Source organism: Micromonospora sp. NPDC007220, assembly GCF_040634035.1.
Lineage (GTDB): Bacteria > Actinomycetota > Actinomycetes > Mycobacteriales > Micromonosporaceae > Micromonospora > Micromonospora reichwaldensis.
In genome coordinates this window covers 169930-226235 of the sequence record NZ_JBEYEU010000002.1, presented here as the reverse complement: position 1 = coordinate 226235, position 56306 = coordinate 169930, and the positions used below count along the sequence as shown (strand labels likewise).

General features: G+C 73.0%; 55 protein-coding genes and 1 other RNA gene (1 of these 56 running past the window's edge). 17 read left to right on the top strand and 39 right to left on the bottom strand.

Annotation, left to right across the window (positions count from 1 at the left end):
- The 3 genes from ABZ573_RS07185 to ABZ573_RS07175 all read right to left on the bottom strand — a co-directional run.
- Positions 1 to 2601, bottom strand: the 5' portion of a protein-coding gene (locus tag ABZ573_RS07185) for a bifunctional [glutamine synthetase] adenylyltransferase/[glutamine synthetase]-adenylyl-L-tyrosine phosphorylase (protein ID WP_358116454.1). It extends 501 nt beyond the left edge of the window; 2601 of the gene's 3102 nt are visible here — the first part of the coding sequence; it begins with the start codon at positions 2599 to 2601; its stop codon lies off the left edge, out of view.
- Positions 2601 to 3368 carry a type 1 glutamine amidotransferase gene (locus ABZ573_RS07180; protein ID WP_151456099.1) on the bottom strand — a complete coding sequence of 256 codons (768 nt, stop codon included), beginning with the start codon at positions 3366 to 3368 and terminating at the stop codon, positions 2601 to 2603. The genes ABZ573_RS07185 and ABZ573_RS07180 overlap by 1 nt, the downstream gene beginning before the upstream one ends.
- Positions 3369 to 3437: 69 nt before the next feature.
- Entirely contained in the window at positions 3438 to 4028 is a 591-nt protein-coding gene (locus tag ABZ573_RS07175) for a TetR/AcrR family transcriptional regulator (RefSeq protein WP_151456100.1), read from the bottom strand.
- A 76-nt stretch (positions 4029 to 4104) separates the two neighbouring features.
- Here ABZ573_RS07175 and ABZ573_RS07170 point away from each other — a divergent pair, with 76 nt between their 5' ends.
- Positions 4105 to 4521 (top strand): VOC family protein, encoded by a 417-nt coding sequence (locus ABZ573_RS07170; protein ID WP_151456101.1) that lies wholly within the window; start codon positions 4105 to 4107, stop codon positions 4519 to 4521.
- 100 nt (positions 4522 to 4621) lie between these two features.
- Positions 4622 to 5497, top strand: a complete 876-nt coding sequence (locus tag ABZ573_RS07165) for an LD-carboxypeptidase (protein WP_358116765.1) — start codon at positions 4622 to 4624, stop codon at positions 5495 to 5497.
- A gap of 172 nt (positions 5498 to 5669) precedes the next feature.
- Here ABZ573_RS07165 and ABZ573_RS07160 read toward each other — a convergent pair whose 3' ends face one another.
- Positions 5670 to 6554 carry a virginiamycin B lyase gene (locus tag ABZ573_RS07160; protein ID WP_358116449.1) on the bottom strand — a complete coding sequence of 295 codons (885 nt, stop codon included), beginning with the start codon at positions 6552 to 6554 and terminating at the stop codon, positions 5670 to 5672.
- A 210-nt stretch (positions 6555 to 6764) separates the two neighbouring features.
- Between ABZ573_RS07160 and ABZ573_RS07155 the strand changes: the two genes are divergently transcribed.
- Positions 6765 to 7250 carry a hypothetical protein gene (locus ABZ573_RS07155; protein ID WP_358116447.1) on the top strand — a complete coding sequence of 162 codons (486 nt, stop codon included), beginning with the start codon at positions 6765 to 6767 and terminating at the stop codon, positions 7248 to 7250.
- Between the two features lie 58 nt (positions 7251 to 7308).
- Here the strand turns inward: ABZ573_RS07155 and ABZ573_RS07150 are convergent, their stop codons facing one another.
- The 5 genes from ABZ573_RS07150 to glnA form a co-directional block, all read right to left on the bottom strand.
- A complete protein-coding gene (locus ABZ573_RS07150; RefSeq protein WP_151454024.1) occupies positions 7309 to 7686 on the bottom strand; it encodes a VOC family protein in 378 nt (125 codons plus the stop codon).
- Positions 7687 to 7788: 102 nt separating this feature from the next.
- A complete protein-coding gene (locus ABZ573_RS07145; protein WP_358116444.1) occupies positions 7789 to 11115 on the bottom strand; it encodes an AAA family ATPase in 3327 nt (1108 codons plus the stop codon).
- A gap of 71 nt (positions 11116 to 11186) precedes the next feature.
- Entirely contained in the window at positions 11187 to 11882 is a 696-nt protein-coding gene (locus ABZ573_RS07140) for a WYL domain-containing protein (RefSeq protein WP_151454026.1), read from the bottom strand.
- A gap of 35 nt (positions 11883 to 11917) precedes the next feature.
- Positions 11918 to 12343: a DUF350 domain-containing protein gene (locus ABZ573_RS07135; RefSeq protein ID WP_151454027.1), complete on the bottom strand. Its 426-nt coding sequence runs from the start codon at positions 12341 to 12343 to the stop codon at positions 11918 to 11920.
- A gap of 108 nt (positions 12344 to 12451) precedes the next feature.
- Positions 12452 to 13801, bottom strand: a complete 1350-nt coding sequence (gene glnA, locus ABZ573_RS07130; RefSeq protein WP_151454028.1) for a type I glutamate--ammonia ligase — start codon at positions 13799 to 13801, stop codon at positions 12452 to 12454.
- Positions 13802 to 13989: 188 nt separating this feature from the next.
- Between glnA and ABZ573_RS07125 the strand changes: the two genes are divergently transcribed.
- Both ABZ573_RS07125 and panB read left to right on the top strand, forming a co-directional pair.
- Entirely contained in the window at positions 13990 to 15750 is a 1761-nt protein-coding gene (locus tag ABZ573_RS07125) for an NAD+ synthase (protein ID WP_358116440.1), read from the top strand.
- Positions 15751 to 15885: 135 nt separating this feature from the next.
- The gene (panB, locus tag ABZ573_RS07120) at positions 15886 to 16731 is read left to right on the top strand and encodes a 3-methyl-2-oxobutanoate hydroxymethyltransferase (protein ID WP_151454030.1); all 846 of its coding nucleotides are present in this window, start codon (positions 15886 to 15888) and stop codon (positions 16729 to 16731) included.
- A 601-nt stretch (positions 16732 to 17332) separates the two neighbouring features.
- Here the strand turns inward: panB and npdG are convergent.
- The 3 genes from npdG to ABZ573_RS07105 all read right to left on the bottom strand — a co-directional run bounded on the left by npdG (position 17333) and on the right by ABZ573_RS07105 (position 20100).
- Complete coding sequence (gene npdG, locus ABZ573_RS07115) at positions 17333 to 18031, bottom strand: NADPH-dependent F420 reductase (protein WP_358116437.1); 699 nt, start codon at positions 18029 to 18031, stop codon at positions 17333 to 17335.
- A 246-nt stretch (positions 18032 to 18277) separates the two neighbouring features.
- Entirely contained in the window at positions 18278 to 19711 is a 1434-nt protein-coding gene (locus ABZ573_RS07110) for an RNB domain-containing ribonuclease (protein ID WP_151454032.1), read from the bottom strand.
- A 65-nt stretch (positions 19712 to 19776) separates the two neighbouring features.
- Positions 19777 to 20100: a hypothetical protein gene (locus ABZ573_RS07105; RefSeq protein WP_358116434.1), complete on the bottom strand. Its 324-nt coding sequence runs from the start codon at positions 20098 to 20100 to the stop codon at positions 19777 to 19779.
- Positions 20101 to 20107: 7 nt separating this feature from the next.
- Here ABZ573_RS07105 and ABZ573_RS07100 point away from each other — a divergent pair, with 7 nt between their 5' ends.
- The 4 genes from ABZ573_RS07100 (at position 20108) to ABZ573_RS07085 (ending at position 23031) form a co-directional block, all read left to right on the top strand.
- Positions 20108 to 20941, top strand: a complete 834-nt coding sequence (locus ABZ573_RS07100) for a hypothetical protein (RefSeq protein ID WP_358116431.1) — start codon at positions 20108 to 20110, stop codon at positions 20939 to 20941.
- Positions 20942 to 21265: 324 nt separating this feature from the next.
- A complete protein-coding gene (locus ABZ573_RS07095; protein ID WP_151454034.1) occupies positions 21266 to 21685 on the top strand; it encodes a hypothetical protein in 420 nt (139 codons plus the stop codon).
- 28 nt (positions 21686 to 21713) lie between these two features.
- On the top strand, positions 21714 to 22211 hold the full coding sequence (locus ABZ573_RS07090; RefSeq protein WP_151454035.1) for an NUDIX domain-containing protein: 498 nt from the start codon (positions 21714 to 21716) through the stop codon (positions 22209 to 22211).
- Positions 22204 to 23031 (top strand): nucleotidyltransferase domain-containing protein, encoded by an 828-nt coding sequence (locus tag ABZ573_RS07085; RefSeq protein WP_358116427.1) that lies wholly within the window; start codon positions 22204 to 22206, stop codon positions 23029 to 23031. Before ABZ573_RS07090 ends, ABZ573_RS07085 begins: the two co-directional genes overlap by 8 nt.
- A gap of 70 nt (positions 23032 to 23101) precedes the next feature.
- Here the strand turns inward: ABZ573_RS07085 and ABZ573_RS07080 are convergent, their stop codons facing one another.
- The 7 genes from ABZ573_RS07080 to ABZ573_RS07050 form a co-directional block, all read right to left on the bottom strand.
- Positions 23102 to 24076, bottom strand: a complete 975-nt coding sequence (locus ABZ573_RS07080) for a hypothetical protein (protein WP_358116424.1) — start codon at positions 24074 to 24076, stop codon at positions 23102 to 23104.
- A complete protein-coding gene (locus ABZ573_RS07075) occupies positions 24070 to 24402 on the bottom strand; it encodes a PadR family transcriptional regulator (RefSeq protein WP_151454037.1) in 333 nt (110 codons plus the stop codon). Before ABZ573_RS07075 ends, ABZ573_RS07080 begins: the two co-directional genes overlap by 7 nt.
- A gap of 69 nt (positions 24403 to 24471) precedes the next feature.
- A complete protein-coding gene (locus ABZ573_RS07070; protein WP_151454038.1) occupies positions 24472 to 25338 on the bottom strand; it encodes an AraC family transcriptional regulator in 867 nt (288 codons plus the stop codon).
- Positions 25339 to 25447: 109 nt separating this feature from the next.
- Positions 25448 to 27526: a glycogen debranching N-terminal domain-containing protein gene (locus tag ABZ573_RS07065; RefSeq protein WP_151454054.1), complete on the bottom strand. Its 2079-nt coding sequence runs from the start codon at positions 27524 to 27526 to the stop codon at positions 25448 to 25450.
- Positions 27527 to 27539: 13 nt separating this feature from the next.
- Positions 27540 to 27902, bottom strand: coding sequence for an SCP2 sterol-binding domain-containing protein (locus ABZ573_RS07060; RefSeq protein ID WP_151454039.1), 363 nt, complete (start codon positions 27900 to 27902; stop codon positions 27540 to 27542).
- Positions 27903 to 28124: 222 nt separating this feature from the next.
- Entirely contained in the window at positions 28125 to 28586 is a 462-nt protein-coding gene (locus ABZ573_RS07055; RefSeq protein ID WP_151454040.1) for a hypothetical protein, read from the bottom strand.
- Positions 28587 to 28809: 223 nt separating this feature from the next.
- Positions 28810 to 30093, bottom strand: coding sequence for an FAD-dependent monooxygenase (locus tag ABZ573_RS07050; RefSeq protein ID WP_358116419.1), 1284 nt, complete (start codon positions 30091 to 30093; stop codon positions 28810 to 28812).
- On the opposite strand from ABZ573_RS07050, the gene ABZ573_RS07045 reads away from it, so the two are divergent.
- A complete protein-coding gene (locus tag ABZ573_RS07045) occupies positions 30037 to 30690 on the top strand; it encodes a TetR/AcrR family transcriptional regulator C-terminal domain-containing protein (RefSeq protein ID WP_358116416.1) in 654 nt (217 codons plus the stop codon). The genes ABZ573_RS07050 and ABZ573_RS07045 overlap by 57 nt on opposite strands.
- 129 nt (positions 30691 to 30819) lie before the next feature.
- On the opposite strand, the gene ABZ573_RS07040 is transcribed toward ABZ573_RS07045, so the two are convergent.
- The 3 genes from ABZ573_RS07040 to ABZ573_RS07030 form a co-directional block, all read right to left on the bottom strand.
- On the bottom strand, positions 30820 to 31209 hold the full coding sequence (locus ABZ573_RS07040) for a hypothetical protein (RefSeq protein ID WP_327029211.1): 390 nt from the start codon (positions 31207 to 31209) through the stop codon (positions 30820 to 30822).
- 345 nt (positions 31210 to 31554) lie between these two features.
- Positions 31555 to 31914 (bottom strand): hypothetical protein, encoded by a 360-nt coding sequence (locus ABZ573_RS07035; RefSeq protein WP_327029212.1) that lies wholly within the window; start codon positions 31912 to 31914, stop codon positions 31555 to 31557.
- A 710-nt stretch (positions 31915 to 32624) separates the two neighbouring features.
- On the bottom strand, positions 32625 to 33410 hold the full coding sequence (locus ABZ573_RS07030) for a maleylpyruvate isomerase N-terminal domain-containing protein (protein WP_358116762.1): 786 nt from the start codon (positions 33408 to 33410) through the stop codon (positions 32625 to 32627).
- A 499-nt stretch (positions 33411 to 33909) separates the two neighbouring features.
- On the opposite strand from ABZ573_RS07030, the gene ABZ573_RS07025 reads away from it, so the two are divergent.
- The 3 genes from ABZ573_RS07025 to ABZ573_RS07015 are packed head-to-tail and all read left to right on the top strand — an operon-like array spanning position 33910 to position 35896.
- Positions 33910 to 34380 carry a hypothetical protein gene (locus tag ABZ573_RS07025; protein ID WP_151454047.1) on the top strand — a complete coding sequence of 157 codons (471 nt, stop codon included), beginning with the start codon at positions 33910 to 33912 and terminating at the stop codon, positions 34378 to 34380.
- A gap of 32 nt (positions 34381 to 34412) precedes the next feature.
- Positions 34413 to 35210 (top strand): winged helix-turn-helix domain-containing protein, encoded by a 798-nt coding sequence (locus ABZ573_RS07020; protein ID WP_358116759.1) that lies wholly within the window; start codon positions 34413 to 34415, stop codon positions 35208 to 35210.
- Positions 35207 to 35896, top strand: a complete 690-nt coding sequence (locus ABZ573_RS07015; protein ID WP_358116411.1) for an HAD-IA family hydrolase — start codon at positions 35207 to 35209, stop codon at positions 35894 to 35896. Before ABZ573_RS07020 ends, ABZ573_RS07015 begins: the two co-directional genes overlap by 4 nt.
- 184 nt (positions 35897 to 36080) lie before the next feature.
- On the opposite strand, the gene ABZ573_RS07010 is transcribed toward ABZ573_RS07015, so the two are convergent.
- Positions 36081 to 36560 (bottom strand): Imm1 family immunity protein, encoded by a 480-nt coding sequence (locus tag ABZ573_RS07010; RefSeq protein ID WP_358116408.1) that lies wholly within the window; start codon positions 36558 to 36560, stop codon positions 36081 to 36083.
- 724 nt (positions 36561 to 37284) lie between these two features.
- An RNA gene (gene rnpB, locus ABZ573_RS07005) (RNase P RNA component class A) lies at positions 37285 to 37702 on the bottom strand.
- A 103-nt stretch (positions 37703 to 37805) separates the two neighbouring features.
- Here rnpB and ABZ573_RS07000 point away from each other — a divergent pair.
- Positions 37806 to 38567, top strand: a complete 762-nt coding sequence (locus ABZ573_RS07000; protein ID WP_358116405.1) for a sulfite exporter TauE/SafE family protein — start codon at positions 37806 to 37808, stop codon at positions 38565 to 38567.
- A gap of 217 nt (positions 38568 to 38784) precedes the next feature.
- Here the strand turns inward: ABZ573_RS07000 and ABZ573_RS06995 are convergent, their stop codons facing one another.
- Positions 38785 to 39603: a TrmH family RNA methyltransferase gene (locus ABZ573_RS06995; protein ID WP_358116756.1), complete on the bottom strand. Its 819-nt coding sequence runs from the start codon at positions 39601 to 39603 to the stop codon at positions 38785 to 38787.
- 2 nt (positions 39604 to 39605) lie between these two features.
- Complete coding sequence (locus ABZ573_RS06990) at positions 39606 to 40415, bottom strand: phytanoyl-CoA dioxygenase family protein (protein WP_151456231.1); 810 nt, start codon at positions 40413 to 40415, stop codon at positions 39606 to 39608.
- Between the two features lie 154 nt (positions 40416 to 40569).
- Between ABZ573_RS06990 and ABZ573_RS06985 the strand changes: the two genes are divergently transcribed.
- A complete protein-coding gene (locus ABZ573_RS06985) occupies positions 40570 to 41064 on the top strand; it encodes a GyrI-like domain-containing protein (RefSeq protein WP_358116402.1) in 495 nt (164 codons plus the stop codon).
- A gap of 19 nt (positions 41065 to 41083) precedes the next feature.
- Here the strand turns inward: ABZ573_RS06985 and ABZ573_RS06980 are convergent, their stop codons facing one another.
- The 8 genes from ABZ573_RS06980 to ABZ573_RS06945 all read right to left on the bottom strand — a co-directional run bounded on the left by ABZ573_RS06980 (position 41084) and on the right by ABZ573_RS06945 (position 48592).
- Entirely contained in the window at positions 41084 to 41632 is a 549-nt protein-coding gene (locus tag ABZ573_RS06980) for a hypothetical protein (RefSeq protein ID WP_358116399.1), read from the bottom strand.
- Positions 41633 to 41716: 84 nt separating this feature from the next.
- Positions 41717 to 43372, bottom strand: a complete 1656-nt coding sequence (mctP, locus tag ABZ573_RS06975) for a monocarboxylate uptake permease MctP (RefSeq protein ID WP_358116396.1) — start codon at positions 43370 to 43372, stop codon at positions 41717 to 41719.
- Complete coding sequence (locus tag ABZ573_RS06970) at positions 43372 to 43653, bottom strand: DUF3311 domain-containing protein (RefSeq protein ID WP_151456234.1); 282 nt, start codon at positions 43651 to 43653, stop codon at positions 43372 to 43374. Before ABZ573_RS06970 ends, mctP begins: the two co-directional genes overlap by 1 nt.
- A 160-nt stretch (positions 43654 to 43813) precedes the next feature.
- Positions 43814 to 45034 (bottom strand): bifunctional RNase H/acid phosphatase, encoded by a 1221-nt coding sequence (locus tag ABZ573_RS06965; protein WP_358116393.1) that lies wholly within the window; start codon positions 45032 to 45034, stop codon positions 43814 to 43816.
- Positions 45035 to 45038: 4 nt separating this feature from the next.
- Positions 45039 to 45776, bottom strand: coding sequence for a C4-type zinc ribbon domain-containing protein (locus tag ABZ573_RS06960; protein WP_151456236.1), 738 nt, complete (start codon positions 45774 to 45776; stop codon positions 45039 to 45041).
- Entirely contained in the window at positions 45773 to 46603 is an 831-nt protein-coding gene (locus tag ABZ573_RS06955) for a Nif3-like dinuclear metal center hexameric protein (RefSeq protein WP_192581510.1), read from the bottom strand. Before ABZ573_RS06955 ends, ABZ573_RS06960 begins: the two co-directional genes overlap by 4 nt.
- 170 nt (positions 46604 to 46773) lie before the next feature.
- Positions 46774 to 47346, bottom strand: a complete 573-nt coding sequence (locus ABZ573_RS06950) for a flavoprotein (protein ID WP_151456238.1) — start codon at positions 47344 to 47346, stop codon at positions 46774 to 46776.
- 16 nt (positions 47347 to 47362) lie between these two features.
- On the bottom strand, positions 47363 to 48592 hold the full coding sequence (locus tag ABZ573_RS06945) for a helix-turn-helix domain-containing protein (protein ID WP_151456239.1): 1230 nt from the start codon (positions 48590 to 48592) through the stop codon (positions 47363 to 47365).
- Between the two features lie 249 nt (positions 48593 to 48841).
- Here ABZ573_RS06945 and ABZ573_RS06940 point away from each other — a divergent pair, with 249 nt between their 5' ends.
- Positions 48842 to 49513, top strand: coding sequence for a bifunctional DNA primase/polymerase (locus tag ABZ573_RS06940; RefSeq protein ID WP_358116388.1), 672 nt, complete (start codon positions 48842 to 48844; stop codon positions 49511 to 49513).
- Between the two features lie 81 nt (positions 49514 to 49594).
- Positions 49595 to 49753, top strand: coding sequence for a hypothetical protein (locus tag ABZ573_RS06935; protein WP_158619084.1), 159 nt, complete (start codon positions 49595 to 49597; stop codon positions 49751 to 49753).
- A 3-nt stretch (positions 49754 to 49756) separates the two neighbouring features.
- Here ABZ573_RS06935 and ABZ573_RS06930 read toward each other — a convergent pair whose 3' ends face one another.
- The 5 genes from ABZ573_RS06930 to ABZ573_RS06910 form a co-directional block, all read right to left on the bottom strand.
- Positions 49757 to 50479, bottom strand: coding sequence for an FAD:protein FMN transferase (locus ABZ573_RS06930; protein WP_358116752.1), 723 nt, complete (start codon positions 50477 to 50479; stop codon positions 49757 to 49759).
- A gap of 85 nt (positions 50480 to 50564) precedes the next feature.
- The gene (locus ABZ573_RS06925) at positions 50565 to 51155 is read right to left on the bottom strand and encodes an FMN-binding protein (RefSeq protein ID WP_151455175.1); all 591 of its coding nucleotides are present in this window, start codon (positions 51153 to 51155) and stop codon (positions 50565 to 50567) included.
- Positions 51156 to 51165: 10 nt separating this feature from the next.
- Positions 51166 to 52587 carry a ferredoxin reductase family protein gene (locus tag ABZ573_RS06920; protein ID WP_358116384.1) on the bottom strand — a complete coding sequence of 474 codons (1422 nt, stop codon included), beginning with the start codon at positions 52585 to 52587 and terminating at the stop codon, positions 51166 to 51168.
- A complete protein-coding gene (locus ABZ573_RS06915; protein ID WP_151455177.1) occupies positions 52584 to 53963 on the bottom strand; it encodes a DUF1501 domain-containing protein in 1380 nt (459 codons plus the stop codon). Before ABZ573_RS06915 ends, ABZ573_RS06920 begins: the two co-directional genes overlap by 4 nt.
- Positions 53964 to 53971: 8 nt before the next feature.
- Positions 53972 to 56047 (bottom strand): DUF1800 domain-containing protein, encoded by a 2076-nt coding sequence (locus ABZ573_RS06910; protein ID WP_151455178.1) that lies wholly within the window; start codon positions 56045 to 56047, stop codon positions 53972 to 53974.
- Positions 56048 to 56306: the final 259 nt, after the last annotated feature.

The window sequence follows — 56306 nt, the reverse complement described above, 5'->3', positions numbered from 1 at the left end:
GAACTCGGCGCCGAGGTCGGCGTCGCCGCAGACGAACCGGGCCCGCAGCAGCGCCTGCGCCTCCCACACCTTCGACCAGCGTGCGTAGTACTGCGCGTACGCGGCGAGGCTGCGCACCAGCGGGCCCTGCCGGCCCTCCGGACGCAGGTCGGCGTCGACGCCCAGCGGCGGGTCGGGCGCGGGCATGCCGAGCAGCCGGCGCAGCTCCTCGGCGATCGCGCGGGCGGCGGCACCCGCCGCACCGTCGCCCGCGCCGGCCGGCGCGTCGTAGACGAAGAGCACGTCGGCGTCGGAGAGGTAGTTCGACTCGTACCCGCCGAGGCGGCCCACGCCGATGACGGCGAAGCGCAGCCCCGGCACGGGCGGTTGGGCCGCGCGGGCGGCCCGCAGCGCGGCGGCCAGGGTGGCGTCGGTGACGTCCGCCAGGGCGGTGCCGACGGCGGTCACGTCGGCCAGGCCCAGCGCCGCGCGCCCGCCGTCGGGCCGGGGCGGCGACGGGGCCAGCGAGCCGGCCCGGCACAGCAGGTCGGCGCAGGCGATCCGGACCAGTTCCCGACGGCGCAGCGCGCGGATCGCCCGGGTGGCCTCGACCGGGTCGGAGTGCCGGGCCGCGGCGGCGGCGAAGCCCTCGCAGAGGACCGTGCTGGGCCGGGGCACCAGCTCGCTCTCCTCGGCCAGCAGCCGCAGCGCCTCCGGCTCGCGGGCCAGCAGGTCGGCGGCGTAGCGGGAGGAGGAGAGCACCCGGGCCAGCCGGCGGGCCACCGGCCCGGAGTCGCGCAGCAGGCGCAGGTACCAGGGGGTGCTGCCGAGCTTGTCGGAGACCTGCCGGTAGTTGAGCAGGCCGCGGTCCGGCTCGGGGGCGTCGGCGAACTCGCTGAGCAGCACCGGCAGCAGGGTGCGCTGGATGGCGGCGGTGCGGCTCACCCCGCCGGTGAGGGCCTGGAGGTGACGCAGCGCCCCGGCGGGGTCGGCGAAGCCGAGGATCTCCAGCCGGTGCCGGGCCGCCTCGGGGGTCAGCCGCAGCCCGTCGGCCGGCACCCGGGCCACCGACTCCAGCAGTGGCCGGTAGAGCAGCTTGGCGTGCAGTCGGCGTACCTCGGCGGCGTGGGTGACCCACTCGGCGCGGAACTCCTCGACGGCGCTGCGGCCCGGCGTGGCGGTGTGGCCCAGCGCGGCGGCCAGCCAGCGCAGCGCGGTCGGCTCGGTCGGCACGGTGTGGGTGCGGCGCAGCCCCTGGAGCTGGAGGCGGTGCTCGACGCCGCGCAGGAAGCGGTAGCCGCGCAGCAGCGCCTCGCCGTCGGCCCGGCCGACGTAGCCGCCGGCGACCAGCGCGCGCAGCGCCGGGATGGTGCCGGGCACCCGCAGCGACTCGTCGCCCCGGCCGTGCACGAGTTGCAGCAGCTGCACGGCGAACTCGATGTCGCGCAGCCCGCCCGGACCCCGCTTGATCTCGCGCTCCAGCTCCTTCGGCGGGATGTTGTCGATGATCTTGCGCCGCATGGCGCGGACGTCCTCGACCGCCTCGGGCCGCTCGGCGGCCCGCCACACCAGCGGGGCGAGCTGGTCGATCCACGCCCGGCCCAGCGTCAGGTCGCCGGCCGCCGGCCGCGCCTTGAGCAGCGCCTGGAACTCCCAGGTGCGCGCCCAACGCCGGTAGTAGGCGAGGTGGCTGGCCAGCGTCCGCACCAGCGGCCCCCGGTTGCCCTCCGGACGCAGGGCCGCGTCGACCGGCCAGGCGACCAGTCCGCAGACGTGGATGAGCCGGGTGGCGACCGTGGTGGCCGCAGCGAGGTCGTCGTCCTCGGCGGCCACGAAGATCACGTCGACGTCGGAGACGTAGTTCAGCTCGTCGCCGCCGCACTTGCCCATCGCCACGACGGCCAGCCGGGGCCGGGGGGTGCCCTCCGGCAGCTCGCCGACCGCGATCTCGTACGCCGCGGCCAGGGTCGCGTCCGCCAGCGCGGAGAGCGCGGCCATGGTCTGCTCCAGGCCCCGGCCGCCGGTCAGGTCGGCCGCCGCGATCCGCAACAGCGCCAGCCGGTACGCCCTGCGCAGCACCGCCACCGGCTGCCCGTCGCCGGACAGGTCGAGCCGCCCCTCGGCGGTCGGCGCCAGCCCGTCCGGAGCGGTGCACAGCGCCGGCCACTGGTCCGGGTTGGCGACCAGGTGGTCGCCGAGCGCCGACGAGGCGCCGAGGACGGCGATCAGCCGGCGGCGCAGGCCGGGGTCGTCGGCGAGCCCCGCCAGCAGCGCCGACGGCGCCTGTTCCGGGGCCTCCCGACGCTCGGCCTCGACCGGCGTCCCGGGGTGGGCCTTCCCCCCGGACCGGCCCGTGGCGGGGCCGGTGCCGTTCGCGGCCATCCGGCGCTCGGCCTCGACGATGCGGTGCAGCTGGCGCAGCGCCAGGTCGGGGTCGGCGGCCCGGGAGAGCGCGGCGAGCAGCTCCGCCGCGCGGCCGTCGGTGGGCTCCTGCACGTCCGGCTGCCACAGCCCCAGCCCGTCCGGGCCGAGCAGGTCGGCGGCGCGGGTGGCGCCGGCACCGCCGTCGGTGCCGAAGCCGTAGCGGGCGAGCCGTCCCGCGGCCCTGGCCGGCCGGCTCATCACTGCCCGAGCAGGGGCAGGCTGCGGCGGGGCGTGGCGTCCTCCAGCTCACCCAGGGCCAGCGCGGCGAACCGGGCGGCAAACGGCTGCCAGACCTCCTCGACGTCGACCATCACGTCGTGGCAGGCCGCCACCACCAGGTCGGGGTCGTAGCCCAGCTCGGCCAGCAGCCTCGAGTCGGCTGCCCAGTCGGCGATCATGGCGGTGTCGCACTCGATGTGGAACTGCAACCCCCAGGCCCGGTCGCCGAGGCGGAAGGCCTGGTGGGGGTAGCGGGTGGAGGCCGCCAGCAGGGTGGCGCCGCGGGGCAGCTCGGTGATCTCGTCGGCGTGCCACTGGAACACGTCGGGGATCAGCGGGACGTAGCGGAACAGCGGGTCGGTGTCGGCGGCGTCCCGCTTGCCGACCACGCAGGGGCCGACCTCGGGGCCGCTCGGGCTGCGCACGACCTCGCCGGCGTGCGCCGTGGCCAGCAGCTGCGCGCCGAGGCAGATGCCGAGGGTCGGCACCCGGTGCCGGACGGCCTTGCGCAGCAGCCCCTCCAGCGCCGGCAGCCAGGGCGCGGCGGGCGACCCGTCCGGCAGCGGGTATGGCGCCATCGCGCCGCCGAGCACGACCAGCGCCGAGTATCCCTCCAGGTCGGCGGGGATCTCGTCACCGGCGTGGGCGCGAACCACCCACAGGTCGAGGCCGGCTTCGGTCAGCCACTCGCCCAGCCGGCGGACGTCGTCGGTCGGGTCGTTCTCGATCACCAGCGCGGTAGCCACGACGTCGAGGCTAGCCGGTGGCCCGGACGGACCCCGGAACGCCTCCACCGGCGCGGCGGACGATCGAACTCAGGGGGCGCGCAGCGCGTCGAGCATCCGGGCCAGGGCGGTGCGGGTGTCGGCCAGGGCGGTCGGGTCGGCCGCCCTGGCGATCCAGAGCGCCGCCTCGTTCATCGCACCCGAGAGCAGGTGGGTGATGGGCGCCACCGGCTGCGGCGCGATCAGCCCCTCCTGGATCAGCAGGGTCAACGCGTCGGCCAGGTGCCGGCCTGACGCCGCCTCGTCCAGCGCGCGCCACTCGTTCCAGCCGAGCACCGCCGGGCCGTCGATCAACATGATCTGCTGGATCTCGGGATCGGTGCTCGCGGTGAGGAACGCCTGGCAGCCCGCCGTGAACCGGGCCCACGGGTCCGCCTCGGCGTCGGCGGTCGTGGCGACCCGGTGCGCCACCTCCCGCTGCACCTCCGCCAGCACCGCCCGGAACAGCTCGGCCTTGCCGGCGAAGTGGTGGTAGAGCGCGCCCTTGGTGACTCCGGCCACCCGCACGATCTCCGCCAGGCCGACCGCCGCGTAGCCCCGGGTGGCGAACAGCTGCCGGCTCTCGGCCACCAGGGCCCGCCGGGTCTGTTCCCGCTGCTGCGCCCGGACACCCTCGGTCATCGCACCCCCTCGTTGACATACCGACGGTATGTGAAATACGGTCCTCGACATACCGATGGTATGCGAAAGGGCCGAGATGAACCTGACCAGCTTCTACCCCGTCGTCTGCACCGCACAGCTGCGCGAGTCACACGACTTCTACCGACGCTTCTTCGGCTTCGAGACGACCTTCGAGGCCGACTGGTACGTGAGCCTGCGCCGACCGGGGCCGCCCGCGTACGAACTGGCACTGCTCGACCACCAGCACCCGACGCTGCCCGAGGCGTACCGGGCACCCGTGCGAGGACTCCTGCTCAACCTGGAGGTGACCGACGTCGACGCCGAATGGGAGCGGCTCGTCGTCCGGGGCGGACTGCACGCCGAACTGCCGCTGCGTGACGAGGACTTCGGGCAGCGGCACTTCATCGTCGCCGCACCCGACCGGGTGCTGATCGACGTGATCACGCCCATCCCACCGTCGGGGGCGCACGCCGAGCAGTACCTCGACGGCTGAGCCGCCCGCGCGACTAGGCTCTGCCGCTGTGTCAGACCTCGCCCGCACGAGTCCCGCCACCGCCGTACGACCGCCGGCGCTGCGCCCCGGCGACACGGTGATGCTGGTGTCGCCGTCCGGGCCGACCCGACCGGAACGGGTGGCCCGGGGTGTCGAGCTGCTCACCGGCTGGGGACTGCGGCCGGTGCTGGCGCCGAACGCGTACGCCCGGCAGGGCTACCTCGCCGGCACGGACGACCTGCGCGCCGCCGACCTGAACGCGGCGTTCGCCGATCCCGAGGTGCGCGGGGTGATCTGCACCCGGGGCGGCTACGGCGCGCAGCGGATCGTCGACGCGATCGACATGGCCGCCGTACGCCGCGACCCGAAGGTGGTCGCCGGCTTCTCCGACATCACGGCGTTGCAGTTCGCACTCTGGCGGGGTGCCCGGCTGGCCGGCGTGCACGGCCCGGGGGCGGCCTGGCTGGACGAGCGCACGCCGCTGCGCTCGGCCGAGTCGCTGCACGCCGCCCTGATGACCACCGAGCCGGTCACGGTCAGCGCCGTCGCCGAGGAGGAGACCTTCGCGGTACGCGTGCCCGGCCGGGCCACCGGCCCGCTGCTGGGCGGCAACCTCTGCCTGGTCGTGGCGTCCCTGGGCACCCCGGACATGCCGGACCTGACCGGCGCGGTCCTGCTCGTCGAGGACGTCCAGGAGCCGCCCTACAAGGTGGACCGGATGCTCACCCAGCTCCGCCGCGCCGGGGTCCTGGACGGGCTGGCCGGGGTGGCGGTGGGCCAGTTCACCGACTGCGCGGACGGCTGGTCGGTCGGCGTCGCCGACGTGCTCTCCGAGCGCCTCGGCGACCTCGGCATCCCGGTCCTCGGCGGCCTGCCGATCGGTCACGGCCCCGGCCAGCTCACCGTCCCCGTGGGCACCGAGGCCACCCTCGACACGGAAACCGGCACCCTGACGGTCACCCCCGCCGTCCGCTGACCCCACCCACCCACCCACCCACCCCACCCCGCGCTCGGCCCGCGCCGCGCCCGGCCCGCGCTCGGCGCGTTGATCATGAAGTTAATTGCGGCAATACGGGCGTCTGGCGGCAATAACTTCATGATCAACGCGCCGAGGGCGAGGGGGGATGGGCGGGTGGGGGGTGGGTGGGTCAGGGGGTCAGGTGGGCCAGGGCGCCCGTTTCCAGGGCGGCCCAGACCGTGGCGTCCGGGGCGACCGTGAGGCCGTGGGGTTCGGAGGCCGGGGTCGGCAGGTCGTAGGTGTCGATCGTGCCGTCCTGGGCGACGTGGCCGATGCGGTTGCCGCCCCACTCGGTGTACCAGCAGCCGCCGGCCGGGTCGGCGACGATCGCGTGCGGCCGGGCGGACCGGTCCGGCAGCGGGTACTCGGTGATCCGCCCGTCCGGGGTGATCCGACCGAGCTGACCGGCGCCGATCTCGACGAACCAGAGCGCCCCGTCGACGCCGGCGGTGATGCCGACCGGCGCGGCCCCCTCGGTCGGCAGCGCGTGCAGGGTCACGGCGCCGTCCATGCCGATCCGGCCCACCGCGTTCGCCTGGTTGAGCGTGAACCAGACGGCCTCGTCCGGCCCGGCGGCGACCATCGAGGCGAAGCCGCCGCTCACCGGCAGCGGGAACCGCGTCTGCTCCCCGTCGACGGTGACCCGACCGATCGCGTCGGCGTTCATGGCCGCGTACCAGAGGGCGCCGTCGGGACCGGCGGCGATGCCGCAGGGGCCGGTCCCGGCCGGAAGCGCGACGGCGCTCAGCACGCCGTCGGTGGTGATCCGGCCGATCCGGTCGTCGCCGGAGCGGGTGAACCAGAGGGCGCCGTCGGGGCCCGGGGTGATGATCAACGGTCGGCTGTCGGGCGACACCGACCAGGTGCGCAGCTCACCGCCCGCACCCATCCGGGCGATGCCGCCGGCATGGGCCAGCGTCAGCCAGAGCGCGCCGTCGGGGCCGACCGTGATGCCGTACGGGCCGCCGCCCGCCCCGGCCAGCGGGACTTCCCTGATCTTCGCGGACGTCGTCACGAGGGTCACCTTCCGTCACCTGCTCCGCCCCGGCGGGGCCCTGCCGACCGCACACCCTCGCCGCTAGCGCGCGTCGATGCAACCCGTTTGTCCGGTCGGGCGGCCCCCGGATTGCCAGCTCGCTGACAGGGTCGCCACGGCATCCCCTCAGCCCTACCGGTCACTGTCGGTGAGGTCATCGCACGACCCATCGACGAGTTGGAGGACGACATGTCCCGCACCACGAGGAAGAAGCACCTGCTGGCCGGGCTGGCCGGGGCCGGCGTACTCGGCGTGGGCCTCGCCGCCCCGACGGTCGCGTTCGCTGCGGACGGCGACACCCCGGCGCCGGGCGCCAGCACCAGCGCCGCCGAGGGCGGCGACCGCCAGCAGCAGCGGGCCGACCGGCAGGCGGAGTTCGCCGGGAAGCTGGCCGCGGAGCTGGGCGTCGACACCGACAAGGTGACGGCCGCGCTGGAGAAGCTGCGCGAGGAGCACAAGCCCGCCGACCGGCCCGGAAAGGGCGACCGGCCCGAGAAGGGCGGTAAGGGCGACCCCGCCGACCGGCAGGCCGCGATGAAGGAGCGCCTGGCGCAGGCCGTCGAGGACGGCAAGCTCACCCAGGAGCAGGCCGACGCCGTCACCGCCGCCGCCGAGGCCGGCGTCCTGCCCGGCCCGGGCGGTCGGGGCGGCCACGGCGGTCCGGCCGGCAAGTGACGTACGCCGTCCGCCCCGGCGACCCGGCCGGGGCGGGCGGCGACCCGGCCGGTCTTGCTCAGGCCCCCGGTGGCGGGGCGTAGACGCCGAAGTGGTTGCCGACCGGGTCGGCCAGGTGGGCGAAGGTGAGCCCGTTGTCGTTGGACCTCGGCGGCACCAGCACCTTGCCGCCCGCCGCCTCCGCCCGCCGGGCGGCGTCGGCCACGTCGGCCACCTGGACGTAGAAGATGGCGTAGTTCGGGCTCGCCCCGCCGGTGTCCCGGATCGCGCCCTGGATGGAACCCGCTGGCCCCGCCTCCGTCACCCGGTACGACGCCTCCGGCGTCCCCTGCTCGCCGAACGCCCAGCCGAACAGGTCGGTGTAGAAGCGCCCGGTCTCCTCCGGCCGGTCCGTGCCGACCTCGAACCAGTTGACCCCGCTGGTGATCGTGGACATGTGTCGCCTCCCGTTCGCACGCCGGCCGTTCGGCCGGCGCCGTCAGGAGTCAGCCTCCGCCCCGTCCGCGACACCGTCCTGTCGGTGTTTGCGACCAGACCGCTACTCGGACGGGTCGGTGAGCGGAATCAACCGGTCGACCAGGTCGGGGCGGCGCGATCCGTGGCGGGCGCGGAAACTCGCCGCTTCGGCCACCGATACCGGGTACCGCCGCACGCCCGCCTCGTACGTGCGGACGACCAACTCCGCGGTGTCGGTGTCGAGCCAGTCGAGCGGACTGCCGCCAGCGGCGGCGTACCACTGTGCGCCGGCGATCAGGCGGTCGGCCTGCTCAGCCAGCCTGACGTCGGTCTCCCGGTCGCGGCCGAGGAAGGCAAGAACGCAGCGGGCGGCCGACGCCAGCAGGGAGCCGACGAGCGTCACGTCCTGTTGGAGAAGACACAGCACATCGGCGACGAACGCGGCGGACAACCCGTGATCGGTCGAGATCCGATCCAGCACGAACTCCGCCACCGGCAGCTGCGGTGTCTCGTCCGGCTCCTCCACGATGGCCAGCAGGCGTTGGTAGGCCCGCTCCCGCTCCCGAGCCCCCGCGCCGAGGATCGGGAGAAGCGACACGTCGAGCAGGAGCCGGGCTTCCGACCGGTCGCCGTCCGTGAAGGTCCAGAAGCCGTCGAGCGCGTCGAGCGGATGCCCCAGCGGTCCCAGCGCGTGCAGCGCCGTGTCGAGATTCGGATCGCACTCGAAGTGCGCGGTCCGAGCGAACAGGGCGAAGTCTGCCCCGGTCGTCAGGTAGTAACTCGCCGCGTCCTCCACGGGGCTGTCGTCCCTGGAGCCGCTGATGAACCACCTGGGGTCGCCCGTCGGCGGCGGCGACTTGTCCTGACCTTCCTCGATGGCGAGGAGCAGATCCCGTCGCGTTCCCGACCACGCCCGCTCGACCCGCACCGCGCCCAACAGGCCGGCGTACTCGCTGTCGCTGAGCTGGGAACGCCAGAAGAGAGCCAGTCGGTTCCACCCGGACACGACGTCGCCGCTGTCCAAGGGGAGTTCGCTTCCCCGCAGTTGCCCGCTCGCGGCGAGCAGCAGCACGAGCAGGTTCACGCCGTACACGGCGTGGCGCTTCGGAACCGACAACTGCCGAGGCTCATACGACTCGAAGTGGCGCGCCGGTCGCCGGCCGGTCGCCGCCCGGAACAGGCGCAGCAGCATGTCGACCACGGCGTCCCGCCGGCTTCCGCCCCACGACGTCAGGATCTCGGTGAGGAAGGTGACGATCGGGGTGCGTCCGGTCAGTGTCGCGAAGGACAGCAGGGCGTGGAGCGGATCGTCGTCCGTCGGCGTGGCCCCCAGCAGGGCGCTCGCCTCCCGGGCCACCAGGTCGTCCAGCACCAGCGCGGTCGTCCGGGCGATCAGGAACTCACCGAAGGTGGCGTGCAGGAACTCGTAGGTGCTGGCCCGGGTCTGGTCCCGCATCGCCTGTGAGCGGTGCACGAAGAAGAAGCGGCCCAGGACGATCTCGGCAGGTCGCAGCGGGGTACGCAGGTGTCCGTCGGTCGTGACAGCCGCCGGACGGCTGCCCAGGAACGGCAGCGCGGCGAGATCCGACTCGAAGTCGTTCTCGGTGACCCACTGGACGCCCCGGTTGAACATGCCGAACGCCACGATCGACAACCTGCGCAGCTCGTCCTCCGTCGCCCGGTCCAGGTCCCGCTCGGACAGGCCCGGCCGGTGCTTCATGACCTCGCGGCGGGCGAAGCTGCGCAACAGGCGTTCGTAGAGCTCGCCCCGGCGCAGCTCGCCGGCCGATCGCAGGTCGTTGCCCTCGGCGTCGTAGAGCGCCAGCATCAGCAGCAACAGCGGCTGTTCGGCCAGCTCACGGTGGGCCAGCACCGTCGCCGGCTCCAGCGGCTGCACGCCGAGCGCGCGGAACGCCCCGTCGTTGACCCGGTTCCAGGTGGCGGTCCAGGCCCGCACCCGCTCGCCGTCGAACGGTTCCAGCCGTACCGCCACCGTGCCGGGCGGCGGCTGCGCCCGGTCGGCGACGCTGGTGCGGCTGGTCACCAGCACCGCCACCGGACGCCCCTGGTCGGCCTCGCGCCGTTGGAAGGCCGCCACCCGGCGCAGGTAGTCGGTCTGGCTGACTCCGGTGGCCTGGAGCAGTTCGTCGAAGCCGTCGAGCAGCACGACCGGCAGGGCGTCGCCGGCCGACCTGGACAGGCCGGGCCAGTCCACCCTCTCTCCGGTGTCGTTACGGACCGCCTGCTCGATCTGGTCCTGGAGCTCCCCGGCGGCGTGGACGTCGCGCAGCACCACCCGCACCACCATGAAGTCGGCAGGCGGCAGCTGCGCGGCGAGGACCCGGGTCAGCACGGACTTGCCGGAGCCCGGCTGGCCGAGCACCAGCAGCGGGGCCCGGGTGGCGTTCGGCGAAGTGAGGTGCACGACCAGGGACTGCCACAGGTCGTCACGCAACGGCCGCCCATCCCACCACGCCTCGTCGCTCGGTCGCGCGTGGGCGGGCAACTCCTCGATCCGGCACAGCGGCGGCACGTACGCCTCGCCGAGCGTCGGCACCGTCAGCCCGGTCGGCACCTCCCCGGACGAGATGATCGGCCGTCCCAACTCCGCGGTGTACGCCACGGCGAGCGCCGCCCGACGGCCGTCGGGTGGGCCTCCCGCGGAGAGGGCGACCAGGGCCTGCCGCATCTCGTCCAGCCCCACCGAGAGGGCACGCACCTGCGTCCGGGTCGCCTCGTGCTCGTGCAGGCCGATCCAGAACGACACCTCGACGTAGTCCACCGCGAGCTGGGTCAGCAGGTCGCGGTGCCGGTCGGCGGCGGTCATAGGCAGCCGGAGCAGCACCTTCTCCGTCGCCTGTCGCCGCCATTCGTCGACGGCCTCCCACACGGCCAGGCCGCGTAGGAGGTGTTGCAGCCGGCCGACGAGCCCGCCGTAGTAGGCGACCAGGGCATGGCGGAACGCGGGATAGGGCAGTTGCGGACCAGGCAGCGGCGCCGCGGTGGCGAAGAACGCGTCGGTGAGGGCCGCCTCGTGCACCGCTCCTGAGCCGGCCAACGACAACTGCTCGGCCTTGCTGATCCGGGCGCTCGCCACGTCGAAGGGCAGGTCGATCTCGCTCAGCACCTCGAAGAAGGCGGTCACCGCGATGACGGCGTGCGCCGCCTCCAGGCGCTGCGTGCGGTCGTACCGGGACAGCCCTGAGCGCTTCTCGGACATGCCGCGTACCAGCTCGTGGCCGAGCCGGACGAACTCCGCCTTCGCGTCGAAGATCCCCAGCAGCGCCGGCACCGGCACCGAGGCGGCCAGCAGGGCTCCTCCGGTCAGCTTGTCGAACCAGTCGACGACCCTGCTCTTCTCCCCGCCGAGCAGGCGAACGGCGTCGGCGTAGCTGAGCGCGTCGGGCACGTGGTGACCTCCTGCGGGGAACATGCGGAAGAGACAGCATGCCGTGCACGGGAGGGCCGCGCTGCCCCGTGTCAGACCAGGCTGAGCCGGCGGATCCGCTCCTGGGGGATGTCGATGTCGTCGGCGGACAGCTCGCGCTCCGGCACCCGCTCGGCGAGGGTCGTGACCGAGGTGATCCGGTCGACGCGGAAGGCGCGGATGCCGGCCCGCAGCCGGCACCAGCCCAGCAGGTACCAGTGGCGGGGGTTGCCGAGGTAGCCCAGCGGCTCCACGTCGCGCAGCGAGCCGGCACCGGAGCGGTCGGCGTAGCGCAGGCGCAGCACGCGTCGCGCGCGCACCGCGTCGGCGACGGCGGCCGGGACGGGCGTCACCGGGCCGTCGCCGATCAGGTGCACCCGGGCGGCGAGCCGGTGGGCCTCGGCGGCGTCGGCGGCCGGCATCACGGAGATCAGTTTGCGCAGGGCGGTGCCGGCCGCGGCGGCGAACGGCGTGCCGCGCATCCGGTGCAACGCCACCGCCATCGCGACCGCCTCGACGGGGGTGAGGTTGACCGGCGGCAGGGTGCGGGCCCGGTCGAGCGCGTAGCCGCCGGTGCGACCCGGCTCGGCCCAGATCGGCACGCCCGACTCCTGGAGGGCGCCGATGTCGCGCTCGATGGTGCGGGTGCTCACCTCGAAGCGGGCGGCGAGCCAGCGGGCGCTGCGCGGCCGTGGCGACACGGCGCGCAGCTCCTCGACCAGGGCGTAGAGACGGTCCGTCCGGTTCACCCCCGCAACCTACGACGGGGGTGTGACGGGACAGGTCAGGCGATGCAGGCGCAGACGATCAGCGCGGCGCCGAAGTGCGTGGCGGCGCTGACCCGCGCCGCCGGGTGCGGCTCGTCCGAGCAGATGATCTCGCCGAGCTTGCCGGGGGTGAGCAGGTCCAGCACGAAGAACGCCAGCGCCATGATGACCAGCCCGACCAGGCCGAAGACGAGAGTCGAGGCGAGCCCTCTGGCGAAGTCGCTGTAGCTGGTCAGGATCGCGGTGAACACGATCCCGGCGATGCCGAGCTGGTTGGCGGCGAGCAGCAGCGCGGCGTTGCCGTTGCGCCGCACCCAGATCAGCTCCCGCAGCCTGCCGGGGGTGAGCATGTCGACCAGCCCGAACCCGGCCGCCATCAGGGCCACCCCGACGACCCCGAACACGACGCTCTGCCAGGCTCCGCTGAGCAGGTCTTCCAGCACCGACTGCCTCCCGAACTCTGCGCCCGGCGGGGATGCCGGCGCGGTGACCGAGACGATAGCGGCACCGCGCCAGCAGCGGGAGCCCCGCTCCGGCTCCGGGAGGCGGGCCTACAGCGACAGGTATCGCTGCCGCTCGTAGGGGGTGACCTCGCGGCGGTACTGCTCCCACTCGGCCCGCTTGTTGCGCAGGAAGAAGTCGAAGACGTGCTCGCCGAGCACCTCGGCGACCAGTTCGGAGCCGGCCATCACGTCGATCGCCTCGGACAGGTTCTCCGGCAGCGGCTCGTAGCCCATCGCCCGCCGCTCGGCGCTGGTCAACGACCACACGTCGTCCTCGGCGCCCGGCGGCAGCTCGTAGCCCTCCTCGATGCCCTTCATCCCGGCGCCGAGCAGCACCGCGAAGGCCAGGTAGGGGTTGGCCGCCGAGTCCGGCGAGCGGACCTCCACCCGGGCGGAGTTCGGCTTGCCGTAGGCGGGGACCCGGACCAGCGCGGACCGGTTCAGGTGACCCCAGCAGACGTACGCGGGGCTCTCGGTCACCCGGTCCGGCAATGCCTGCGGGAACAGCCGCTTGTAGGAGTTGACCCACTGGTTGGTGACGGCCGTGTACTCCCGGGCGTGCACCAGCAGCCCGGCGATGAACGCCCGGGCCACCTTGGACAGCTTCATCGGGTCGCCGGCGTCGTGGAACGCGTTGCGCTCCCCCTCGAACAGCGACAGGTGGGTGTGCATGCCGCTGCCCGGCTGGTCGGTGAACGGCTTCGGCATGAAGGTGGCCTGCACGCCGGTGGAGAGCGCCACCTCCTTGACCACGTGCCGGAAGGTCATGATGTTGTCGGCCGTGGTGAGCGCGTCGGCGTAGCGCAGGTCGATCTCCTGCTGGCCGGGGGCCACCTCGTGGTGGCTGAACTCCACGGAGATGCCGATCCGCTCCAGCGCCAGCACGCCCTGCCGGCGGAAGTCGCGGGCCACGGCGTGGGTGGTGTGCTCGAAGTAGCCGCCGGTGTCGACCGGGATGGGCACCGAGCCGTCCAGCGGGCCGTTCTCCAGCAGGAAGAACTCGATCTCGGGGTGGGTGTAGAAGGTGAACCCCTTCTCGGCGGCCTTGGACAGCGCCCGGCGCAGCACGTGCCGCGGGTCGGCCCAGGACGGACCGCCGTCGGGCAGCAGGATGTCGCAGAACATCCGGGCGCTCTCGCCGCTGGCCCCACCCTCGAACGGGAAGACCTGGAAGGTCGTCGGGTCGGGCATGGCCACCATGTCGGACTCGAAGACCCGGGCGAAGCCCTCGATCGCCGAGCCGTCGAACCCGATGCCCTCCTCGAAGGCCGCCTCCAGCTCGGCGGGGGCCACCGACACGCTCTTGAGCGTGCCCAGCACGTCGGTGAACCACAGCCGGACGAACCGGATGTCCCGCTCTTCCAGCGTACGGAGGACGAACTCCTGCTGACGGTCCACTTCCACCCCTCGCGACACCGTTGCGCACCTGCGACCGGGGTCGACCCGGCCTGACCGACCAGTCTCCACCGGCCTCGTTACGCCGACGTTACGCGACCGGCCGGCGGGCGTCCTGCCCTGTCCCGCGGCTCCCGTGGTCTCGCCCCGCCCCGCGTGTCGGGTCCGCACGGCTGGGGCAAGATGAGGACATGCCCACCCTGCGTCTCGCCCTGTGCCAGGTCAACCCGACCGTCGGCGACCTCGCCGGCAACTCCGGCCTGGTCCGTGACTGGACCCGCCGGGCCGCCGACACCGGCGCCCAGATCGTCGCGTTCCCGGAGATGATGCTGACCGGCTATCCGGTCGAGGACCTGGTCTTCCGCCGGTCCTTCGTCGCCGCGTCGAAGGCCGCGCTGGAACGCCTCGCCGCCGATCTCGACGCCGACGGGCTGGGCGCCCTACCGGTGCTGGTCGGCTACCTGGACGCCGACGGCCCGCCGCAGGTGAGCGGCGACGCCGAGCCCGGTCGCGGCGCCCGCAACGCGGCGGCCCTGCTGCACCACGGTCGGATCGTGGCCACCTACTTCAAGCACCACCTGCCCAACTACGGCGTCTTCGACGAGGACCGCTACTTCGTCTCCGGCGACGCGCTGAGCGTCGTCCGCGTCGGCGGGGTGGACGTGGCGCTGACCATCTGCGAGGACCTGTGGCAGGCCGGCGGTCCGTTCGCCGTCGCCCGCCAGGCCGGGGTCGGCCTCGTCCTCTGCGTCAACGGCTCGCCGTACGAGCTGAACAAGGACGACGTCCGGCTGCCGCTGGTCCGCCGCCGGGCCGCCGAGGCCGGGGCGATGATCGCGTACGTCAACATGGTCGGCGGGCAGGACGAGCTGGTCTTCGAGGGCGACTCGATGATCGTGGGCGCCGACGGCACGCTGCTCGCCCGGGCCCCGCAGTTCGTCGAGCACCTGCTGGTGCACGACGTGGAGCTGCCCGCCGCCGGCGAGCCGGCCGCCCCGGAGCAGGAGCTGGCGGACGGGATGCGCGTGGTGCGGACGGAGGCCGGGGACGTCCCGCCGGCGCCCACCGGCCCCGCCGCCACGGGCGGGATCATCGCACCGGTGGCTGACGAGGCCGAGGTGTGGCAGGCGCTCGTGCTGGGCCTGCGCGACTACGTCAACAAGAACCGGTTCCCCTCGGTGGTGCTGGGTCTCTCCGGCGGCATCGACTCGGCGGTGGTGGCCGCGCTGGCCGTCGACGCGCTCGGGCCCGACCGGGTGGTCGGCGTCTCGCTGCCCAGCCAGCACTCCTCCGAGCACAGCCGGGATGACGCGGCCGAGCTGGCGAAGCGGACCGGGCTGGACTACCGGGTCGAGCCGATCCAGCCGATGGTGGACACCTTCCTGGCGAACATGTCGCTCTCCGGGGTCTCCGTGGAGAACCTCCAGGCGCGCGTACGCGGGGTGATCCTGATGGCGCTGTCGAACCAGGAGGGGCACCTGGTGCTGACCACCGGCAACAAGAGCGAGCTGGCGGTCGGCTACTCCACCCTCTACGGCGACTCGGTCGGCGGCTTCAACCCGGTCAAGGACGTCTGGAAGACGCTGGTCTGGCGGCTGGCGAAGTGGCGTAACGCCGACGCCGCCCGCCGGGGCGAGACCCCGCCCATCCCGGAGAACTCCATCGGCAAGCCGCCGAGCGCCGAGCTGAGCCCGGGCCAACTCGACAGCGACACGCTGCCCGACTACGACGTGCTGGACCCGATCCTGATCGGCTACGTCGACGGTGACCTGGGCCGCGACGGGCTGGTCGCGTCCGGCCACGACCCGGCCGTCGTCGACCGGGTGCTGCGGATGGTGGATACCGCCGAGTACAAGCGCCGCCAGTCCGCGCCGGGCGCGAAGATCTCGATGAAGGCCTTCGGGCGGGACCGGCGGCTGCCGATCACGAACCGGTGGCGCGAGGACGGCTGAGCCATGTCGCTCCCGGGCCGGCGGCGGCCCGGGAGTGACATCCTCCACTGCGCTCTGCCGCCGGCCGGTCGTCGGGTGCGACGATCGCGGCGGAACCCGGGGACCGCGCACGCGGCCTCGAGGAAGGAGAGAGCCATGGTGGAGTCCACCCCGTCCGAGGTGACCGCCCTCTACGGCGGCCCGGCCACCCGGCGGGTACGCACCCGCGACCTGATCGCCGCCAAGGAGCGCGGCGAACGGTGGCCGATGCTCACCTCGTACGACCAGTACACCGCCTCGATCTTCGACCAGGCCGGCATCCCGGTGCTGCTGGTCGGCGACTCGGCGGCCAACAACGTCTTCGGCTACGAGACCACGGTCCCCGTGACCACCGAGGAGCTGCTCCCGCTGGTCCGTGCGGTCGTCCGGGCGACCCGGCACGCGCTGGTCGTCGGCGACCTGCCGTTCGGCTCCTACGAGGAGGGCCCCACGCAGGCCCTGCGCACCGCCGTGCGGTTCATGAAGGAGGGCGGCTGCCACGCCGTGAAGCTGGAGGGCGGCCGGCGCTGCGCGGCGCAGATCGCCGCCATCACCGGCGCCGGTATCCCGGTGATGGCGCACATCGGCTTCACCCCGCAGAGCGAGCACGCCATCGGCGGCTACCGGGTGCAGGGGCGCGGCGACACGGCCGACGACGTGATCGCCGACGCCCGGGCGGTGGCCGAGGCGGGCGCGTTCGCCGTGGTGCTGGAGATGGTGCCGGGGCAGGTGGCCAAGCGGATCACGGCGGAGCTGCCGATCCCGACCGTGGGCATCGGCGCCGGCGCGGACACCGACGCCCAGGTGCTGGTCTGGCAGGACATGGCCGGCCTGCGTACCGGCAGAGCGCCGCGCTTCGTTAAGCGCTACGCCGACCTGGCGGGCGCCCTGACCGACGCGACGCGGCGCTTCGCCGACGAGGTCCGCGGCGGCGACTTCCCCGCCGAGGAACACACCTTCTGATCCGTCCTACGGGCGGTGCGCCCCTGCGGGCCGCACCGCCCGCCGGGCCGGCCCACCACACCTCGCTCATGCAGCCCGGCCCACCAGCCCCGCTCGCGATCCCCGCTCAGTGGCTTCGCTCGCAGGCCCGCCCAATGAGCCCGCACGCAAGCCCCGCACAGCGGCCTCGCACGCAGGCCCCGCCCAGTAGGCCCGCTCAGTGGCTTCGCTCGCAGGCCCCGCCCAATGAACCTGCACGCAAGCCCCGCACGCAGGCCCGCTCAGTGGCTTCGCTCGCGGGCCCCGCCCAATGAGCCGCACGCAAGCCCCGCACAGCGGCCTCGCTCGCAGGCCCCGCCCAGTGAACCCGCACGCAAGCCCCGCACACGGCCTCGAGCAGAGATCTTGGTAGGAAACGGCCCCCCGAGGGGCCGTTCCGTACCAAGATCTCGGGGCGGGGCGGGGCGGGGCTAGACCGGGTTGAGCACGCCAAGCAGGGTGCAGCACGCCCAGCAGGATCGAGCCGGGCAGGGCCAGACCAGACCAGGCCGGGCCAGGCCGAGCAGGGCAGGGCAGGGCAGGGCCGAGCAGGGCAGGACCGAGCCGAGCGGGGCGGGTGTTGTCAGAGGTCGGTGACGCGGATGCCGGCGTGCGCCTTGTAGCGCTTGTTGATGGCGATCAGGTTGGCGGTGAACGCCTCGATCTGGTGGGCGTTGCGCAGCCGGCCGGCGTAGATGCCGCGCATGCCGGGGATCCGGGCGGCCAGCGCGGCGACGACGCCGACCAGCTCGCGGTCCTCGGTGCAGATCAGCACGTCGAGGTCGATCCGCTCGATCTCCGGGTCGGCGAGCAGCGGGGCGCTGACGTGGTTGAACGCGGCGCAGACCCGGGAGTCGGGCAGCAGCGCGGCGGCCTGCTGCACGGCGCTGCCCTCGGCGACCGTGAGCGCGTACGGGCCCTGCTTGTCGAAGCCGAGCGGGTTCACGCAGTCGACGACGATCTTGCCGGCGAGCGGCTCGGCGAGCGCGGCGACGGTGGCGGCGTGCCCGTCCCACGGCACCGCGATGATGACCACGTCGCTGCGCCGGGCCACCTCCTCGTTGCCGCCGCCGGCCACCGGTGCCCCGGCGGGCACGCCGGGCAGGGCCGCGATCTCCTCGGCGGACTGGACGGCCCGCTCGGCGGTACGGGACCCGATCAGCACGGGCTGGCCGGCCCGGGCGAACCGGTAGGCGAGCCCCCTCCCCTGGTCGCCCGTGCCGCCGATGATGCCGACGGTCAGCCCGGACACGTCGGGCAGCGTGCTCGCGTCGTAAGCCATGCCGCCATCCTCGCAAACCCGCAGGCCGGCGGCACCGGCGGGCGCTGTGACAATCCCCGCTGCCGCCGACGGTGCCGAGGCATCCGCCGGCGGGACCGGACCGGCCCGGCGGTCACCGCGCAGGGCGACCGAGCCAGCGGGATCAAGACAACCCGGCGGCCACCGCGCGGACCGACCGGGCAGAGCGGGCAGGCGGGACCGGGCCCGCCCGGCAGCCATCACGCAGAGGTGGGCGGGCCTGCGGGATCAGGCCAGTTCGAAGGCCACCGTGCGGGTGGCGGGGTCGGCGGTGACCAGGCGGACCCGCACCCGCTCGCCGAGCGGCAGCTCGCCGAGGCAGCGGGCGCGCACCGGCGGTTCGTCCAGCGCCACGGTGCCGCCGGGCCGACGGCCCGGGCGGGCCTTGCCGTCCGGGGCCGCATCGACGTCCAGCACCGCCGCGTCGAAGGTCTCCCCCACCCGGTGCTCCAGCAGCACCGCCTCGGCCAGCTCGATCGCGCCCCGGGTGGCCGCCGAAGCGGTCCGGTCGGTCGTGGCCATCACCTCGGGCAGCCGGGGCAGCGCCGCGCGGGCCCAGTCGGGCACCGCCCGGCCTTCGTGCAGGGCCAGGCAGACCTCCGTGGCGTACCTGTCGGCCAGTCGCCGCAGCGGCGCCGTGACGTGGGCGTACGCGGCCGCGACCCCGCCGTGCTCCCGCTGCTCGGGCGGCGCGCCGTCGAAGGCCGTGTACGCGGCGCCCCGCATCAGCTCGGCGGCCTGGTCCACGAAGGCGGCGGCCCGGGGCTGCGACGGGTCCAGCCCGGCGATCACCTCGCCGGGGCCGGCGCCGTCCGGCCAGTGCACGCCCAGCGGGGCAGCGGCGGCCCGCAGCCGCGCCACCGCCTCGGGCTTCGGCGCCGGCATCGTACGCAGCAGGCCGATGCCGCCGGCGAGCATGATGTCGGCGGCGGCCATCCCGGTCAGCAGCGAGATCTGGGCGTTGTGCTCCTCCATCGGCACCGGCCCGCGCAGCACCAGCCGCCAGCCGTCGCCGTCTGCCTCCACGTCCTGCTCGGGCAACGGCAGGTTGATCGCTCCCCGGCGCAGCCCGCGCGCGGTGAGCAGGGCCCCGATCTCGGGCAGCAGGGCGATGGGATCGGGTAGCCGGCCGGCGTCGGCGTCCGCCTGGACGCCGACGTAGTCCAGCTTGGCCCGGCTGCGCACCAGCGCGCGTTCGAGCGTGACCCCGACGGTGCCACCGTCGGCGTCCAGGTCGATCGTCCACAGCACGGCGGCCCGGTCGACGTCCGGCAGGAGGCTGGCCGCGCCCTCGCTGAGGGTCTCGGGGTGCAACGGCACGGTGCCGTCGGGCAGGTAGACGGTCTGCCCGCGCCGCCAGGTCTCCTCCTCCAGCGCGCCGCCGGGGCGGACGTGCGCGGCGACGTCGGCGATCGCGTACGACACCCGGTAGCCGCCACCGGGGCGGCGGGCGAGGTGCATCGCCTGGTCCAGGTCGCGCGAACCGGCGGGGTCCACGGTGACGAACGGGACGTCGGTGCGGTCGGCGGCGGGCCGGGGCGGCGCGGCCGCCGCGGCGTCGGCCTCGCGTTGCGCCTCGGCCGGGAACCCCTCGGGCAGCCCCAGTTCGCGGCGCAGCGCGCCGAAGTCGATGCGGGGTGCGAGTACGCGTCGGATCACCACGGGGTCAATCCTGACAGTGTGGCGGATGATCCGCTTCCCGGCGAGTGCCGGTCTCCGCGTCGCGGTCAGCCGGTCGCCCGGCGCGCGCTCGCCCGTACGCCCCGGGGGGCGGTGGCCCGGGCCGCCGTCGTCGGGGCGGGTGCCTTGCGGGCGGTGACCTTCTTGGCCGGCGCCTGGGCGACGGTCGTCTTCTTCGCCGGCACCTCGGCGACGGTCGTCTTCTTCGCCGGCGCCTCGGCGACGGTCGTCTTCGCCGGGGCCTTCTTCGCCGCCGCCTTGCGGGTGGTGGCCGAGGAGGTCGTGGTGGCCTTGCTGGCGGGGGCCTTCGTCGCGGCGGCCTTGCGGGCGCCGCCGGTGGGCCGGGTCGCGGCCGTCTTCCTGGCTGCCATCGTCTTCTTGGCTGGCGTCGTCTTCTTGGCGGTGGCCTTCTTCGCCGGGGCCTTCGCCGCCGTCGTGGTCCTCTTCGCCGCCGTGGTGGTGCTCTTCCTCGCCGCCGTGGTGGTCTTCTTCGCCGCCGAGGTGACCTTGCGGGCGGGGGCGGTGCCGCCGGCGGTGGCCTTCTTCGCCGGCGCGGTGGCCTTCTTCGCCGTGGTGGCCTTCTTCGCCGTGGTGGCCTTCTTCGCCGTGGTGGCTGCCTTCGTCGCCGCCTGCCGGGCTGGCGTCTTCGCCGAGGTCGTCTTCTTCGCCGCCGTGCTCTTGGCCGCCGCCGTCGTCCGCTTCGCCGCGGCGGGCGCCTTCTTCGCGGCGGTGGCGGTCGTCTTCTTCGCCGCGGCCGTCGTCCGCTTCGCCGCGGTGGCGACCCTGGACGCCGCCTTCTTCGCGGGAGCCTTCTTCGCGGGGGCCTTCGCAGCGGAAGCCTTCGCGGTGGGGGCCTTCTTCGCCGGGGCCCGTCCCGCGCCGCCGGTCGCCTTGCTGGCCGGTGCCTTCTTCGCCGCCGTGGACGTGGCGGGCGGGCGCGTCGTCCGCGCCGTGCCCGCGGTCCGCTCCGCCGCGGCGGTCTTCCTGGCGGTCGTACGTCTGGCGGCCGGGCGGGTGGTGGCCTGCTGTGCTTCGGCCATCTCGGTTCCCTTCCTGGGGACGTGCTCTCGCCCTCGCGGAGCACCACGTGCCTCGGCGCGGGCCGTCCCGCGCCGCCTATCTGTTCTCCCCGGCCCAGCGGGCGTCCTCGGCCTCCCACGCGTCGTTGCGCTCCCGCACCGTCTGCAGGGCGTTCTCCGCGTCGGCGGCTGAGGCGTACGGCCCCAGAACGTGCCTGGCGGGGCACACGTCGGCGTCGGTCTCGACCCGGTGGTGCCGGGTGCACCAGTAGAAGTGCCCACCGCTTCCGCTGTCGCTCATGGGATCACTGTGCACCGCGAACCACCCGGCCGCCACCGGAACACCACAAGTCGCCGATGTTCTCCACAGTAGACGTGCCCCCGCCGGCAAGGGCTGGAACTGCGAAAACAGGGCCGCCCGGGGGTACGGCGCCCACCCCGTCGGCCCGCGACGGGGCAGCCGCGGGGCGGGCCCGTGGCGCACAATCGCCCCGTGCGACACGGGGGTGGGACATCGGTGTGGCCGCGGCGCGTACTGACGGTGGCGGCGCCGGCGATCGTGCTGACGGTGGCCGGGGCGGCCGCCGGGCTGCCGCTGCTGCGGGACCGGTCACAGCAGCGGCTGGAGCGACAGGCCGAGCGGGAGGTGACCGCCACCGCGCAGCTCGCCCGCGCGCGGTTGCTCGCCGAACCGGCGGCCGGGGAGTCGACGCTGCGGCGGGCCGCCGACGCGGTGGACGGGGTCGAGGTGCTGACCGTACGCAGCGACGGGCCCCGCGCGGAGGCGACCGTACGGCTGGTGTTCCGCGTCCGGGTCGCCAAGACCGCGGCCTCCGTCTTCGGCTGGCAGCGGGCCGACTCGGCGGCGTGCTTCGCGCTGGCCGTGCCCTCCGACGCCGGTCCCGTCGCTCTCGAACGGCTGCCGTGCCCCGACTGACGGACGGCGGGCGGGTTAGGGTCGCCGGATGGGCGTTCCGGACCACATCCTGCGGCTGCGCGAGCGCGTCGGCCACGACCTGCTCCTGCTGCCGAGCGTGAGCGCGGTGGTGCGCAACGACGCCGGCGAGCTGCTGCTCGGCAGGCGCGCCGACGACGGGCGCTGGTCGGTGGTCAGCGGCATCGTCGAGCCGGGCGAGCAGCCGGCCACGGCGGTGGTCCGCGAGGTGCGGGAGGAGACGGGCCTGGAGGTCGAGCCGGTTCGCCTGAGCAGCGTCGTGTCGCACCCGCACACCTACCCCAACGGCGACCGCTGCGAGTTCTTCAACCTCGGCTTCCACTGCCGGCTGGTCGCCGGCACGGCCCGGGTCAACGACGACGAGTCGGTGGCCGTGGAGTGGTTCCCGCCGGACCGGCTGCCCGCGCTCGACCGGCACGCCCGGCTGACCGTCGCGCACGCCCTCGGCACCGAGGCGGGCGCGTGGTTCCTGCCCGCCGGGACGGCCTGGACCGAGTCCGGTGACTGACCTCGACCCGCCCCTGCGCCGCTACCTCGCCGACCTGGTCGCCGCCGCCCGCGACGTGCTCGGCGACGACCTCGTCGGGGCGTACGCGGCCGGCTCGGTCGGATTGGGCGCGTACCAGCCGGGGCGCAGCGACGTCGACGTCGCGCTGGTCTGCGCCGACGCCCTCGACCTCGGGCGCCGGCAGGAGCTGGTGGCGCGGCTGCGGCACGAGGCGCTGCCGTGCCCCGCGCGCGGGCTGGAGCTGGTCGTGTACCGCCGGGCGGTCGCCCGCTCCGGCACGCCGGAGCCCGGGTTCGAAGTCGAGCTGAACACCGGGGCGCGGATGCCGTTCCGGGCGACGTGGGCCGCCGCCGACCGCCCCGCCGAGGACGGCCTGTTCTGGTACGGCCTGGACCGCAGCATCCTGCACCAGTGCGGGCACGCCCTGCTCGGGCCGCCAGCCGCCGAGGCCTTCGCCGACCTCTCCCCCGCCGACCTGCGCCGCCTGCTGACCGACGCGCTGCGCTGGTGGCTGGCCCTGCCGACCCCGCCCGGCGACGGTCCCGCCCCGGGGGCCGAGGACGCGGTGCTCGGCGCCTGCCGCTCCCTGGTCAGGGTCCGCCACGGCGTCTGGCTGTCGAAGGTCGACGCCGGCCGCCGGCTGCTCGCCGACGACCGGCCGGCCGACGGCGACGCGGCCGTCGACCCGACCGACGGCGCGACCGCCGACCTGATCGAACGGTCGATCGCAGCGCGGGCCGGCGGGCCGCCACCGAGCGGTCCCGAGGCCCGTGCCTTCCAACGTCGCGTCCTGGACGAGGTCCGCGCGACGGCGGTGTGACCCGCGGCCCGGGCCGGGCCGGGGTTTGGCAGCGGCCGGCCGCGACCGGTCGCCCCTCCTCGCGGTCGGGTCAGGACGGACGGACGACCGGTTCGGGGACGGCGTGGTCGGCGGCCGGCCCCGGCCGGCTGCGGGCGGCGCGGATCGCCCAGGCCAGCGCGTAGGGAGTGCAGGCGAGGTAAAGCAGGGGCTCCAGGAGGACCGCGTCGGTGATCAGGAAGATCTCCTCTTCGGTCGGTCCGGGCAGGCCGAGCGCCGAGTCGGTGTAGCAGGCGAGGAGCCACAGCGGGGCGAAGGTGGGGTCCACGCCCTGCGGCACCCCGTAGACGACGGTCCCCGCGCCCACCGGAACGTGGCTCAACACGGCGACGACCGTCGCCAGGTCGGCCACGACGATCGCGCCGAGCACGCCGACGCACCACGCGAGCCGAACCCGGCCGCGCCCGGCCAGCCTGGTCGTCACCCCTAGGACCAGGGCCAGGCCGGCAAGCCAGAGCACCAGCCCGGGCGCGACGCGGGCCAGCGCGTCGACGTCCTCGATCACGGCTCGCCCGGCCGCCGCGAGGGTCAGCGCGACGGGGACCACGACGCCGAAGGACACGCGCCAGCCTCCGGCGGGCGCGCCGCCGCGAGCCAGCCGTTCCGCGAACACGGCCAGCCCCACCGCTCCGCAAAGGGTCAGTACGGTGGCGATCGGCAGTTGCAGGTCGAACGCCCACCCGACCCGCCAGCTCAACCACTCGACCACGACGTTCATCGCGAACAGGCTGACGAGGACCACCCCCACGCAAGCCGACGGGGCGAGCAGCAGCGGAAGGGCCGTCCGGAGCAGTCGGCGGGCGATCGGCGCGCGGTCGGGGGCATCGACGCCGGAGCGGCGTACGGCCAGGCTGGCGGCGAAGCGCAACATCCGCACCCGCTGTCCGCGCTCGGCGAGGACCTGTAGCTCGGCGGCCCACTCCCGGCCGAGGTCGGCGCGGAGGTCGATCGGCCAACGACGCCGCGCGACCGCGAGCAGCACCGCCGCCACGCGACGGCTCACCACGCCGGCGCCCCGGCGGGCTCGATGCCGCCCCCGGACGGGCGGGGGTCGGGGGCCAGGGCCCGCAGCTCGGCCAGCGCGCGCCGGGCGGCGGCCACCCCCTCCACCGTCAGCCGGTAGTAGCGTCGCGCCGGCCGGCCCACGCTGGACGGGTCGACCGCCTCCCACTCGGCGGTAAGCCACCCGGCCGACCGGAGCCGGTGCAGCACCGGGTAGAGGGTGCCGCTGGGCAGGCCCGTCATGGCGATCAGGTCCAGGCCGTAGCGCTCGACGTCCGGTTCGGCCAGCAGCGCGGCGAGCACCCGCGCGACCGGGATGGTGATGCGCACAGCCGGACTATATCGAAACTCTACATAGGGTCGGGGGCCCTGCCGGTTCCCGGCAGGGCCCCCGAGGTGTCAGCCGGTGACGGGCTCTACCGGGATCCAGAGTTCGGCGTCCGCCTGCGTGCCGTCCGCCGACAGCCGGGTCCGGGAGATCTCCGGTCCCGGCCGGCTGCGGTACGGGTTGGACGGGAACCACTGGGTGAACACGTCCCGCCACAGGTACTGCACCGCCTGCGGAAACTCCCCGGAGGTCTCGAAGACCGCCCAGGCGCCCGCCGGCACGGGCAGCGCGTCCAGGTCCTCCGGCGCGTCCGCGCCCGTCACCACGCCGTACCAGTAGTCCAGCTCGGTGCCCTCCGCGCGGCTGTCGGCCACGTCGGCGCTGACGTTGACGACGCCCTGCGGCTCCTGGTCGGACAGGGCCTCGATCCGGCGTACCGTCTCCGGCGGGATGCCCTTGACGAAGGCGACGATCGACGGATTCATCCCCTCGTGCACCAGCGGCACCCGGGCCTTGCGGCCCACCAGCTGGAACCCGTCCTTGTGCACGATCCGGTATCGCATGCTGCTGCTCCCTTCGACGACGAGTCGGAAGGACATCCGGGGCTGGGAGTGCAACGCCGCCCCCGTACGCCGGGCCTCGCCGGGGCCCACGCCGTGCACGGCGTGGAACGCCCGGGCGAACGCCTCGGTGGAGCCGTAGCCGTAGCGGACCGCGACGTCGAGCAGCGTCCGCTCCCCCGCGAGCACCTCCGCGCCCGCGACCGTGAGCCGCCGCCGCCGGATGTACTCGGACAGGCCGACGCCCGCCAGCGCGGAGAAGATCCGACGGAAGTGGTACTCCGACGTCACCGCGATCCGCGCCAGCTCGGCCACCTCGATCTGTTGGTCGAGGTGCCGCTCGATGTGCTCCATGGCCTGGTTGAGCCGCTCCAGCACCCGGTTCTCCTTCCCGTTCCGAACAGCAACGCTAGGCGCGCGGGATGTTGGCGCACCCGACATGCTGTGCCCGGATCGGTCGCCCCGGTCGCGGCATGGGCATTATGGCTCAGGAAAGACCCGGATCGGCCCCGCCGCCGTTGGTTCGTGGCTGGTCGAAGCGGTGCCGGGCGAACGCGTCCGCCCTGCCCCAGCGGCCCGGGATGTCCAGCAGTGCGAGCCGGTCGAGGCCGGGCGGCAGCGCCGGGTTCACGGCGAGGTGGTCCTCGTGCGGTTCGATACCGAGCATGATCCGGATGAGCAGCAGGGACGCTCCGCTGGACCACGCCTGCGGGCTGCCGGCGGTGGGGTACCGGACCGGGTACCGCGTGGTGTGGCGGTCGAATCCGCCGAAGGCTTCGGGAAGCCGGCCCTGGAAGTAGGTGGCGGCGTCGATGACGCCCTCGGCGATGCGTCCCGCCTCGTCGGCGAATCCGTAGCGGCGCAGACCCCAGGCGATGAACGAGTTGTCGAAGGGCCAGACGGTGCCGCGGTGGTATCCGAGCGGGTTGTAGCGGCCCTGCCCCTCGGCGAGGGTCCGCACTCCCCAGCCGGAGTAGAGCGCCGGCCCCATCAGGTGCTCGGCGACCCGCCCGGCACGCTCCGGCGGCACGATCCCGCTCCACAGCAGGTGCCCGATGTTGGAGGAGAGGCTGTCGACGGGAGTGCCGTCGCGGTCGAGGGCGAGAGCGTAGTAACCCCGGTCGTCGAGCCAGAAGTCCCGGTTGAAGCGCTCGTACAGCGCCGCCGCCTCGCTTTCCAGCCGGTCCGCGTAGGCCGGGTCGTTCCAGAACGTACGGGCCAGCCGCGCCGCCCGGATCTTGGCGTCGTAGGCGTAGCCCTGGGCCTCACAGGTGGCCCTGGGAAAGCCCGGCAGCCTGCCGTCGGCGTAGGAGATGCTGTCCCAGGAGTCCTTCCAGCACTGGTTCTCCAGCCCGGTGACCCGGTTGCGTCGCTCGTACCAGAGGTAGCCGGTGGACGTCAGGTCGGCGTACTGGTCGATCCACGCCAGGGCCGCCCGGGCCTCCTGTTCCAGCTCCATCACCAGCGCCGCGTCGCCGCTCCACCGTTCGTACTCGTCGAGCAGCACCACGAACAGCGGCGAGGCGTCCACGGTGCCGTAGTACGGCGAGTGCGGCTGCTCCTCGAACGCGGCCGACTCGCCGTAGCGCAGCTCGTGCAGGATCCGACCGGGGTCCTCTTCCAGCACGTTGTCGGTCCGGGCGCCCTGCAACGAGGCGAGGATCCGCAGCGTCGGCGGGGTCAGCGACGGGGTGAAGGGCAGGGTCTGCAGGCAGGTCAGCAGGCTGTCCCGGCCGAACAGGGTCATGAACCAGGGCAGTCCCGCCGCCGGTACGGCCGCGCCGCCGAGCGAGAGCGGGGCGAAGCGCAGCGCCGCCAGGTCCACCAGGCTGCGGTGGTACACCTGTTGCAGTGCGCTGCTGTCGGTGTCCAGCTTCGGGGCCTCCGCGAGCCACTCCCGCACGCTCGTCGGCAGGGTGGCGGCGTCCGGGCGCAGCGCCCGCACCGAGGCACGGAGGTCGACACCGTCCGGACGCAGCGCCCGCATGACGACCCGCAGCTCCGTCGACCACCGGGCGCCGGGCGGCAGCCGCAGCGTGAAGCGGAGCCCGTCCCGGTCGAAGTCGGCGGGCTCACTGGCCGAGACGGACACCTCACGCTGGAACGTGCCGCGCCGGTAGCCCAGCCGCAACTCGTCCGGACCGACGTGGAGGTAGTGGCTGCCGGCCTTCTGGCGGACGTCGAACTTGATGTCGAAGATGTCGGCGAAGTCGGCCGCCACCTCCAGTCGTACGTCGAGGTCCATCTCCTTCTCGCCGTAGTTGAACAGCGTCAGCGACTCGGTCAGGTCCGGTCCGATCCGCCGCCGCCGGATCGCCGACACGTCGGCCTCCACGTAGTCGGTCTGCCCGCCCGGCACCACGAAGAACGCCGCCTCGTAGTACTGGCTGTCGTCCACCGACAGCGCGGTCAGCCGCTCGCCGTTGACGGTGAGCACCCATCGGGACAGGAAACGCGAGTCGGCGGCGAACAGGCCGACCGGGGTCGCGGGTGACGACTCCACGTCACCGCTGGAATCCGAGACGATGAAGGTGCTGCCGTCGATGCACGACACGGTGCCCGGGATGTCCTTCACCGGGTCACTCCCCGCGACCGGAGACGGCCTGCTGCCGTGAGGCGGGGGGCACCGGGAACAGCCGCCCGACCCGCATCGCCAACGCGAGGTTCCCGTCGACCATGATCTCGCCCCGGGTGATCCCGGCCAGGCCGTTCATCTCACCCCGCGACATCGCCTCCGCGACGTCGGCGGTGACCGTGATGACCGTTTCCGCCGGGGCGTCGCTCTGCGTCACCTTCAGGCTTCCATGGTCGATGTCCAGCAGCCACCGCTCCACCCGGTCCCCCTCCCGGATGTCGAACCGGACGGTGCCACGGACCTTGCACAACCGTGGATCGTGACCGACATCCGCCAACTGCTCGAAGAAGGCACTGGTCGCCGTCATACGACCTCCCCGCCACTTGTCAGGAGCGCTCGCCGACTACCCGTCGTACGGTGGCACTAACGCTCCCACCGGCGCCCCGGCCCGCTGCACCGAGTTGCGCATGCTTCGCATCGGCCGGCCAGCCGGCGCCCGGCCGATGCCGGCACGGCCGAACCGGCCGCTCAGGCGGCGTCGCCGCGGGGCGAACCGACCGCCGTGAGGAGGCACTGCGCGGGTGAGGAGTCAGCGGCGGCCGCACCAGGCGCGGGCCGGCGCGGTACGGACCAGGAGCCCGCTGACCAACAGCGCCAGCACCGCCAGCAGCCCGCCCGCCGTCGCCGCGACGAAGGCCAGGTCGACCGGGGGCGTGATCAGCGACCCGAGGCGCGGCCCGAAGAGCAGCATGATGCCGGCCCCCACCAGGAACGCGACGGCGACCGGCGCGGCGAACCCGTGCACCACCCGCCACGCCGTCGGGCCGCCGTGCCAGAGCCCCCGGAGCACGGCTGCGGCCGCCGCCGTGCAACAGGCCAGGGCGAGCCAGTTTCCCGCGCCGCCGACCGCGCCGAGCAGCGTGACGGCCACGACGATGGTGTACGCCCACCAGAGCGCGAGCAGCACCATGCTGATGACGATGCTGGACGGCCGCCGCATCGGCTCCCGACCGGCGGGCAGCGGGCCGGACTCCAACGGCTCATCGGTCATCGCCGGATCCTATTGCGCCCGACCAATCGGGGTTCGGCGGCCGAACATCGTGGAAGATGTGCGGCTCTGAGCTGGTGGGCGACGGTCTGCCGCACCGGGCCACACCCCGCACCGGCCCCTCCGGAAGAAGGCCTGATGGTCTTTCAGCACCCCCATGGCATCGGGCACCAGGGCCTGGGACCGCTCGCGCATCGCGGCGCGTGGCCGACTGCGTTGCGCGTTGTCAATCCGCGGGTGCCGGCTCGGTGGGCCGTGGTGTGAAGAAGCGGATGATGTCGTCGGCAGCGGTGGGGGACAGCATCATTGCCTGGACCCGTGCGGACATTTCGGCGATCGGGTGGATTCTGGTGAACATTGCCTCCTCGTACGCCTGGATCGCCGAGTCCGGGTCGGCGGGGTTGGCGGCGAGTTCGCCGGCGAGTTCGGCGGCGTCGAGCATGGCCTGATTGGCACCCTCGCCGACCGGTGGCATGAGGTGCGCGGCGTCACCGATGAGGGTGACGCCCGACTGGTGTGCCCAACGTGTACCGATGGGCAGCGTCTCGATCCTTCGAGGCGTCGGCGCGCTGTCGCCGGCTTCGACGAGTGCGGTGAGATTCGAGTCCCAGCCGTCGAACATGTCCAGCAGAGCGCGCTTGCTGCGGTAGGTGTCCAGGTGCCGATCGTCCGCGCGGAGGGAGATGCCGACCCGGATGCCGCCGTCGCCGAGGCGTTGCGCGGCAAGGATCTGGTTCACGCCGATGCACCACAGGTTCCCGGGGCCGACCAGCTCGGCGAGATCCGGGTGGCGCCGGTCGGCGTCGCTGATGCTCAGCTCGACCAGGGTGGCCACGTAGGACAGTTTCGCGTCGGTGAGCAGCGGCCGGACGACCGAGCGCGCGCCGTCCGCGCCGATGAGGACGTCGCAGTCGGCGCGGTGACCACCGTCGAACGTCAGTCCGAAGCCTCCGTCGGGTCGCGGCGTCGCCGCGACGAGCCGGTGCTGCCAGGCCACCGTGTCGCCGGGGAGCGAATCGAGCAGAAGATCCCGCAGTGCGGCGCGGTCGATCTCGGGGCGTCCGGAGAATGAGCCGGGTTGCGGCGTGTGGTGCACGAGGGTGCGTCCGGCCGGGTCGAGGATGCGATGTTCCTCGCCCTCCGGCCGCGCCTCGGACCGGAACCGGCCGGCGAGGCCCGCCTGGGCCAGGGCCCGCTGCCCGGACTCCGGGTGCAGGTCGAGCGATCCGCCCTGCGATCGCGCGGATCGGCTCGCCTCGCGTTCGTACACCACCGCGTCGATGCCGTGCCGGTGCAGGATTCGCGCCAGTGTCAGGCCGCCGAGGCCACCGCCGGCAATCGCGATCCGCATCATCACCTCCGTTACCGTACGCTGTATCTTATGGATACGCCGTACGGTAGCGCGCCGTTGCCCGTCTGGGAACGGCCCGAGCCTCAGCCGCGAGCGGCGCCGGTGCCGCTGAGCCGCGCGAAGATCGCCGCCACGGCTATCGGGCTCGCCGACGCACACGGCCTCGACGGCCTGTCGGTTCGCAAGATCGCCAAAGAGCTCGGCGTCGGTCCGATGCGGCTCTACGACTACGTGTCCAACAGATCCGAACTGCTCGACCTGATGGTCGACGCCGTGTACGCCCAGATCGCCGAGGCCGGTCAGCACTCCGAGTGGCGCGCCACGCTACTGGCCGTCGTCCACCGGACCCGCGACGCCGCTCTTGAGCATGAGTGGTTCGCCGACCTGCTCGGCGCAAGGCCGCACCTGGGACCTCATGCGCTTGCCGTGGGCGAATCGACCGCGGCGGCGCTCAGCCAGGCCCCTGGCGTACGCGGCATCGACGACCTCCAGCGGGCCATGGGCGCCCTCAACGCGTTCATCATCGGGGCGCTCCGCAGCGAGGTCACCGAGCGACGCACCGCCCGTTCCACCGGCACCGACGTGTCCGCCTGGCAGGCCGCCCTCGGGCCCTACCTGACACGCATGCTCGAAACAGGCCGCTACCCCACCATCGCCCGGCTCGTCATCGACGGCGCCCACCTCAACGCCGAGGAGACCTTCCACCACAACCTGATCACCGTCCTGGAGGGCATCACCGGCCATCCCCAGACGTGACCACATGCTCCGAGGCCAGCCGCCCGCTGAGAGCCTGCACCTCGGTCAGACATCCGGATCTGCTGCAACCAGCGCGCCGAGGGTGTGGCAGATCAGTTGACGGACTGCCACCGCCCGGCGATCGTGCACCTACGATTCTGGCCAGTCAGCCACGATGACCAATGGGACCAGGTCCGGCGACCGGTAGTCGTCGCCAGGGAGGTACTCAATGTGCTGATGCCGACGGACTGTCCGATCATCGGCAGTCTCGGCCTGCTCAGCCACCCCGTCCAGCATGTCCCAGATGATGTCGAGATACTCACGCCCGCCGGAGAAGTGCAGCGTGGTTCCGCCTTGCAGACCGACAAGCAGCGGGCCTGCGGTCGCCTTCTGACTGACGACCCCGTCGGTGACCGCCACCTCAATGGGCTCGGCATGTTGGCGAAGCAGCCGGCTGAGGGCGCGGAGCGCAGCCGGCGGACCGGCAAGCTCCAACTCGTCGTCGCTGACGGAGACACGGCAGCGTCGGTGATCCTCCATCGACGCATTGTCCCTCGCCGCGCGATCCTTGCGTCGCCCGCCGCGAAGGCCTCCGCGAGCGCCTTGAGGAACATGTCGGGCATCAGGTGGGACGCGAGCGTCAAGCATCTCCCGGAGGCGAGGACGTCCATCAACATCGCCGTGGCGCCAGCGAACGCCTCAACCAGGTCGCGGCTATCTGCCGCGTGCCATTGCACCGGTGCCATTCTTAGCGCTGCTCGTGGTTCTGTCCAGAATGACCGCATCTCACGCGCGTACCTGACCCGCGTCCTATGCGCAGAGACGAGGGAGCAGTTTTATCGTGGTGCGCCGATCGTTGGCTGGTGCCCACCAATCGTGGCCTGCCTACTGGCCGAAAGTGGAGCGCAGGTTCGCGTTGATCAGTTCGTTGAGCCGCTTGCGTAGGTGTCCCAGCAGTGACGGGTCGGGCAAGGGCTCGGCGACCAACAGCGTCCAGCGCAACTGCGTGCCTTGTGCACCGTCGGGCACCAGGTCGAAACGCACCTGAGCATCGGGGCGCCTGGGCCATAGTGACGACCACATGACCAGGCGCGGATGCTCCGCGTGCAGGATCTGCGGAGTTTGCTCGTCGTCGAGCAGCCGCAGCCAGGGGCGCGCCGGGTCGCGGTCAGGCTCGGTGAGCGCCTCGAAGACGATGGCCGGTGGGGGTGGCTGGCTACGGGTGCGGCTACCGGCTTCGAGCATGCCTCAGAATAAGGGCGAACAACTCATCGTGATGAAGGGCGCCTGATCAGGACACGCGACGGTGTGTCGCTGCTCCAGATGGAACGAGGCTCCAGTAGGACAGCAGTCGACCAAGAACAACCGGCCAGTACGGAAGCCTCGTTGCTGACCTATCTTGCCGGCGTCTCACTGTCCACGCGCAGCCTGACCCGTCTGACCGAGCTGATCCGTGACCGGCACTGCACGCTCGTATCGTCAGGGCTTCCGGCTGCCGCGCCAGTGCAACCCCGGGACTGGCTCGCCACCGGGTCACCGGGTCGCGGCACCAGCTCCACCGCCAGGACGTTGCGGGGCCTCCCCCACAGCAGCCGGCCATCGAGCCAGGCCTCCAAGCGCCGGACCGGAAAAGGCCCTCACGACGGCAGAGCGCGCCGTACCGAGGCAAGACCAACTGACCCCAGCACTCAGAGCGTTTCCAGGGCGTCAGGGCGTCCGTAGGGCGTCAAACGCCGGCCAAAGTTGACCAAGAACGACCATCGGCATCCAGACATAGAACCAGCTCAGAGCCTTGATCAGGGCTGGGAGCTGGTGGGCGACGGACGAGTCGATTTGTACGCCGGATTACGATCATCGCACCCGCGTTGACCTGGGGCGGAGCCTGGCGACAGCCACTATAGGCCGTCGCCAGGCCGTCAGGCGCCGCAGGTGCGAAGATCGCATGTCGTCGGTTGTCACACGGACGGGTCCCAGGCGGCGAGTTGATCGAAGATACGGCGGTCGCCTTCGAACTCCAGCGACTCCAGCGGTATGCGGCCGTAGAAGAACAGGACCAGGTCGCTTGCCGTGCCCCGGGCGGAGACTCGGGCCTTTTTGGGATCCTCGCCGGCAGCGGGCGTGAAGCGGGCGACCTGTGCCCCGTCGCGGGAGAGCCGAAGGCGCCAGGAGTGGCCCTCGGTGGCGTGGTAATCGACGATGGCGGGGTCGTGTGGCCAGGCGACCGTGGTTGCGCAGACGGTGAACTGGCAGTCGTCGAAACCGTCGAGGGCGACCTCTTCTGGTAGCGGCTGCGGGGCACCCAGGGTGAGCTGGGCGTCGTAGGTGTACACCGCGATCTCGGGGACTTGTCGCCGCGCCCAGGCACCAGAGGTTTGCGGTGACGGCGAGTCATCCCACCACGTCCAACAACTGCGATCCGGGCCGGCCTCACGCAGCGCGCTCGTCAGGTGCTCGATGGACTCGGTCCACCAGGCCAGCAGTGCCTCGCGCTCCCGAGGCGCACCCATGCCGTCGTCCCAAGCCGACTTCTCCGGGGGCGCGTCTGCCGGCCCTGCGACGACGATGGCGGCCGATTTGCGGCGGGCCATGCCCACGTGTTGCACAAGATCGAACAACGTCCGCTCGGGATGAGTCGGAACCTGCATGTCGAGGCGGGGCGCCGCGGCGACCGCGGCGCGGAAGGCGGTCGACCGTTCGTTGATCAGCCGCAGATGATCAGAGAACGTGAGAACTTTATGCACCCGGCTTTCTACCACTGTGCTCCGACGACCGGACAGCGAATTTCGCGACCGATCGCGCCGGCCGCCCCGGCACTGATACGTGCCCTTGGTTGACGCGCGGAAAGCGACATCCGCGTTGATGCTCTCCCCCCGCGTCGAGCAACGCCGAGGCGTAGAAGTGACGCAGCGCGTGCATCCCGCTGGCCCGGGTCGGCGCGCGGCGTCATGCCCGGCACCGAGGACGCAGAACGCACCATCAGGTACGTCACGAAGTACATCACCAAGCACACCGGCGACTGCCACAAGATCACGAGCGGCCGGCAGCGTGCACACCTCGACGCCGTCCAGGAACTTGCCGACCTCGGATTGGTCAAGACCACCACCACCGAGGTACGCGTCCGGGTTCGCGATCAACTCCAAGATCCGCCGCCAGGATTACCCGTTCAAAGCTGCATGACGAGGCACTAGGTTGGCGGCGTGGGTTCCTCGCCAACGGAAAGAAGGAGGAGGAGGCTGTCCGTTGGGCTACACGCTTGACGCCCTCATCGGCTCCGTCGGCGCTCTCCACGCCGCTGCAAGCCAGTGGCCGGCTGCTGTGCCCGTGCCGCTGGCGCATGACCTCGCGCTGCTGCCAATGACCGACGAACTGTTCGACGCCGTCACGGACGGCACGACGGAGCGGGTACTCGGATTCTGGAAGCTGCCGGGCGGCTTCGACCGTGAGCTGTCGTCCTGGTCCTCAGTGGGACCGGTCGGCTATGTCGAGGCGGACTTCTTCGGGGGCGTGGGCAGCCAGCGTGCGGCCCTCTGGGTTGCTGGCGAGTTGGTGTTCGGACCGCTGTTTGTGGGCGAGGGTGAACCGTTCGCTCCCCAAGGAAGCCCTATCTCTCAGCTGCTGGCGCGCCTTGGTGTCGAGCGCCACAGGTACCGCGATGAGTTCGAGGCGGTCGGCCTCGGACGCCACCGCGAGACGGCGGACTGGCTGCCATAGCGGCGAGGAACGTCGATCATGTCAAGCATCGGCTGGGACGCAGGTGTAAAGCATCAGCCGGGACACGACAAGCCTCTTGCGAGAAGCTGCCGTCGCAACACGACCTCGTCAAGCGGTTCAGCGTCGCCCGCGAGACGATCAAGGCTGCGCTACGGAAGCTGCAAGATGAGCGCCTGATCGTCACCCGTCAGGGCAGCGGCACCTTCGTCCGCGCCAACACTGAACGCCCGGTCGGACTCCGGCCGCACATCGAACGAGCCTTCGAGGCCACGAACGTCACGATCGACTTCGCCGGCTTCTCCGGAGAGACGATGTACAACGCGATCCAGGAGACCTTGGACAAGGTCCGCATCGGGCGCCTCACCCCGGAGTCGATCCGGGTACGGGTCCTGATCTCCGACATGACCTCACCGATGGCGATCCCCTGCCGCGCCGAGGACCAGGCCGACGACCCCGGCATCCGCGCCCGCGCCCGCCGCATCACCGACCGCTCGATCCATGCCCTCACCGACGCCGTCCAGGAACTTGCCGACCTCGGATTGGTCAAGACCGCCACCACCGAGGTACGCGTCCACAGGGCCGCCCCGCTGTTCAAGCTCTTCATCATCAACGAGCAGGAAGCGTTCTTCGGCTTCTACCCGGTGGTTGAGCACACCGTCTCCGTTGACGGCAAGCCGATGGCGATCTACGACGCGATGGGCAAGGACGCGATCCTCTTCCCGTTCACACCCAGCGACGAGGACGCCAGCAACGACGCCCTCTACGTCGAGCAGGCCCGCGCCTGGTTCGACAGCATGTGGGGCACCATCGCCCGCGAGTACGCCTCGTGACCGCCGCCGACTTGGCCAAGGTGATCGACCGCGCCCGCGTGATTCTGCTCGACTTCGACGGGCCCGTGTGCAGCATCTTCGCCCAACACTCCGCGTCGACCGTCGCCCACGAGTTGCGCCGGATGCTCGTCGACCAGGCCGTCACCCTGCCGCCCGAGATCCTGGCCGAACGCGACCCGCTCGCCGTGCTCCGCTTCACCGCCACCCTTGGCCGCCCTGCCGTCGTCCGCCTCGTCGACCAGGCCATGACCCGCGAGGAAGTCACCGCGGCCCGCACCGCCGAACCCACGCCGTACGGCCGGGAAGTCATCGTCGCCGCCCACCAGACCGGCCGCCGGGTCGCCGTGGTGTCGAACAACTCGGCCGCTTCCGTCCACGCCTACCTGAGCGCCCGACGCCTCACCTCGTACGTGCACCCGGTAATCGGCCGCCCCGAGGCAGCGCCCGAGCGGATGAAGCCGGACCCGTTCCCTGTGCTCGCAGCCGTACGGGAGCTGGGCGCGCAGCCGACGGAATGCGTCCTGGTCGGTGACTCGGTCAGCGACATCGAGGCCGCCCACGCCGCCGGAGTCGCCGCCATCGGATACGCCAACAAGCCCGGCAAGCGCGAACGGTTCGCCGCCGCTGATGTCGTCATCGACAGCATGGCCGAACTGGTGACCGCCTTCGCCGTCGACGAGCTGTAGCACCACCACACCGCACACGAGCGCCCCGGGAGATCATCACCGGGGCGCTTCTCGTGCTGGAAGATCTCCGGTTACATGCCGTAACAACCGGGAGACAGCGGCGGGCGGCGACATACCGATGAGCTGATGTTGGCGCGCGGCTCCAAACGCTGGGGGACTGCGGCCATCGGCTGACGTGTCCGGCTCAGTCGTGGCGGTGGCCGTTCAGGTCGCCGCGTGCCCAGCTGACTCGTTCCGGCCGGTCGCCGGTGTCCCCGTAGCAGAACTCTTCCACGGCCAGACGAATCTGGGGTATGGGCAGCGTGCTGCGAGGGCTGTGGATCAGTCCAGCGTCGGGGTTCGCCACGACCTGGGGGGCGGCCTTCGGTGGGCTTGGATTGTCGGTCAGCCAGACGTGCTCATAGATGCCGCCGCGTCTCGGGCTGCTGGAATCGACGCACCACATCAAGGCTCCGTAGCCAGCCGTCTTGTTGACCGCGACGGCGAGCCAGGTGTCCGACGCCAGATCGTCGTAACTGACTCGCCGGTCGGCGATGCCGAACCAGGCAAGATCGTCAGACGGGAGCCGGTCCATCGTGAGCGCAACCAGCCGAGCCTTCTCCTCCAACGTCGTCGCGTGGCGCCAGGACTCATCGAACACGCGACTGCTCACCGACAGAATCACGCCCGACACCGTAGCGATCCGGCCAGGCCTCTCGAAAGGTAAGACCGCACCCGTCTGCCGGGTTGCGCGCACTATCGCGGACCGTGATGGGCTTCCGTAGGGCTTTGAGGTCATGTCAAGCATCTGGTGGGACCCAGGTGTCAAGCATGTCCCGTGACGGGACAACGTCCCCGAAGGAGGCCTTGCCGAATTGCTCTTTTCTAGATCAAGGCACCGCGCTCCGCGCGGTGCGGGCGGCAAGCCCGGCCGGCGGCAAGCCGCCCCGGCCGCCTACGGCGCCGGGGCGGTGAGCCACCGACAGCCGCCGGGATACCGCCCCAGCACACCCGAGAACCAGCCCCAGTAGGGCCGTGACGGAAGCCAGGGGGTCGGCCTGATCGCGTGGTCGGGGCTTCCGGCTGCCGCGCCAGTCCAACCCCGGGACTGGCTTGCCACTGGGTCACCGGGTCACGGCACCAGCTCCAACGCCAGGACGTGCCCGCCCTCCCCCGCAGCCGCCGGCCCCGCTGCGGAACCACCGAGCAATTACCCGGAAAGGCCCTGACGCCGGCGTGGCCCGCCCGGCCCGAGGCAAGGCCAACTGAGCCGGCGCTCAGGGCGTCTCCAGGGCGTCAGGGCGCCCTCAGGGCGTCAAACGTCGGCCAAAGTTGACCAAGGACGACCATCGACGCCCGAACATAGAACCAGCTCAGAGCCTTGATCGAGGCTCTGAGCTGGTGGGCGACGGACGAGTCGACCTGTACGCCGGATTCTGTGGCCGGCGCGCGCCCCGAGGGGCTCGCGTCGGCGGCGGCCATCCATCTAGGCCTGCCGTCGCCGGCAGGCTCGAGCGGCCTACCCGCAGACATCGGGCGGGCAGCCCTCAAGCGTCTGCGCCGGGTCGTCATCATGTCTGGTGACGGCCCTTGCTTGGCCTTGCTCCGGGTGGGGTTTACCGAGCCACCCCGGTCACCCGGGGTGCTGGTGGGCTCTTACCCCACCGTTTCACCCTTACCGTCCCCGATGGGGTCGGCGGTCTGTTTTCTGTGGCACTGTCCCGCGGGTCGCCCCGGGTTGCCGTTAGCAACCACCCTGCCCTGTGGAGTCCGGACGTTCCTCGGCGGCGGGCCGGAGCCCGCCGACGCGACCGCCCGGTCGACTCGTCCGTCGCTCATCCATCCTAACGACGCCACGGGCGCGCCCATTGCCACCCCGGGGCCGACCGGCACCCCGCCTGCCGGAAGCGGGTACTAGCCTCTGGTGACCATGGATGTCTCCGACGCCGCGCTGCTGCTCGCCGCCGGTCTCGCCGCGGGCACGGTCAACGCGGTGGCCGGCGGGGGCTCGCTCATCACCTTCCCGGCGATGATCGCGGTGGGCCTGCCGTCGGTGCCGGCCAACGTGAGCAATTCGGTCGCGGTCTTTCCCGGGTACGTGGCGAGCGTGGCGGGCAGCCGGCAGGACCTGCCGCCCCGGCGGATGCTGGCCGCGCTGGTGCCCACCACGATCGTCGGCACGATCGCCGGCGCCCTGCTGCTGCTGGCCACCCCGGCCCGGGCGTTCGAGCTGGTGGTGCCCTTCCTGGTGCTCGGGGCGACGGCGGTGCTGGCGTTCCAGGATCCGCTGCGCCGGCTGGTCGGGCATCCGCGCGACCTGGCGCCGCGCCGCCGTACGGTCACCGTGCAGGCCATGGTCGCGGTCGGCGCGGTGTACGGCGGCTACTTCGGCGCGGCGCTCGGGGTGATGCTGGTCGCGGGCCTGGCCCTGGTGCTGGACGCGACGCTGGCCCGGGTGAGCGCGATCAAGAACCTGCTCTCCGCGCTGGTCGGGTTGACCACGCTCGTGGTGTTCGCGCTGTTCGGGCCGGTGAACTGGGCGGCCGTCGCGGTGGTCGCGCCGGCGACGCTGGTCGGCGGGTACGCCGGCGCGCGGCTGGTGCGCCGGCTGCCGCCGGTGGTGCTCAAGGTGCTGATCGTGGTCTTCGGCACGGCGATCGGGCTCTACCTGCTCTGGCGCGCGCTGCGCTGAGCCTCGGCGACACGTGGCCGGCCTGGGGCACCCGAGCGGCTAGTGGTCGTGGAGCGTGAAGCGGGGGCCGCCTGACCGGCCTTGATCGGGATGGTCGCCTTGATCCCTCGGCGGCGCAGGTACTCACGGTTGGCCCGCGAGCTGTAGGCCATGCCCACCATCGCACCCACTTCGAAACGCGGCCCAGGGTGATCAGCCCACCAGTGTGATCAGCGCGCTACCGGCGGGCGGCAGCGCTGCGCTGGCGTGCCGATTCGTAGAGCACGACGGTCGCGGCGACCGCCGCGTTCAGGGAGCTGGCGGCCCCGGACATCGGGACCCGGACGAGCTGGTCGCAGGCCTCACGCCAGCCGACGCTGAGACCGGTGGTCTCGTTGCCGATCAGGGTCAGCGCGGGTTGCGTGAAGTCGTACTCGGCGGCATCCAGTGCGCCGTGCTCATCGGCACCCACGATGCCGATGTCGACGCCGTCGGCGCGCACGTCGGCGACCCAGGAGAGCACCGCCTGGTGTGAGGGCGCCCGGACCACGGGCAGCGCGAACAGCGAGCCGGTGCTCGCCCGCACCGCCTTCGGGTCGTACACATCGGCGGCATGGCCGGTGACGATGACGCCGGACGCGCCGAAGGCGTCTGCGGACCGGATGAGCGTCCCGATGTTGCCAGGGCTGGTGGGCCGGTCGAACACGACGGTGAGCATGGTCGGCCCGGCCGGGATGCGGCGCAGGTCGTCCTGCGGCAGCGCGACCACGGCCAGCAGCTCCGGAACCGTGTCCGTCTTGCCGCCCAGCATGTGCATCAGTTCACGGGAGACGGCGAACCTCTCGGCCCGGACGGTGTCCAGGGCCTTGCGTGCCCAGCCGGAGAGCTGGACGTCGGCGTCGTAGAGCAGCTCTCGAACCTGCCAGCCGTGTTCGATGGCCATGGTGATCGGGCGCACGCCCTGCACGAGGAACTCGCCGCGACGCTGCCGCTTGGTTCGATTGCGGAGCAGTGCCTCCCACTGCTGGAATCGTGCATTGCGGCCACTCACCCGCACCCTCACCGTTGTCCCCGCCTTCCCCGTACATCAGGAACGGGGGTGTCCTGCCCGAGTCCTCGGCGAATCGCGATCTCCACGGGCGAGTACGCACCGTCGGCCCGTTCCAGTTCGAACGGCGCGGCCGGCACCAGCGGCGGCTGGGCCATGAAGCGCGGCCGCGTCCCGTGGTGCGGTTGCGCCGCGTGCACCAGGAAAGGATGGCACAGGAATACATCGCCAGGAGACCCGGTGGCCAGGGCGAGTGGCCGGTGGTCGGACGCCGCCACCAGCTCGGGCGCGAGGTCCAGCCCGCTCGCCCCGTCCTCCCCGTACTTCTCCAGCACCTTCGGCACGTCGAGGTGTGAGCCGACCCGGATCCGTGTCGGGGCGTCCTCCGCACCGATCTCGCTGAACAGGAACAGCATCAGCAGCGCCCGGCCCCGGGAGCGAACGTTCGTGAAGTACCAGCTCGCACCCTCAGGCAGATAGCTGCCCTCGATGTGCCAGCCCGCGTCGTTCGGCTCGTCCTTGTGCGGGAAGCGCAACGGGAACGTGCCCAGCGAGTAACGCGGCTCCCAGCGTCCCGCGCCGACGAGCAGGTCGTACGCGTGATGGAGGAACGGTGAATTGGGTGCGGCGGCGAACGGCCCCTGCGCCATGCCGGGCACCCAGTGCACGGGCTGCGTCCAGGTGGCTGGGTCGTCCGGGTCGCAGCCCGTCTCCCGCCACAGCAGCCGCGCGCAGTCCGCGGCCACGCGCGGTGCGACGGCGCCCGCCAACTTCACGAAGCCGTCGCGAAGGAACCGGGATACCAGTGTCGTGTCGTCCATGCCCCCATCGTGTGGCGGCACCGATCCCGATCACCCGACACTTTCCGCTCCGCCTCTGTCGGGTGTGCCGCAACAGAGCCGGTCACGATACGGAGGCACTGTCGCACAGCACTACAGCTTGAGGTTCCGCCCAACTGCCGAAGGGAGCGAACGCATGGAAACCCGCATCGTCGACCATCCCGCGTTTTGGCTCGTGGGGCACGCTGTCCGGGTTCCACTGATCCACCGAGGCATCAACCCGCACATCCAGCAGCACATCGCCGCGCTGCCGGCAGAGGAGCACCTGCGCTTGAAGGCACTCGGCGACACTGAGCCGGGCGGCCTGCTCGCGGTCTTCGATGACCTCGACGCGGACTACGACGAAGGCAGCGAGCTGACCTACCTGCACGGGGTCGCCGTGTCCCCGGGCACGCCGGTCCGGGGCGATCTCGAGGTCATCGAGGTCCCGGCGGGCCGCTGGGTGGTCATCCGGGCCGTGGGGCCGCAGCCGCAGACCCTGCAGAAGATCTGGGCCGCGGCCGCATCCGAGTGGTTTCCCTTCAACCCGTGGCAACTGCGGCCGGGCCCGGAGATCGTCGCGGTGCCCGAGCCGACGGACGACCTCAGCACCGCGACCCGCGAGCTCTGGCTGCCCGTCGAGCCGGCGTAGCCCGCCTCTGGAATACGGCCTAGTGGTCGTTGAGCGTGAAGAAGAACGTCCGGTGCTCGACGTCCAGGAAGGCGGTCCGCCACCGCGTGGACGGGGTCGCCTCGTCGTACGCCCGGCTGTGCAGCCAGCGGGGCGCGGCCGGCAGGAACGGCGCGAGAGCGGGCCAGGCGTCCGCCGGGCTGCCGGAGTGGGGAGCCTTGGCGGCGGGCGCGTACGGCACGAAGTCGTACCGCTGCGCCAGCGTCCGCGCGTCCTCCGGACGCAGCCGGACCACGCCCTGGTAGGCCCAGTCCACCGGACCCGGCGCGCGGCCGCACGGCTCGCCCGAGAGGGAATGGACCTGCCAGTGGATCTCCAGGTAGTCGCCGAGGTCCGGCAGCTCCTGGGGCGGGTCCCACCGGTTGGTGCGCACCTTCGCCTCCTCGGCGCGCACGGACTCCCGGCACTCGGGGGTGTCGCCCGGGTCGTCGCCGACGACCCGGATCACGGCCCCCACGCACCCGACGACGACCACCAGCAGCAGCGCGGCGGAGCCGCCGAGGACGGCCACCAGCGCGCGTCTCGTCATGGTCGTCAGCGTACGAAGGGCGTCCACTCCCGCCGCGTCGCCCCCGGCCGGTACGGGCCGGGGGCGACGCGGTCCGGGAGACGCTCAGGCGACCGGTTCCGGGGCCGCGTCGGCGTCCCGGTGCGGGCCGGGTACGACGCGCGGGTCGCCCTCGTCGGCGAAGTAGTCGTCCGACGTGGTGCCGTCGCCGCCGTCGCGCACCTTCGCCGCCCGCAGCACCACCGTGAGCAGCGCCGCGACCCCGAGGTTGACCAGCACCGCCACGATCCCGACGTAGATCGTCTTCGGGGTGTCGAAGCCGAAGTCGGCCAGCGGGAACGCCGAGCCGCCGAAGTGCTTGCGGCCGGTCGCGGCATTCGGGATCTGGTAGAGCATCCACATGCCCAGTCCCATGCCCGCGATCCAGCCGCCGATCAGCGCGCCGCGGTGGAACCAGCGGGTGTAGAGGCCGAGGGCCACCGCCGGCAGCGTCTGGAGGATGATCACGCCGCCGATGAGCTGGAGGTCGATGGAGAACTGCGGGTCGAGGAAGACGATGCAGGCCACCGCGCCGACCTTCACCACCAGCGAGGTGATCTTGGAGACGTTCGCCTCCTGCGCGGGGCTGGCGTCCCGCTTCAGGTACTCCTTGTAGATGTTGCGGGTGAACAGGTTCGCCGCCGCGATCGACATGATCGCCGCCGGCACCAGCGCGCCGATGCCGATGGCCGCGTACGCGACGCCGGCGAACCAGTCGGGGAACTGCTGGTCGAACAGGACCGGCACCACCGTGTTGCTGTCCACGGTGCCCTCCTTCGACCCGGGCAGCGGCTTCACCCCGGCCGCGATGGCCATGAAGCCGAGCAGCGCGATCAGGCCGAGCAGCAGGCTGTACGCGGGCAGCGCCGACATGTTCCGCTTGATCACGTCGCGGTTCCGGCTGGCCAGCACGCCGGTGATGCTGTGCGGGTAGAGGAACAGCGCCAGCGCCGAGCCGAACGCCAGCGTGACGTACTGGAGCTGGTTGTTGGCGTTGAGCAGCACCCCGTCGTTGGGGTTCGGCGACGCGTCGAACTTCGCGTCGGCGGCGTCGAAGATCTCGCCCCAGCCGCCCAGCTTGTACGGCAGGTAGAGCACCGCCACCAGGATCACGATGTAGATCAGCGTGTCCTTGACGAACGCGATCAGCGCCGGCGCGCGCAGCCCCGACTGGTAGGTGTACGCGGCCAGGATCGCGAACGCGATGATGATCGGCAGGTGCCGGGCCAGGGCGCTGTCGCCGGTCACCCCCATGGTCTTCAGCACCGCCTCGATGCCGACCAGTTGCAGCGCGATGTACGGCATCGTCGCCACGATGCCGGTGATCGCGATCAGCAGCGCCAGCACCGGCGAGTCGAACCGCTTGCGGACGAAGTCCGCGGGGGTGACGAAGCCGTGCCGGTGCGAGACCGACCAGAGCCGGCACAGCACCAGGAACACCAGCGGGTAGATGACGATGGTGTACGGGACGGCGAAGAAGCCGGCCGCGCCGGCACCGAACATCAGCGCCGGCACCGCCACGAAGGTGTACGCGGTGTACAGGTCACCGCCGACCAGGAACCAGGTGATCCAGCCGCCGAAGTTGCGCCCGCCCAGCCCCCACTCGTCGAGGTGGGCCATGTCCTTCGGGGCCCGCCACCGGGCCGCCACGAATCCCATCCCGCTGACCAGCAGGAAGAGCACCGAGAAGACGATGATCTCGGTGAGGTGGTCGCGCCACATCAGCGATCACCCGCAGCCGTGTCGCCCGGCCCGTCCGACGGCGCGCCGGCCCGCTTCTTCGTCATCTGGTACACCAGCGTGGTGGTGGCCACGCCGAGCAGGATGTAGACGAGCTGGAGCCAGTAGAAGCGCGGGAAGCCGAGGAACCGGGGCGAGTCGGCGTTGAAGAAGACCGGGATCAGGGGCACCACGATGGGGATGAAGAGCAACCAGTTCCAGGGGCTGTGGTCCTTCGCCCTGGAGCGCGCCGCGGTCGGCGCCTCCGGTTCGGGTGCGGCCATTGCGACAAACCTCCGCGAGTCGTAGATCGACACAGATGACGGCCGGAGGCTACGACCCTGTGACCCGGGTCACGTTCTACGGGAGGAGGTTGCTGCGCCGAACGGCGGACGGCGTGCGCCGAACGGCGACCCCGGGCGGCCGGACGGCCGGCCGCCCGGGTCAGATCCCGGCGAGGTGCGCGGTGTCGTTGACCGTACGGACGGCGACCCCGCCGTCCGGCCACGTGTCGAGCACCGAGATGCCGGCCGCGTCCAGGAAGAGCCGGTGCAGGAAGCCGTCGCCGGCCGCGAGGGCGTCGCGCAGCACCAGCTTGATCGGCGAGACGTGCGAGACCACCACCACGGTCTCCCCCGGGTACGCCCGGCACAGCCCGTCGACCACGCGGCGGCAGCGCTCGGCGACGTCGACGAACGACTCGCCGCCCGGCGGGGCCACCCGGGTCGAGGCCAGCCAGGCGTCCATCTCGCCCGGCCACTCCTGGCGGACCTCGGCGAAGGTGCGCCCCTCCCAGGCCCCGAAGTCGCACTCGATCAGGTCGTCCTCGCGGCGCACCGGCACGCCGCCGAGCGCCCCGGCGATCGCCTCGGCGGTCGCCGTACACCGGGACAGGGGCGAGCTGACCACGGCCGCGACGGTCGGGGCCAGCTCGGCCACCCGGGCGGCCGTGGCCCGGACCTGGGCCCGGCCGCGCTCGGAGAGCGGCACGTCGCCGCGGCCCGAGTAGCGGCGCTGTTCGGTGAAGGCCGTCTCGCCGTGCCGGACGAGGACGAGCCGGGTGGCGGTGAAGCTCGGCCGCGGCTCCCAGGAGGCGGGCGCGGTGGCCGGGTCGGTGCCGGTGCTCGTCGCCGACGCGGCGCGGGCGGCCACCTCCCGGGCTTTCGCGCGGGCCGGCGAGTCGGGACCGGCGACCTCGCGCGGCGGCTCCACGACGCGCGGCGGCGCGACGGCGGGCCGGGCCGGCGCCTTGCCGGCGGCAGCGTCCATGGCGGCGTTGGCGAGGGCGTCGGCGTGCCGGTTGCGTTCCCTGGGAATCCAGCGGAACCGCACGGCGGCGAAGCGGTTGACCAGCCCGGCGGCCTGCGCGGCGAGCGGGCGCAGCCCGGGGTGCTTGATCTGCCAGCGGCCGCACATCTGCTCGACCACCAGCTTCGAGTCCATCCTGGCCTCGACCTCGGCGGCACCCAGCTCGGCGGCGGCCTCCAGCCCGGCGATCAGCCCCCGGTACTCGGCGACGTTGTTGGTGGCGACGCCGATCGACTCGCCCCGCTCGGCCAGCACCTCACCGGTGTCCGCGTCGCGGACCACCGCGCCGTAGCCGGCCGGGCCGGGGTTGCCCCGGGATCCGCCGTCGGCCTCGACGACGACCACGCGCGGCGCCACGGGACTACAGGCCGGACTCGTTGGTACGGACCATGATCCGCCGGCAGTCCTCGCAGCGGACGACCTCGTCCGGGTCGGTCTTGCGGATCCGGGCCACGTCGGCGCCGGAGAGCGTCAGACGGCAGCCGCCGCACCGGCCGGCGGTCAGCAGCGCCGCGCCGAGTCCGGTGTCCTCGCGGATCTTGTCGTAGAGCTGCACCAGGTCGGCCGGGAGGTCGCCCGCCAGCGGCTGGCGGGCGCCGCGCTTGAACTCCTCCTCCTTGGCGATCTCGGCCAGGCTCTCGTCGCGGCGCCGCTCGGCGTCGTCGCGCTTCTCCCGCACCTCGGCGAGCCGCTGCTCGACACCGTCCAGCACGCCCTGGGCCGTCTCCCGCTGCTCCATCAGCTCCAGCTCGGCGTCCTCCAGGTCGCCCTGACGCCGGTTGAGCGAGACCAGCTCGTGCTGCAGGGCCTCCAGCTCCCGGGCCGGGCCGGTGCCGGCGGCGAGCCGGGCCTCGTTCTTGGACTTGCGGGCCCGCACCTGGTCGACGTCCTTCTCCATGCGGGCGATGTCCCGGTCCAGGTCGTCAACCGCGACCTGGGCGCGGACCCGCTCGTCCTCCAGCGCGGACAGCTCCCGGGCCAGCGCGTCCAGTTCGGCCCGCTCGGGCAGCGAACGCCGCCGGTGGGCGAGCTGGGCGAGGGTGGTGTCGATCGCCTGGAGGTCGAGCAGGCGGCGCTGGACCTGGGGGTCAGCCTTCACGTTCTGGGCTCCTTGTCGTCCACCGCGGGTGGGGCGGCGTGTACGGTCCACGGGTCGGTGGCCAGGTCGGACACCAGCGTCTCGACACCCGTCGCCTCCCGCAGGAGGACGGCCAGGTCGTCCAGCCACGGTCGTTCCGTCGCCCAGTGGGCGGCGTCGAGCAGGGCCGGGCCGTCGGCGGCCAGGTGCTCGCCGGCCGGGTGGTGGCGCAGGTCGGCGGTGAGGAACGCGTCCACCCCGGCCGCGGTCGCGTCGGCGAGGAAGCCGTCCCCCGCGCCGCCGCTGACCGCGAGGGTACGAACCATACGCCCGGGATCCCCGGCGGCGCGAACTCCCCAGGCGGTGGCGGGCAGTACGGCGGCGGCGTGCCGGGTCAGCTCCGCCAGCGTCATCGGCTCCGGCAGCTCGCCGATCCGGCCGATCCCCCGGCCGTCGCCGTGCGCGGGCGAGCCGGGTGCGGGCCGGTGCAGCGGGCGAAGCCCGGTCAGCCCGAACCGGGCGGCGAGGGCGTCGGAGACACCCGGGGCGGCCACGTCGGCGTTGGTGTGCGCGACGTACAACGCCACGTCGGACTTGATCAGCCGGTGGACGATCCGGCCCTTGAAGGTCGTGGGCGCCACCGAGGAGACGCCGCGCAGCAGCAGCGGATGGTGGGCGACGATCATGTCGACGCCGGCGTCGAGCGCCTCGGCGACCGTCTCCGGCACCACGTCGACGACGCAGAGGACCCGGCGCACCGGGGCGCAGGGCTCGCCGAGCACCAGCCCGACCCGGTCCCAGTCCTCGGCCCAGGCCGGCGGATAGCGCCGCTCCAGCTCGGCGACCACGTCGGCGACGGTCGGCGGGACTGCGTTGGTGCTCACGGCGGGCCAGCTTACCGGCGCGAGCCGTGGCCGGGGCCCTCGCCCACCGACGCGGCGGCGTGTCCCAGCGCTCCCCCGGTGCCGAAGGGTCCCCGGCGGACGCCACACGTCAGCCGGGGACCCGTCGGCACGCGTCAGGCGACGGGGCAGAGCCGGTCCCGTACGGCGGCCAGACCCAGGGCCCACGGGAAGGCGTGCACGTGCCGCTCGCCGGTGCCCGGCGGGTGCAACGGGAAGACGTCATCGCCGAAGAGCACCGTGACCCCCCACTCCGCGAGCCGGGCGATGCCCGCCCGGAAGGCCGGGTGGGCCGCCATCGCCGCGTTCGTGTACGGCACCGCCACCACCGGCACGCCCAGGCCCTGCGCCTCCACCAGCAGACCGAGGGCCAGCGTGTCGGTGATGCCGGCCGCCCACTTGTTGACGGTGTTGACCGTCGCCGGGCAGACGATCATCGCGTCGGCCTGCGGCAGCACGTCGAGATCGCCCGGATTCTTGTAGTGGGTGCGGACCGGATGGCCGGTCTGCCGGGCCAGCGCGGCCCGGTCGACGAACTTGGCGCCGTCCGGCGTGGTGACCACGCAGACGTCCCAACCGTCCTGGTGGGCCAGCTCGACGAGCCGGCCGACGTGGCGGGCCAGCGGCGAACCGCAGGCGATGACGTAGAGCACCTCGCGGCGCTCGCTGCTCGGGTGCGGGCCGGTCATCAGGCCGGCTCCGCGCTCATACCCCAACTCCCATGTGCTCAGCCAACTCCGCAATCGGAGAAGGCGGCGCACCACGTGTGCGACGCAGGATGTCCGACATCACCTCGTGGGCGATCGGCCGGCAGCGGATCTCCGACGGGGCGAGGCGGTCGCCGCGCAGCAGCATCTCGCCGGCGTTGGCCACGTCGCCGATCTGGGCGAAGCCCCGGGCGATGTCGAGCAGGTGGTGGGCCCGGCGTTCCGGCAGCAGGGCGCCGAAGGCCGGCTCCTGGATGCGCTGCTGGTGCACCTCGACCGCCCGGCCCCCGTCGCCGAGCTCGACCGCCGCCGCCGCCCGGTGCAGTTCCACGTTGGTCGGCCCGAACGAGGTCCAGTAGTGGTTGTGGTCGCCGCCCAACAGGACGGCCGCCTCGTGCGCGCCGTTGATCAGGTCGCCGACCGTGGCGGAGTCGCCGATCCGGGCGGCGGCCATCGCCCCCTGGAGCAGCAGCATCCCGTAGACCGAGAGCAGGGCCGGGTCGGCGGCGTTGCCGCAGCCGGGGGCGAGCCGGTTGGCGATGGTGACGTTGAGTTCGAGCGCGGGCCGGGGCCGGCCCATCGCCACCAGCGCGTTGCAGACCCGGGTGGTGGCGATGCCGGCCAGCAGCGGGTCGTCGGCGCGCTGGGCCACCGCCATCGAGCGGTCGGCGGCCAGCCAGGCCAGGTCGCACTCGCCCAGCTTGCGCAGCACCGACGAGGCGATCTGGTAGACCTGCCCGAGCAGGTGGGCCGCCTCGACCGCCTGGTCGCCGCCGTGGCCGGCGTCGGCGGCCTGGGCGTCGCGCAGCAGCTTCGGCAGCGCCCGGGTGAGCATCCCGTAGCGGCCGTACTGGTAGGTGAGCCAGGCGTGGTTGACGGCCTTGCGCATGTCGCCCAGGGGCGGCGGACACGGCGCGGCGTCGAAGTACGCGCTCATCGAGTCGTACCGCTCCAGGGCCGCCCGGATCTCCTGCACCTCCACCTGGTCGATGCAGTTCAGCGCGTCCGTACGCCGCTCCGGGTCCTTGCCGAGCAGTAGCTGCACGTCGACCTGGAGGATGTCGGCGATCTCGTAGAGGACGGAGAACTTGTCCAGCCGGCGCACCCCGCGCTCGACCTTGTCCACCCAGCTCTTCGACTTGCCCAGCCGGTCGGCGAAGACCTGCTGCGACATCTTGCGCCGCCCCCGCCAGTAGGCCACCCGCCGCCCGATGGGTAACTCGTCCATCCACCCGTTCCTTCCCCTGTGCCTGCTCGAGCGGGCGTGCCGGCCGGTCCTGCCGGGTGCGGCGATCGATCCGTACGTCTCAGGTTTTCGCTGGTCGCACAGCGTGTGCGTCAGCCGTACAGCCAGTTCTCGTAGTTTTCGTGCAAGTTGCACGAGCCGTTCGTCAGCTCAACGATCGCGGGTTACGGCAGTGACGGTGCTCGACATGCGACCTGGGCACCGGCCGGGTCCGGCGAGGGGAGATGGCACATGTGGGGGAATGTCGCGCCGCGCGTCGTTCAACTGTCCCCGTTGGAACGGGTGCGGCTGCGCCGGGTGGCCGTGCGGTACGCCCTGCACGGCTGGGACGTCACCCCCGGCGCCTGCCTCGCCCGCAGCCGCTTCGTCTGCGGGCGGGCCGGCTGCCCGACGGTCGGCTGCCACCCCGCCCTGGAGAACTGGGAGCACGCGGCGAGCGCCGACCCGGCCCGGGTCGCGACATGGTGGCGCACCCGGCCGCACGGGGTGCTGCTGCCCACCGGGCGGGCGTTCGACGTGCTGGAGGTCCCCACGCACCTCGGCCGGCACGTGCTGGACGCGGTCCGGACGCACCCGGCCGGCGTCGGCGTACGCGGGCCGGTGCTGGTGACGCCGACCGGCCGCTGGATGTTCCTGGTCCGCCCCGGCGACCCGCTCCGCCCCGAGTTGGACCACTGCTTCCACGTGGTCCGGCACGGCCCCGGCTCCTGGATCCCGGCCCCACCGACCCGGCTGCCGGAGGGCACCGTCCGGTGGGCGGTCGCGCCCGAACAGGCCCGCTGGCAACTGCCCGACTCCTACCTGGTGCAGAACGCGCTGATCGAGGCCCTGCGGGCCACCGGGGTCAGGATCACCTCCGACCTGCTCCCCGGGCACCTGCCGCTGCCGCGCCGGGGCATGTGACGGCGGCGCGGCAGCGACGCCGGAGGGCCGGCGCTCGTTGAGCACGGCGACGGCGCACCCGCGCCGGGAGCGGGGGGTTACATGTCCACCGACGACACCGCGCGCCAGCCGGACGGCGCGGAGCCGCCGCCCCGGCACCGGCCGCGCCGCCGCTGGCCGGTCACCCGTCCCGTCGGCTCCCGCCCGGGCCGCCCGCGACCCCTCGGCTCCCGCCCCGCCACCACCCGCCCCTTCCGCTGATCCTCAGCCGGCCAGGGGCAGGGCGGTGGAGTGCAGGAGGCGGGCGTCGTCGGTGACGACCGCGTGCTGGTGCCCGGGCAGGCCGTCCAGCCAGCCGATGCCGGCCGGCCCCATCGCGACGGCCGCGGTGGCGTACGCGTCGGCCAGCCCCAGGTCCGGCCCGACCACGGTGACCGAGCGCAGCCCCCGGGCCGGCACGCCCCGGCGTGGGTCGAGCACGTGGTGGCCGCGCTCGTAGACGCCGGACGTGGCCACGGCCAGGTCGGTGCCGGTGAGCACGAGGCAGGTGGACATCGCGTCCCACGGGTGGCGGACGCCGACCCGCCACGGTCGCCCGGTCGAGGAGTGGCCGCGTATCCGCACGTCGCCGCCGGCGTTCAGGCAGTGGTTCGCCGCCCCGGCCGCGAGCAGCCGGTCCGAGGCGACCTGCACCGACCAGCCCTTGACGTAGCCGGACGGGTCGAGCCGCCCGGTGGCGTACGCGTCGAAGAAGCCGTCGGTGGCCTTCCACAGGTCGGCGCAGCGCGCCAGCACGTCCCGCAGGTCGGCGCCGGCCCCGGAGAGCGGCAGCTCGCCCCGGTCGACGCGGCACACCTCGCTGTCCGCCCGGTACGTGCTGAAGCGGGCGTCCACCTCGCGCAGCCAGGCGAACACGTCCCCGGCCAGCCCGTCCAGCTCGGCGGCGGGCAGGTCGTCGGCGAGGTCGAGGCTGATCGCGGTGCCCATGACCTGCTCGACCCGGCGCAGCCCCGGCCTGGTCGCCGACGGACACCCGCCCGACTCGCGCCGCCCCGCCGCCGGCACCGGCACGTCACCTCGCCCGGTCGATCGCGGCCTGCAACGACTGCTTGTACGAGGTGCTGGTGGCGGTCGCCCCGGAGACGGTGTCCACGTCGGCGCTCTGCCGCTGCACCACCAGCCCGGAGCCACCGCTGTAGCGGCCGTCGACCTGCTCGCTGCGCTGGTCGGACTGGGCGGTCTCCTCGGGCAGCTCCAGGGCCACCACGTCGACGATCCGCGTCCCGGAGAGGGTGATCTGCACCTGCACGTTGCCGTACTCGTTCTCCACCACCGGCCCCGTGACGGTGCGGGTCGTCGGCGCGGGCGGCGGCTTCGTGGTGGTGCGCGGCGCGGACGGCGCCCGGCTGGTGACGCTGGGCCGGCTCGCCGGCGCCCGGGTGGCGGTGCGACCGGGCCGGGGGGACGCGCTGGTGCGGGCCGGCGACGGCGGGGCGGAGACCTCCCCGCCGCCCGGGGCCGGACCGGCTGGCGCGGGGACCACCGGTGGGGGCGCCGCCGGCAGGTCCTGGGCGACCGGGCTGGTGCCCGGCGAGCCCTTCAGCACCACCATGGCGGTGGTGCCGGCCGCCAGGCCGGTGATCGCGAGCAGGGCGCGACGCATGGAAGCCTTCCTACAGCTCGAACGTGGCCAGGTGGATCTGCCGGCGGGGCACGCCGGCCTCGCGGAGCACCCGCAGCGACTGCTCGACCAGGCCGGGCGGCCCGCAGAGGTAGACGTCGCGCCGGGCGAGGTCGGGCACCAGCCGGCGCAGCCCGTCCGGGCTCATCACCTGGCGGGGGCCGGGATCGTGGCGGGAGCCGACGACGTACCAGATCGCGGTGTCCCGGGCCTCGGCGAGCCAGTCCAGCTCGCGGTGCAGCAGCACGTCGTCCGGGGTGCGGGCGCGGTAGATCAGCGCGGCGCCGGGCGGCAACTCCTCCAGCATGGCCCGGATGGGGGTGATCCCGCTGCCGCCGGCGATCAGCAGGGCCCGCTCCCGGGTGCGGTGGGCGGCGGTGAAGGTGCCCGACGGGCCCTCCGCCCAGACGCGGGTACCCGCTTCGAGGTCGCGCAGGTCGGCGGTGTGCCTGCCGACCACCTTGACGGTGAGCCGCAGCCAGCGGCCGTTGGCGGCGGCCGAGACCGAGAACGGGTGCGCCTGCCACCAGCAGCCCCGGGCGAGGAACCGCCAGCGGAAGAACTGCCCGCCGAGCATTTCCAGGCGCTCCAGCCGGTCGCCGGTCAGGTAGATCGAGATCGTGTCCGGGCTCTCCGCGACCACGTCGGCGACCCGCAGCCGGTGCCGCAGGTTGAACGCCAGCGGCGCGACGACCCGGCCCCAGAGCAGGGCGGCGAGCACCACCACGTACATCGCGATCCAGAAGGTGCGCACCGGGCCGGGCCGGAACAGCTGCGCGCCGTTGCTGAACTGGTGGGCGAAGCCGAGCAGCAGCACCGCGTAGCTCGACAGGTGCAGGGCGTGCCACAGCTCGTAGGGCAGCGCGGTCCGGATCGCCCGGACGCTGGTGAGGCCGACCAGCACCAGGATGCCGGCGGCGGCGAACGCCGAGACCATGTCCTCGTAGTCGCGCAGCAGCACGCCGGCCTCGGTGAGCACCGGGTTGTCCTCCAGGTCGGCGTAGCCGACCAGGATCAGCGACGCGTGCGCGAGCACGGCCACCAGCAGGGTGGCCCCGACGTCGCGGTGCCAGCGGGCGATCCGCTCGCCGCCGGCCCACCGCTCCAGGATCGGCAGCCGGCTCATCATCAGCACCTGCACGAGCAGCAGGTAGCCGGCGACCAGCCCGGTGACCCGGCCGGCGGCGGTCACGGTGGCGGCCGTCGTCCGCAGCGATCCGGGCGGGGTGTCCAGCCACCAGGGCAGCACGCTGGCGAGCAGGCCGACGACGAGCAGCGCGGCCAGCAGCCGCCGGCCGCCGGGTCCGCGTCGCGGCGGCACCAGGGGGCGTACGTCCGCAGCCGGCCGGCCGCCGCGCCGGGACGGGGTCGTCCCGGCGCGGCGGCCGGCGGCGTGGGTGCGCGGGTACGTCACGCGTACAGCTTCATCGGGCGGTACTTCTGCCGGGGGAAGATCTTGTCCACCTCCGCGTTGGTGAGCCCGAAGCGGCCCTGCGCGACGGCCCCGTAGACGTTGAACATGTTGTTGTACTCGGGCACGTCGCCGGAGTCCAGGTCGGACAGCCCGTTCCAGGTGCCCAGCAGCGAGCCGGCGAGCTTGCGGCCGGAGAGCACGGTGACCACCCCGCCGTGGCCGTGGTCGGTGCCGCCGCCGTTGGAGGCGACCCGCCGGCCGAACTCGCTGGAGACCATGATGGTCACGTCGGCCGACTTCTCCCCCAGGTCGGTGAAGAACGCCGCCATGGCGCCGGCCAGCTCGTTGAGCCGCCGGTGCAGCTGACCGCCGTCGCGGGTGCCCTGGTTCTCGTGGGTGTCGTAGCCGCCCATCCCGACGGTGGCGACCCGGACGTTCGCCCCGCCCTTGATGAGCTGGGCGAGCTGCTGGAACGCGTAGCCGACACCCTTGTACTCGACGCCCTCGGCCGCCTGGTACGGCTTCGCGGCGAGGCGCTGCGCGGTGGCCAGCGCGCCCAGGCCGTCCTGCACGGCGTCCTGCACCGGGTGGTTGATCCCGGTGAAGAGCCCCTTGATCGCCTTCTCGGTCGCGGCCCGGTACCGGTCGTCGCCGTTGAGCCGCAGCGAGCCGACGCTGTTGAGCGAGAGCGCGCCGTTGTTGCCGACCAGGGACCGGGGCAGCGTGCTGCCGATGCCGACGCTGCGGAACGCGGTGCCCGTGCCGAGCGCGTCGACCAGGCTGTCCAGCCAGCCCCGGCCGCCGGTCTCGCTGGGCAGCCCGCCGAGGTTGCAGGCGTCCGCGGCCTGGAAGTGGCTGCGGGACAGCCGCTCGTCGGAGACCGCCGGGACGAAGCCCAGGTTGCCGCTCTTCAGCCACTTCTCCAGCGGCTTGAACGCGCTGGTCAGCTTGAAGCCGCGGCCCACGGCCAGGGAGTCGTCGCCGAGCAGCAGGTCGGGGCGGGCCTTGGCGAGCACCGGGTCGTCCGCCGGGGCGACCAGGCTCAGCCCGTCCAGCCCGCCGTAGAGGAAGACGTGGATCAGGGTGCCGGTCTTGGTGGCGGCGAACGAGGCCGAGGTGGTGACGAACTGGGCGGTCGCGAGGGCGGTGGCGGTGGCGGCGGCGCCGGCCACGAACGTCCGCCGGGTCACGCCCCGACCGTCCTGCTGGGCCTCCTCGAGGTCCTCCAGCCGCCGGTAGCGGTCGGCCTCGGCGGCGTTCTCGGCGGCGACGATGTCGGCCTCCGCCCGCAGCAGCGCCTCGGCCGGGTCGTCGGCCAGCCGCCGCAGGTCGGGGCATTCGGGGTGCAGGGGGAACGTGTGCACAGTCTTCTCCATCGGGTGCCTCACCGGAGGTGGTGCTGGGGGGAAGCGAGGATCGCCCGCGCTACGGCGGTGACGGCCCCGTCGAACGTGGCGTCGACCTTGTCGCCGGCAGCCACGCCGGCCACGCCGAGGATCAGGGACCGTTCCCTGGCGCTCAGCTTCTGACCCACCAGCCGCAGGGCCAGCGCGTCCACGTACGCCCCGGCGGTGGCCGGTGGCCGGGCCACCAGCTTCTCCGGCGGGGTGTAGGTGAAGACGGTGCGTCGGCCGGCGAGCAGCTCGCCCGCCTCGTTCCAGCCGTGGACCATGGTGCCGGCGGAGGTCCAGGCCACGTAGACGTCCGGGTAGCCGTCGGGGGTGGGCTGGCCCATCGGGTACTGGCCCAGCTCGCGCATCCGGTCGTGGATCTGCCGCAGCCCCCGGGCGTACGGGGTGCGCTTGTTGTCGCCGTTGTCGTGCTTCGGCGACGCCTCCGGGGACACCCCCAGGACCCGGTACGTGGCGACCAGGTACTCCATCGGCCGGCGCACCTTCTGGCCCACCGCCGCCCAGAACTCCGAGGAGCTGAACAGCGTCATCAGCACCGGCTTGATCATGCCCTTGTTCAGGCTGTACGACTTCGCCAGCCGCTCCACGAGGGACTTCGGCGGGGTGTCCGAGACGAACCGGGTGGCCAGGCTCTGCGCCACGTACTTCGCGGTGGACGGGTGCAGCGCGATGTACGTGATGTACGCGTCGATGGCCGCCTCGGCCTTCTTCGGGTCCTTCGAGGCGTTCGCGTGGGTGAAGCCGAGCACCTTCACCTTGCCGACGTAGTGCCGCTCGGGGCGGAACACGTACTTCCCGTCGTTGACGCCCCGGCCGGTCTGGAGCAGGGCCGCCTGCCGGACGTCCTTCTCGGTGTAGCCGCCGTCGACGCCGACCGAGTACAGCTCCAGGTTCTCGCGGGCCAGGTTCTCGTTGACGGCGTCGGCGCGGGAGTCGTTCTGGTTGAGGTAGAGCAGCAGCGCCGGGTGCCGGTTCGCGGCGAGCAGCATCTCGGGGTAGCTGCCGAGGGCGTGCGCCCGGACGACGTCCCGGTCGAAGGACGCCCGGTAGACCTCGCCCCCGTCGAAGTCCGCGGCGACGTGCAGGAAGTCGTTCCAGAAGTCGACCATGACCTCGAACAGCTGCCGCTGCGACCAGATCTGCCGGGCAATGGTGGCGTCCACCATCTCCTTCTCCGGCTGCGCGCCGCGCTCGTTGAGCTGCTCGCGCTGCTCGCGCAGCTGCGCGGTGCCCAGCTTCAGCGTCGGCAGGTCGGCGAGCTTCAGCTCGGCCTTCGTCGGGGCGATCTTGTCGGGGTCGAGCTGCCAGCGCAGCCAGCCGTCGATGCCCCGCTCCTTGATGTCGGCGAGGACCTGCCTGGTGGCGCCGAAGGTGGCCCGGCGGGCCAGGTGCAGGATCGGGTCCTTGGCGAGCACCGTCTTGACGGTCACCTTGGTCTCCGCGGCGGCGGCGGCCGGCCCGGAGAAGGTCCGGCCGCCGGCCGGCGCGTTCTTCTTCAGCGCCTCGCCGGCCCGGGAGCCCATGTAGCTCTCGTTCTGCTCGGTGTAGGTGCGCACCGTGCTCGGCTGCTGGCCGCTCGGCCGGGCGGGGGTGCCGTCGGTGACCGTGGTGCCGGTGGCGTCGCCGGCCACCGCCTCGTCGCCGAGGAGGCTGCGGATCTGCGGGGTCATCGCCAGGGCGGCGCCACCGGCGACCACGGCCGCGGTGCCGCCGAGGGCCACGAGGGCCTTGCGCCGGCCGACCTTGGGGCCCGGCTCGTCGCCGTCGTCCAGGTTGGGCAGTCCCGGGCCGGCCGACGGCGCGGCGGCCTGCCGCGCGAAGCCCTCCGGGCCGACCCACTGCGGCCCGCGCGCGGCCGGGTGCCCGGCGTGCGCGTACTGGCCCTGCGTGTCTTCGGGGTGTCCGCCCTGGTGCGGGGCGCGCGCGTCGTGGCCGTACGGGGTGGGGGCGTAGGTGTCGCGGTGACCGTCGCCGGCGGCGGGGTACTGACGCCCGTCCCATCCGCGATCGTCCCGCGGTCGCCGTGGTGGCACATTCTGGTCGGCCATGTACCAATCCGTTTCTGCTGCGCCGCGACGACTGGCACCGGGCACGGGGGCAGGTGCGGCGACTGGTGCCTGAGGGGGTTGTCACCGGAAGGTAATGAAGCGTTCAGGTGCCTTCAAGCAGCACCGGAAGCCCCCAGGACGGCACTTAAGGCGCCGCTCAGCGCGGGTCGGCGACACCGGAACCCGGCGCCGCCCGGCACGGACCTCGCGAGCAGGGCGTACGCGGCACGGCACGGGCCGGACCCGGCCATCGCGGCCG

Coding starts and splice junctions, on each gene's coding strand:
- ABZ573_RS06915 (WP_151455177.1), bottom strand. CDS start 53,963: ATGGAGAAGACTGTGCACACGTTCCCCCTGCACCCCGAATGCCCCGAC.
- ABZ573_RS07090 (WP_151454035.1), top strand. CDS start 21,714: ATGGGCGTTCCGGACCACATCCTGCGGCTGCGCGAGCGCGTCGGCCAC.
- ABZ573_RS06970 (WP_151456234.1), bottom strand. CDS start 43,653: ATGGCCGCACCCGAACCGGAGGCGCCGACCGCGGCGCGCTCCAGGGCG.
- ABZ573_RS07125 (WP_358116440.1), top strand. CDS start 13,990: ATGCCCACCCTGCGTCTCGCCCTGTGCCAGGTCAACCCGACCGTCGGC.
- npdG (WP_358116437.1), bottom strand. CDS start 18,031: ATGGCTTACGACGCGAGCACGCTGCCCGACGTGTCCGGGCTGACCGTC.
- ABZ573_RS07060 (WP_151454039.1), bottom strand. CDS start 27,902: ATGACGGCGACCAGTGCCTTCTTCGAGCAGTTGGCGGATGTCGGTCAC.
- mctP (WP_358116396.1), bottom strand. CDS start 43,372: ATGTGGCGCGACCACCTCACCGAGATCATCGTCTTCTCGGTGCTCTTC.
- ABZ573_RS07175 (WP_151456100.1), bottom strand. CDS start 4,028: ATGACCGAGGGTGTCCGGGCGCAGCAGCGGGAACAGACCCGGCGGGCC.
- panB (WP_151454030.1), top strand. CDS start 15,886: ATGGTGGAGTCCACCCCGTCCGAGGTGACCGCCCTCTACGGCGGCCCG.
- ABZ573_RS07105 (WP_358116434.1), bottom strand. CDS start 20,100: ATGGCAGCCAGGAAGACGGCCGCGACCCGGCCCACCGGCGGCGCCCGC.
- ABZ573_RS06985 (WP_358116402.1), top strand. CDS start 40,570: ATGGAAACCCGCATCGTCGACCATCCCGCGTTTTGGCTCGTGGGGCAC.
- ABZ573_RS07165 (WP_358116765.1), top strand. CDS start 4,622: ATGCTGGTGTCGCCGTCCGGGCCGACCCGACCGGAACGGGTGGCCCGG.
- ABZ573_RS07000 (WP_358116405.1), top strand. CDS start 37,806: ATGGATGTCTCCGACGCCGCGCTGCTGCTCGCCGCCGGTCTCGCCGCG.
- ABZ573_RS06910 (WP_151455178.1), bottom strand. CDS start 56,047: ATGGCCGACCAGAATGTGCCACCACGGCGACCGCGGGACGATCGCGGA.
- ABZ573_RS07040 (WP_327029211.1), bottom strand. CDS start 31,209: ATGGAGGATCACCGACGCTGCCGTGTCTCCGTCAGCGACGACGAGTTG.
- ABZ573_RS07035 (WP_327029212.1), bottom strand. CDS start 31,914: ATGCTCGAAGCCGGTAGCCGCACCCGTAGCCAGCCACCCCCACCGGCC.
- ABZ573_RS06980 (WP_358116399.1), bottom strand. CDS start 41,632: ATGACGAGACGCGCGCTGGTGGCCGTCCTCGGCGGCTCCGCCGCGCTG.
- ABZ573_RS06940 (WP_358116388.1), top strand. CDS start 48,842: ATGTGGGGGAATGTCGCGCCGCGCGTCGTTCAACTGTCCCCGTTGGAA.
- ABZ573_RS06935 (WP_158619084.1), top strand. CDS start 49,595: ATGTCCACCGACGACACCGCGCGCCAGCCGGACGGCGCGGAGCCGCCG.
- ABZ573_RS06950 (WP_151456238.1), bottom strand. CDS start 47,346: ATGACCGGCCCGCACCCGAGCAGCGAGCGCCGCGAGGTGCTCTACGTC.
- ABZ573_RS07170 (WP_151456101.1), top strand. CDS start 4,105: ATGAACCTGACCAGCTTCTACCCCGTCGTCTGCACCGCACAGCTGCGC.
- ABZ573_RS07055 (WP_151454040.1), bottom strand. CDS start 28,586: ATGACCGATGAGCCGTTGGAGTCCGGCCCGCTGCCCGCCGGTCGGGAG.
- ABZ573_RS06945 (WP_151456239.1), bottom strand. CDS start 48,592: ATGGACGAGTTACCCATCGGGCGGCGGGTGGCCTACTGGCGGGGGCGG.
- ABZ573_RS07150 (WP_151454024.1), bottom strand. CDS start 7,686: ATGTCCACGATCACCAGCGGGGTCAACTGGTTCGAGGTCGGCACGGAC.
- ABZ573_RS06925 (WP_151455175.1), bottom strand. CDS start 51,155: ATGCGTCGCGCCCTGCTCGCGATCACCGGCCTGGCGGCCGGCACCACC.
- ABZ573_RS07155 (WP_358116447.1), top strand. CDS start 6,765: ATGTCCCGCACCACGAGGAAGAAGCACCTGCTGGCCGGGCTGGCCGGG.
- ABZ573_RS06930 (WP_358116752.1), bottom strand. CDS start 50,479: ATGGGCACCGCGATCAGCCTCGACCTCGCCGACGACCTGCCCGCCGCC.
- ABZ573_RS06990 (WP_151456231.1), bottom strand. CDS start 40,415: ATGGACGACACGACACTGGTATCCCGGTTCCTTCGCGACGGCTTCGTG.